The sequence below is a fragment of the Roseibium sp. 10G30-5 genome, from assembly GCF_055809635.1.
The window spans coordinates 282,091-339,761 of record NZ_CM147918.1; the positions used below are offsets into that span (position 1 = coordinate 282,091).

The 57,671-nt window shown below is 59.1% G+C and carries 43 protein-coding genes, 1 tRNA gene and 9 pseudogenes (2 of these 53 only partly in view); 41 read left to right on the forward strand and 12 right to left on the reverse strand.

The genetic code is table 11. The features are described from left to right. The 3 genes from hspQ to AC0L7U_RS01520 all read right to left on the reverse strand — a co-directional run. Nucleotides 1-319: the 5' portion of a heat shock protein HspQ gene (hspQ, locus tag AC0L7U_RS01510; protein WP_473693254.1), read on the reverse strand. 5 nt of this gene lie to the left of the window's left edge; the window shows 319 of its 324 coding nt (coding positions 1-319); its start codon is at nucleotides 317-319; its stop codon lies beyond the left edge, outside the window. A gap of 256 nt (nucleotides 320-575) precedes the next feature. After that, the gene (locus tag AC0L7U_RS01515; RefSeq protein ID WP_473693256.1) at nucleotides 576-1,463 is read right to left on the reverse strand and encodes a lysophospholipid acyltransferase family protein; all 888 of its coding nucleotides are present in this window, start codon (nucleotides 1,461-1,463) and stop codon (nucleotides 576-578) included. A gap of 198 nt (nucleotides 1,464-1,661) precedes the next feature. Beyond that, complete coding sequence (locus AC0L7U_RS01520; RefSeq protein ID WP_473693258.1) at nucleotides 1,662-2,873, reverse strand: UbiH/UbiF family hydroxylase; 1,212 nt, start codon at nucleotides 2,871-2,873, stop codon at nucleotides 1,662-1,664. Between the two features lie 384 nt (nucleotides 2,874-3,257). Here AC0L7U_RS01520 and AC0L7U_RS01525 point away from each other — a divergent pair, with 384 nt between their 5' ends. The 14 genes and pseudogenes from AC0L7U_RS01525 to uraD all read left to right on the forward strand — a co-directional run bounded on the left by AC0L7U_RS01525 (nucleotide 3,258) and on the right by uraD (nucleotide 17,977). Beyond that, the gene (locus tag AC0L7U_RS01525; protein WP_473693260.1) at nucleotides 3,258-3,974 is read left to right on the forward strand and encodes a CDP-alcohol phosphatidyltransferase family protein; all 717 of its coding nucleotides are present in this window, start codon (nucleotides 3,258-3,260) and stop codon (nucleotides 3,972-3,974) included. A gap of 68 nt (nucleotides 3,975-4,042) precedes the next feature. Next, entirely contained in the window at nucleotides 4,043-4,771 is a 729-nt protein-coding gene (locus AC0L7U_RS01530; RefSeq protein ID WP_473693262.1) for a TerC family protein, read from the forward strand. A 16-nt stretch (nucleotides 4,772-4,787) separates the two neighbouring features. Beyond that, nucleotides 4,788-5,767: pseudogene (locus AC0L7U_RS01535) on the forward strand (quinone oxidoreductase family protein). A 384-nt stretch (nucleotides 5,768-6,151) separates the two neighbouring features. Continuing rightward, nucleotides 6,152-6,511, forward strand: coding sequence for a hydroxyisourate hydrolase (uraH, locus tag AC0L7U_RS01540; protein WP_473693264.1), 360 nt, complete (start codon nucleotides 6,152-6,154; stop codon nucleotides 6,509-6,511). Between the two features lie 3 nt (nucleotides 6,512-6,514). Continuing rightward, complete coding sequence (gene xdhA / locus AC0L7U_RS01545; RefSeq protein ID WP_473693266.1) at nucleotides 6,515-7,987, forward strand: xanthine dehydrogenase small subunit; 1,473 nt, start codon at nucleotides 6,515-6,517, stop codon at nucleotides 7,985-7,987. 32 nt (nucleotides 7,988-8,019) lie between these two features. Continuing rightward, nucleotides 8,020-10,336, forward strand: a pseudogene (xdhB, locus tag AC0L7U_RS01550) (xanthine dehydrogenase molybdopterin binding subunit). Further along, a complete protein-coding gene (locus AC0L7U_RS01555; RefSeq protein ID WP_473693268.1) occupies nucleotides 10,333-10,650 on the forward strand; it encodes an XdhC family protein in 318 nt (105 codons plus the stop codon). The pseudogene xdhB and the gene AC0L7U_RS01555 overlap by 4 nt, the downstream one beginning before the upstream one ends. Further along, the gene (gene xdhC, locus AC0L7U_RS01560) at nucleotides 10,569-11,336 is read left to right on the forward strand and encodes a xanthine dehydrogenase accessory protein XdhC (protein WP_473693270.1); all 768 of its coding nucleotides are present in this window, start codon (nucleotides 10,569-10,571) and stop codon (nucleotides 11,334-11,336) included. The genes AC0L7U_RS01555 and xdhC overlap by 82 nt, the downstream gene beginning before the upstream one ends. A 54-nt stretch (nucleotides 11,337-11,390) precedes the next feature. Next, nucleotides 11,391-12,969: pseudogene (locus AC0L7U_RS01565) on the forward strand (ABC transporter ATP-binding protein). Further along, nucleotides 12,959-14,061, forward strand: a pseudogene (locus AC0L7U_RS01570) (ABC transporter permease). Before AC0L7U_RS01565 ends, AC0L7U_RS01570 begins: the two co-directional pseudogenes overlap by 11 nt. Then, nucleotides 14,054-14,968, forward strand: coding sequence for an ABC transporter permease (locus tag AC0L7U_RS01575; RefSeq protein WP_473693272.1), 915 nt, complete (start codon nucleotides 14,054-14,056; stop codon nucleotides 14,966-14,968). The pseudogene AC0L7U_RS01570 and the gene AC0L7U_RS01575 overlap by 8 nt, the downstream one beginning before the upstream one ends. 102 nt (nucleotides 14,969-15,070) lie before the next feature. Beyond that, a complete protein-coding gene (locus tag AC0L7U_RS01580; protein ID WP_473695614.1) occupies nucleotides 15,071-16,138 on the forward strand; it encodes a BMP family ABC transporter substrate-binding protein in 1,068 nt (355 codons plus the stop codon). Between the two features lie 113 nt (nucleotides 16,139-16,251). Further along, the gene (locus AC0L7U_RS01585) at nucleotides 16,252-17,439 is read left to right on the forward strand and encodes a urate hydroxylase PuuD (protein WP_473693274.1); all 1,188 of its coding nucleotides are present in this window, start codon (nucleotides 16,252-16,254) and stop codon (nucleotides 17,437-17,439) included. A gap of 7 nt (nucleotides 17,440-17,446) precedes the next feature. Continuing rightward, nucleotides 17,447-17,977 carry a 2-oxo-4-hydroxy-4-carboxy-5-ureidoimidazoline decarboxylase gene (uraD, locus tag AC0L7U_RS01590; protein ID WP_473693276.1) on the forward strand — a complete coding sequence of 177 codons (531 nt, stop codon included), beginning with the start codon at nucleotides 17,447-17,449 and terminating at the stop codon, nucleotides 17,975-17,977. A 113-nt stretch (nucleotides 17,978-18,090) separates the two neighbouring features. On the opposite strand, the gene AC0L7U_RS01595 is transcribed toward uraD, so the two are convergent. Continuing rightward, a complete protein-coding gene (locus AC0L7U_RS01595; RefSeq protein WP_473693278.1) occupies nucleotides 18,091-19,314 on the reverse strand; it encodes an ABC transporter substrate-binding protein in 1,224 nt (407 codons plus the stop codon). A gap of 207 nt (nucleotides 19,315-19,521) precedes the next feature. On the opposite strand from AC0L7U_RS01595, the gene AC0L7U_RS01600 reads away from it, so the two are divergent. The 27 genes and pseudogenes from AC0L7U_RS01600 to AC0L7U_RS01730 all read left to right on the forward strand — a co-directional run bounded on the left by AC0L7U_RS01600 (nucleotide 19,522) and on the right by AC0L7U_RS01730 (nucleotide 45,293). Further along, complete coding sequence (locus AC0L7U_RS01600; protein WP_473693280.1) at nucleotides 19,522-22,050, forward strand: hypothetical protein; 2,529 nt, start codon at nucleotides 19,522-19,524, stop codon at nucleotides 22,048-22,050. Between the two features lie 104 nt (nucleotides 22,051-22,154). After that, nucleotides 22,155-23,120, forward strand: a pseudogene (gene bglB / locus AC0L7U_RS01605) (beta-galactosidase BglB). Between the two features lie 45 nt (nucleotides 23,121-23,165). Beyond that, a pseudogene (locus AC0L7U_RS01610) lies at nucleotides 23,166-24,258 on the forward strand (ABC transporter ATP-binding protein). A 4-nt stretch (nucleotides 24,259-24,262) separates the two neighbouring features. Next, nucleotides 24,263-25,255: a carbohydrate ABC transporter permease gene (locus AC0L7U_RS01615; RefSeq protein ID WP_473693282.1), complete on the forward strand. Its 993-nt coding sequence runs from the start codon at nucleotides 24,263-24,265 to the stop codon at nucleotides 25,253-25,255. Nucleotide 25,256: 1 nt separating this feature from the next. Next, the gene (locus tag AC0L7U_RS01620) at nucleotides 25,257-26,297 is read left to right on the forward strand and encodes a carbohydrate ABC transporter permease (protein ID WP_473693284.1); all 1,041 of its coding nucleotides are present in this window, start codon (nucleotides 25,257-25,259) and stop codon (nucleotides 26,295-26,297) included. 1 nt (nucleotide 26,298) lies between these two features. Further along, nucleotides 26,299-27,321 (forward strand): LacI family DNA-binding transcriptional regulator, encoded by a 1,023-nt coding sequence (locus AC0L7U_RS01625; RefSeq protein WP_473693286.1) that lies wholly within the window; start codon nucleotides 26,299-26,301, stop codon nucleotides 27,319-27,321. Nucleotides 27,322-27,455: 134 nt separating this feature from the next. Next, nucleotides 27,456-27,545: transfer RNA gene (locus tag AC0L7U_RS01630), tRNA-Ser, on the forward strand. A gap of 103 nt (nucleotides 27,546-27,648) precedes the next feature. Further along, the gene (locus AC0L7U_RS01635) at nucleotides 27,649-28,335 is read left to right on the forward strand and encodes a phage major capsid protein (RefSeq protein WP_473693288.1); all 687 of its coding nucleotides are present in this window, start codon (nucleotides 27,649-27,651) and stop codon (nucleotides 28,333-28,335) included. Nucleotides 28,336-28,412: 77 nt separating this feature from the next. Then, nucleotides 28,413-28,748, forward strand: coding sequence for a DUF2190 family protein (locus AC0L7U_RS01640; protein ID WP_473693290.1), 336 nt, complete (start codon nucleotides 28,413-28,415; stop codon nucleotides 28,746-28,748). Further along, entirely contained in the window at nucleotides 28,748-29,059 is a 312-nt protein-coding gene (locus tag AC0L7U_RS01645) for a head-tail joining protein (protein WP_473693292.1), read from the forward strand. Before AC0L7U_RS01640 ends, AC0L7U_RS01645 begins: the two co-directional genes overlap by 1 nt. Further along, nucleotides 29,056-29,694 (forward strand): DUF6441 family protein, encoded by a 639-nt coding sequence (locus tag AC0L7U_RS01650; RefSeq protein ID WP_473693294.1) that lies wholly within the window; start codon nucleotides 29,056-29,058, stop codon nucleotides 29,692-29,694. The genes AC0L7U_RS01645 and AC0L7U_RS01650 overlap by 4 nt, the downstream gene beginning before the upstream one ends. 221 nt (nucleotides 29,695-29,915) lie before the next feature. Next, a complete protein-coding gene (locus AC0L7U_RS01655; RefSeq protein ID WP_473693296.1) occupies nucleotides 29,916-30,620 on the forward strand; it encodes a hypothetical protein in 705 nt (234 codons plus the stop codon). Between the two features lie 53 nt (nucleotides 30,621-30,673). Continuing rightward, the gene (locus AC0L7U_RS01660; RefSeq protein WP_473693298.1) at nucleotides 30,674-31,093 is read left to right on the forward strand and encodes a hypothetical protein; all 420 of its coding nucleotides are present in this window, start codon (nucleotides 30,674-30,676) and stop codon (nucleotides 31,091-31,093) included. A gap of 24 nt (nucleotides 31,094-31,117) precedes the next feature. Then, entirely contained in the window at nucleotides 31,118-32,056 is a 939-nt protein-coding gene (locus AC0L7U_RS01665) for a phage tail tube protein (protein ID WP_473693300.1), read from the forward strand. Further along, nucleotides 32,056-32,511 carry a hypothetical protein gene (locus AC0L7U_RS01670; RefSeq protein ID WP_473693302.1) on the forward strand — a complete coding sequence of 152 codons (456 nt, stop codon included), beginning with the start codon at nucleotides 32,056-32,058 and terminating at the stop codon, nucleotides 32,509-32,511. Before AC0L7U_RS01665 ends, AC0L7U_RS01670 begins: the two co-directional genes overlap by 1 nt. Nucleotides 32,512-32,560: 49 nt before the next feature. Next, nucleotides 32,561-32,719 (forward strand): DUF7697 family protein, encoded by a 159-nt coding sequence (locus tag AC0L7U_RS01675; RefSeq protein WP_473693304.1) that lies wholly within the window; start codon nucleotides 32,561-32,563, stop codon nucleotides 32,717-32,719. Further along, the gene (locus tag AC0L7U_RS01680; protein WP_473693306.1) at nucleotides 32,712-33,266 is read left to right on the forward strand and encodes a hypothetical protein; all 555 of its coding nucleotides are present in this window, start codon (nucleotides 32,712-32,714) and stop codon (nucleotides 33,264-33,266) included. Before AC0L7U_RS01675 ends, AC0L7U_RS01680 begins: the two co-directional genes overlap by 8 nt. 47 nt (nucleotides 33,267-33,313) lie before the next feature. Beyond that, complete coding sequence (locus AC0L7U_RS01685) at nucleotides 33,314-35,128, forward strand: phage tail tape measure C-terminal domain-containing protein (RefSeq protein WP_473693308.1); 1,815 nt, start codon at nucleotides 33,314-33,316, stop codon at nucleotides 35,126-35,128. After that, nucleotides 35,128-35,755 (forward strand): annotated as a pseudogene (locus AC0L7U_RS01690) (phage distal tail protein, Rcc01695 family). Before AC0L7U_RS01685 ends, AC0L7U_RS01690 begins: the two are co-directional and overlap by 1 nt. 23 nt (nucleotides 35,756-35,778) lie before the next feature. After that, nucleotides 35,779-36,636 (forward strand): annotated as a pseudogene (locus AC0L7U_RS01695) (DUF2163 domain-containing protein); the annotation flags it as partial. Then, complete coding sequence (locus AC0L7U_RS01700) at nucleotides 36,633-37,079, forward strand: NlpC/P60 family protein (RefSeq protein ID WP_473693310.1); 447 nt, start codon at nucleotides 36,633-36,635, stop codon at nucleotides 37,077-37,079. The pseudogene AC0L7U_RS01695 and the gene AC0L7U_RS01700, both read left to right, overlap by 4 nt. Before the next feature lie 1,235 nt (nucleotides 37,080-38,314). Beyond that, complete coding sequence (locus AC0L7U_RS01705) at nucleotides 38,315-41,053, forward strand: baseplate multidomain protein megatron (RefSeq protein ID WP_473693311.1); 2,739 nt, start codon at nucleotides 38,315-38,317, stop codon at nucleotides 41,051-41,053. An 8-nt stretch (nucleotides 41,054-41,061) separates the two neighbouring features. Then, entirely contained in the window at nucleotides 41,062-42,138 is a 1,077-nt protein-coding gene (locus AC0L7U_RS01710; protein ID WP_473693313.1) for a DUF2793 domain-containing protein, read from the forward strand. Between the two features lie 20 nt (nucleotides 42,139-42,158). Then, nucleotides 42,159-42,449, forward strand: coding sequence for a DUF6127 family protein (locus tag AC0L7U_RS01715; protein WP_473693315.1), 291 nt, complete (start codon nucleotides 42,159-42,161; stop codon nucleotides 42,447-42,449). 73 nt (nucleotides 42,450-42,522) lie between these two features. After that, nucleotides 42,523-43,197 (forward strand): YcbK family protein, encoded by a 675-nt coding sequence (locus AC0L7U_RS01720; protein WP_473693317.1) that lies wholly within the window; start codon nucleotides 42,523-42,525, stop codon nucleotides 43,195-43,197. Next, nucleotides 43,194-43,451: a hypothetical protein gene (locus tag AC0L7U_RS01725; protein ID WP_473693319.1), complete on the forward strand. Its 258-nt coding sequence runs from the start codon at nucleotides 43,194-43,196 to the stop codon at nucleotides 43,449-43,451. Before AC0L7U_RS01720 ends, AC0L7U_RS01725 begins: the two co-directional genes overlap by 4 nt. A gap of 1,215 nt (nucleotides 43,452-44,666) precedes the next feature. Continuing rightward, nucleotides 44,667-45,293, forward strand: coding sequence for a hypothetical protein (locus AC0L7U_RS01730; protein WP_473693321.1), 627 nt, complete (start codon nucleotides 44,667-44,669; stop codon nucleotides 45,291-45,293). Here AC0L7U_RS01730 and AC0L7U_RS01735 read toward each other — a convergent pair. The 8 genes and pseudogenes from AC0L7U_RS01735 to AC0L7U_RS01770 form a co-directional block, all read right to left on the reverse strand. After that, the gene (locus AC0L7U_RS01735; protein WP_473693323.1) at nucleotides 45,277-45,768 is read right to left on the reverse strand and encodes a hypothetical protein; all 492 of its coding nucleotides are present in this window, start codon (nucleotides 45,766-45,768) and stop codon (nucleotides 45,277-45,279) included. The two genes, AC0L7U_RS01730 and AC0L7U_RS01735, sit on opposite strands and share 17 nt — an antisense overlap. Nucleotides 45,769-45,969: 201 nt before the next feature. After that, entirely contained in the window at nucleotides 45,970-47,175 is a 1,206-nt protein-coding gene (locus AC0L7U_RS01740; RefSeq protein ID WP_473693325.1) for an MvaI/BcnI family restriction endonuclease, read from the reverse strand. A gap of 18 nt (nucleotides 47,176-47,193) precedes the next feature. Next, a pseudogene (locus AC0L7U_RS01745) lies at nucleotides 47,194-48,662 on the reverse strand (DNA cytosine methyltransferase). An 85-nt stretch (nucleotides 48,663-48,747) separates the two neighbouring features. Beyond that, on the reverse strand, nucleotides 48,748-50,625 hold the full coding sequence (locus AC0L7U_RS01750) for a DEAD/DEAH box helicase (protein ID WP_473693327.1): 1,878 nt from the start codon (nucleotides 50,623-50,625) through the stop codon (nucleotides 48,748-48,750). Between the two features lie 84 nt (nucleotides 50,626-50,709). After that, nucleotides 50,710-53,919 (reverse strand): DUF1998 domain-containing protein, encoded by a 3,210-nt coding sequence (locus tag AC0L7U_RS01755; RefSeq protein WP_473693329.1) that lies wholly within the window; start codon nucleotides 53,917-53,919, stop codon nucleotides 50,710-50,712. Between the two features lie 358 nt (nucleotides 53,920-54,277). Continuing rightward, nucleotides 54,278-55,282 (reverse strand): DEAD/DEAH box helicase family protein, encoded by a 1,005-nt coding sequence (locus tag AC0L7U_RS01760; protein WP_473693331.1) that lies wholly within the window; start codon nucleotides 55,280-55,282, stop codon nucleotides 54,278-54,280. Continuing rightward, nucleotides 55,233-55,901: a DEAD/DEAH box helicase gene (locus AC0L7U_RS01765; RefSeq protein ID WP_473693333.1), complete on the reverse strand. Its 669-nt coding sequence runs from the start codon at nucleotides 55,899-55,901 to the stop codon at nucleotides 55,233-55,235. Before AC0L7U_RS01765 ends, AC0L7U_RS01760 begins: the two co-directional genes overlap by 50 nt. Nucleotides 55,902-56,312: 411 nt before the next feature. Continuing rightward, on the reverse strand, nucleotides 56,313-57,671 hold the 3' portion of the coding sequence (locus AC0L7U_RS01770; RefSeq protein WP_473693335.1) for a hypothetical protein. The gene runs 768 nt beyond the window's last position; 1,359 of the gene's 2,127 nt are visible here — the last part of the coding sequence; its start codon lies off the right edge, out of view; it ends in the stop codon at nucleotides 56,313-56,315.

A 57,671-nucleotide genomic window follows, 5' to 3' on the forward strand; every position in this document is an offset into this window, starting at 1 on the left:
GCAGATCAACTTCGCGGCGTTTGTAATTGCCGTCAGCCGTGATTTCGAAGATCTCGCGCACCTGATGATGCCGCAGTGGCTCGCCGGTTGGATCGATCTCGAGGTTCTGCTCACTCACATAACTGATGTATTCACCCTCGTCGCTCTCGGCGAGCAGATGATAAAATGGCTGATCCCGATAGGGGCGCACATCCTCGGGGATGGCATAATACCATTCGTCTGTGTTGCTGAATGTTGCGTCCACATCAAATATCACCCCGCGAAACGTGTGATATTTGTGACGAACAACCTGACCAATATTGTATTTCGCCTGACGCATACCTAAACCCGCGAACACCCAATAAATAGACGAACACTTTTCAAAGTGTCCTAGATTTCATCTCCGGGAGCGCCGCCTTTGCGCTCTGAGAGTTGAATAGAAAAAACAGGGGCAACTTTATCGAGCCTCTGTTTTGAACGGCACGACAAGAAAACTGTCACGCTGCGTCTACAATGCACGTTAGGCGGGAAAGCTGTAGGGAAGGTAAACATAAAACGCTGTCTACATGGAGCGTTTTATTACAGGCGGGCAATGATCAGTCGTTCCATTTCTTGTGTGACCACATCCATTGCTCCGGCTTTTCCCGGATCCATGCTTCGAAAAGATCATGCACAACCTGTGTGGCTTTCTGGACATCCGCGACTTTGTCATCGGTGTGTGGCATAGCGATTTCGCAGGCTTCAATCAGAAAATGCGCGCCTTTTGTGCGGGTCACGCGACCGGCGACCAAAGGAACCCCGGCGGTACGGGCAAGATAAGGTGCCACCTGATTGGCGGTGGCTGGTTGGCCGAAAAACATGACATCGACGCCACGCCGCTCGCGCAGGTCGGACATGATCGCGATATTCTGCCCCTGACGCACGAGGTGCACCAGCTTGCGGGCGGTGCTGTGGCTCTTTGGCAGCAGGCCAAGAGGGTAGAGATCCTTGCGCAAGCCACGCAATACAGCGTCGGAATAGGGGTTGTTAAGCGACTGATAGACGCCTGCGACGGGCACATGGTTCATCCACAACGGCTGGGTCGACAGTTCCCAGTTGCCATAGTGCAGGGACATGAGCACGCAGGACTTTTCGCCGTTGACGACGGCTTGTGCCGTTTCATCCAGCTCATAGGTAAAGCGCTTGGGCTGGCGGATGATGCGCCCGACTTGAAACACCTCGGCAGAAACGCGGCCGAGATTGTCCCACATCCCGCGGACAATGGCGTCTCGCTCACCAGGGCTCAGGTCGGGCAGCGATTTTTCCAGATGCTCATGGGCGCGTTTGCCACGCTCCGAAAACCGGCCAATCACACGCCAGGCACGTCCCATGATCCAGGAGGACAGGTCGATGGGCAGAATTTGAAAGATGCTTACGAGGCCACGCAGAGCGGTGGCTTCGATTTTCAGCCGCAGGGTCTGTATGCGTGTGCGAGAAGGGGGCATTACTTGATTACCAGCGACCTCTAGGCGCAAACGGCGTATATAATGTGGTGTCGGATTGGAACACTCTCAGCGATGAGAGACGTCTGCGAGTGATCCTGTGTCAGTATCCAAGCTTGCTGTCGGATGCAAGCTTCCTCCGGCAGAAGCCTGCATGTGGCTGCAACCTTGCCCTGAAATGAGACTGACTGAGTCCACATCCTAGCCAAGATAGCGCAGGAAATCCGTCTTGGCCGAGGGCGCAATGCCTTCGCGCATCAACAGGCGACGCATGAAGGGCACACGCTCAGCAAGGTACAGCCCGGCACTGCGGGCGACTTGGATCGGTAAAAAATCAGTCAGCAGCGAGCGGTTCAGTGTGTCAACGACGAAGGTACGGCTGCGAATATCGCCCCGGCGCTTGTCCTGATAAACCGTCAGCACATCCGGGCTGCCCCAGTCCTTGCCGGTGTCGCGTGCGCGGACTGCGCAATCGCATAAAACCTCCACATCCCGTAGGCCGAGGTTCAGTCCTTGTGCGCCGATGGGTGGGAAGACATGCGCGCTTTCGCCCACCAGAGCGAGGCGCGGTCCTACCAGTGCGTTGGCTGTGAGGCCCGACAGGGGAAAGGACTGCGGCTTTGTTTCAAGCTGCATTTTTCCCAGGATGGAATGCGCCCGTCGTTCGATTTCCCGCTCAAGCGTGGCCGTCGGCATATTGACGAGTTGCTCGGCACCTTCCGCGGTTTCAACACAGACCAGCGAGGAGCAATTGCCCTGAAGCGGTACCAACGTGAAAGGTCCCGTCGGTGTGTGGAATTCATTCGAGGTGTTGTGATGGGGTCGCTCGTGGGACAGGTTCACGACCATCGCCACCTGCGGATAGGACCAGCGCTTGATCTCGATGTCGGCCGCTTTGCGGGCAGGGGAGTTGCGCCCATCTGCCGCGACACACAGACGCGCGTGAATGGTGGTGCCTGCCTGTGTGGTGATCGCCACGCTGTCGTCATGAAACGCGTAATGGGCCACGAGACCCCGTTCGATTTCGAGACACTCCGTTGCGTTTGCTGCTGCTTGCAGTTCACGATTGAGGTCGCGGTTGCGAATGTTGTAGCCGAAGGCATCCAGCTCCAACTCACCACTGTTAAAGGTAATCTCAGGCGCACGGACAAGGCGTCCGGTCGCGTCGATCATGCGCATGTGCGACAGGGCTTCGGCGTGTGGCGCGACCTCCCCCCAGAGTTTCGCCGCTTGCAGCAATGTGACCGACGACTGAAGAAGGGCCGTCGTGCGTCCGTCAACAAGATTGGCCTCTGGCGCAATCAGGCAGGTGGAAAATCCACGACGCGCCAGCAGAAGAGCGGCGGTCATGCCGGTTGGTCCGGCTCCAACTACAGCGATATCAAAGACGGTCTCAGCACGCGGTGAACTCATGCCGGTCTCCTTCAGTGTCACGAGAATGAGGGGAACATGGCGCTTTGAGACTGAATTGCAAGCAGGATTTCACGTTTTTGACGCGGTCAAATGCCACATGATTCCCAAGCGTGATTGCGCTTGCCGTCACGATTCTTGCAAAAAATGACGGCATTGCCTTGGAAAAATCCCAATTGTTTCTATACCTGACACAGCTTTGATCCAAAGAGACCATGCGCTGCGGTTTGCTCCTTCAAGAGATGTTCATTCACTCTGATCTGTTGGCATGCAGGAAATGCTGTTCATTTTTGGACAAAATTGAAATACTACATGATCTATATGGCACCGAAGTAACGCCCGTTGCTTCGGATGGCATTTCGTTTTCACTTTCACGAGACAACCGCCTTGACCGATTTGACGACTGAAAAGCGAGCGCCTGAGCCGGTTCTGTTCCTGATCCACCTGTTTACGGCCTGTGGTGCCCCTCTGGCCCTGATCGCCCTTCTGGCAGGGGCGCGTGGTGAATGGGCTGAAATGTTCGCCTGGTTGGGGCTGACACTTGTGGTGGACGGCATCGACGGACCGTTGGCGCGACGTTTCAATGTTGCCGAACGTCTGCCGCGCTGGTCCGGGGCGTCTCTCGATTTCGTCATTGATTACGCGACCTATGTGTTTCTGCCGGCATTTGCCCTGGCGGGAAGCGGCGTCCTGCCGCAGCCTTGGAACTGGATCTGTGGCGCGCTGATTGTCTTTACCGGTGCTTTGTATTTTGCTGACAACGGCATGAAGACGCCGGACGGAGCCTTCAAGGGCTTCCCGACAGGCTGGAATATGGTCGTCTTTGGCCTTTTGGCCTTGTCACCCTCGGTGCCGGTCATGGTGGCGTTCGTTTTCGCGTGTTGTGTGCTGACATTCGCGCCGATCAAGTTCGTTCATCCGGTGCGCGTCAAGCGTTGGCGGGTGCTGACCTTGTTGATGACGTTTGTCTGGTTTGTCGCCGCTGGGTTCGCCATTGCCAATGATCTGCATGCCACGGGCCTCACCAGCCTTGCCCTGACGGTCTCCAGCCTGTACCTGTTCTGCGTTGCGGCAGTCCAGCAAGTGATTGATCGCTATTTCTAATCCGTAAACTCGCGGAACGCTTGCGCAGGCGTCTCACGGCAGTGCAGCAGTCCGCAGAGTGGTGAGGTATGGTGGAGTTGATATTCGAGCCAGCGGCGTGGGCAAGTCTTGTGACGCTTACGGCTATGGAAGTCGTCCTCGGGATCGACAACATCGTCTTTCTCTCGGTGATCGTTGCCAACATTCCAGAGCATCAATCGGAAACAGCTCGCAAGATCGGGCTGCTTCTGGCACTCGTGCTGCGCATCGTGCTTTTGTCACTGGTGTTCTGGCTGATCGGTATGACCAAACCGCTCTTTGTACTCCATGATCAGGCCTTTTCCGCAAGAGATCTGATTTTGATTGCTGGTGGATTGTTTCTGCTTTTCAAAGCGACGCGTGAAATTCATACCGACATTGAGGGTGACGACGACGAGACGGGCTGCTGCAAACCTCGCCGCACGCCGGGGTTGTTTTCTATCATCCTTCAGATTGCACTTGTTGATCTTGTGTTCTCGGTCGACTCGGTGATTACGGCTGTCGGTATGGCCGACCATCTCGCTGTCATGATTCTGGCTGTCATCTTCGCCGTTGCAGTGATGTATCTGGCATCCGGGGCGGTCGGGCGCTTCATCAAGGCGCATCCCACCACCAAGATGCTTGCCTTGGCTTTTTTGTTGCTGATCGGCCTTGCTCTTGTGGCGGATGGCCTCGGTCTCCATATCCCAAGAGGGTACATATATTTCGCCATGGCTTTTTCTGCGCTCGTGGAAACCATCAATATGGCAGCAAGGAAGCGACGCAAGTCAGACACGTGAAGAGGAGGAACGAGCAATGGTTCATGCCATCCGACTGCACGAAACGGGGGGCCCCGACGTTCTGAAATGGGAGGCCTATGATCCGGGTGAGCCTTAGCCCCGGCGACGCCTTGATCCGGCACTCCGCCATCGGTCTCAACTACATCGACACCTATTTCCGCTCTGGTTTGTATCCTGCTCCAAATGATTTGCCGCTCATTCCGGGGAATGAAGGGGCAGGGGAAGTTCTGGCCATTGGTGACTCAGGTTGCCAATGTGAAAGTCGGAGATCGTGTCTGCTATGTTGGCAGTCTGGGGGCCTATTGCGAACAGCGTGTCGTGGACGCAAGTCGCCTTGTTGTTCTCCCCGCCGATATTTCCGATGACCAGGCTGCCGCGATGATGCTCAAGGGTATGACCGCGCAATACCTGTTGCGACAGACCTACCGGGTCAATCGCAACACGACGCTTTTATGCCACGCGGCCGCTGGTGGTGTCGGCATGATCCTTGGTCAATGGGCCAAGGCGCTTGGTGCCAAGGTGCTGGGGACCGCGGGCTCCGACAACAAGGTCGAGTTGGCATCGCAATATGGCTATGATCACGTTATCAACTACCGCCAGTCCGACTTCGTCAAGAAGGTCATGGACCTGACGGATGGGCATGGCGTCGATGTTGTCTATGATTCGGTTGGTCAGGACACGTATCCCGGCTCTCTCGATTGCCTCAAGCCACGTGGACTTTGGGTCAGTTTTGGCCAGTCTTCGGGCCCCATCCGCGATTTCAACCTTGGTCTTCTGGCGCAGAAAGGCTCTCTGTTTGCCACGCGTCCATCGTTGTCTTCCTATATTGGTCACCGGGATGAGCTTGTCGCCAGCGCGCAGGATCTCTTCAAGGTCGTGACGGATGGCAGCGTGACCATCAACGTCAATCAGAGTTACGCTTTGTCTGATGCCCGTAGGGCGCATGAGGACCTTGAAGGCCGTGAAACCACCGGCGCAAGTGTGCTCAAACCCTAAGGTGCAGGCCTTTAAATGCGATCCGGATAGTCGCAGCCGATGTGTGTTTTTGTTTCGTCACCCAGGAAGCGGCGCAAAATGATCCATTTGCGCGATCCTGTCTGAACGGCGAAACGACTGCGTCAGGCGGTGCCAGAGAGCAACCTTGCAGGTCATGCCAGTGGCTCGACCGCCTTTTTTCCGATCTGAATTGATAGCCTTGGACGACCTGCATGCTGAGTGGCCGGTTTTTCAACACTGGGAAAGTGTGAAATGAGTGCTAGGGAACACGTCCTTTTTGAGGCACATTATTGGTAAGAGAATGTCAGAAAGAGCTGCAAGCTCAGTTCACTCGGGTCGGCAATTGCGCACAACCGTGGTGAGACTTGTAGACGGGGGAATATGATGGGGCGTTTGACGACGCATGTACTGGACACCGCAACGGGACGTCCGGCGACAGGAATTTACATCGAGTTGTGGACGGTCGGCAGTGAGGCCGGAGAAGCTGAATGTTTGGCCAAGACAACCACCAACGAAGATGGACGGACCGAAGCGCCGATGCTCGAAGGTTCCACCTTCAAGCGCGGACTTTATGAATTGCGCTTTCATGTCGGATCTTATTTGAAGGCAACGTCCAAGACGTTGCCGGCACCGTTATTTCTCGACATGATACCGGTCCGCTTTGGCATTGCCGATCATCGCGGCCACTATCATGTGCCTTTGCTACTGTCGCCCTTCGGCTATTCAACCTATCGCGGGAGTTAAGCAATGCGCGAGACCATCCGTTTTGTGAAGGCAGGAGAGATCGTCGAGTTGGCTGACGTCCGGCCAACCGAGACGGTGCTCGATTATCTGCGCCTACGTCGCCGCGAGACCGGCACCAAGGAAGGTTGTGGTGAGGGCGATTGCGGCGCCTGCACTGTGGCTCTTGGCCGTGTTATCGAAGGCAAGATGGTCTATCAGCCGGTCAATGCCTGCATTTTGTTGCTCGGCATGATTGATGGCGCGGAACTGGTGAGCGTGGAAGATCTGGCAAGCGATGGCCGCCTGCATCCGGTGCAAAAAGCCATGGCCGAGCTGAATGGCTCGCAATGTGGCTTTTGCACGCCGGGCTTTATCATGTCGCTGTTCACGCTGTATCACAGCCCACGCAAACAGGCGACCAGAGCGCATGTCAAAGAGTGGCTGGCGGGCAATCTGTGTCGGTGCACAGGCTATCGTCCGATCATAGATGCGGCTCTTGAGAGCTGTTATGACCAGATTGACGACAGTTTCACCTTGCGCATGAGTGAAACACGGCAACTCCTTGATCAGATTAATGATGGCCGGGACGTCTATATCGGAACGGATGACACGTTCTGGGCTGCTCCTGCCACACTGGATGGGCTGACGGCGATCTATTCCCGCCATCCCAATGCGACGCTTGTGGCCGGGGCGACGGATGTTGGTCTCTGGATCACCAAGCAATTACGCGATCTGCCCAAAGTCATCTGGCTTGGCAAAGTCGATGGCCTGAATGGTCTGCGGGTCAGCGAAGATGGGCTTGTGATTGGGGCAACAGCCACTTATGCGGAGACGCGGGAGGCGATCACAGCCATATCGCCCGATCTTGGTGCGCTTTGGGGACGCATTGGCTCGACGCAGGTGCGTGCATCCGGCACGGTCGGCGGTAATATCGCCAATGGTTCGCCAATTGGAGACACGCCACCGGCCCTGATTGCCATGGGAGCAAAAGTCCGCCTTGTCGGGCCTGATGGCGCGCGTGTTTTGCCGCTGGAAGCGTTTTTCCTCGAATATGGCAGGCAGGATCGCCGCTCAGGTGAATTCGTCGAGGCGCTGGCTGTCCCGCGTCTGCGCGAAGATCAGGCATTTCGCTGCTACAAGGTCTCCAAGCGTTTCGATCAGGATATTTCCGCCGTGATGGGAGCCTTTCACCTGACCATCGAAGGCAGCGTCGTACGAGACGCTCGTATTGCCTTCGGCGGCATGGCTGGCATTCCTCAGCGCGCCAGCCAGTGCGAGGCGGCGCTTGTCGGCGCGCAACTGAACGATCCAGACAGTTGGAGCGCCGCCATGAGCGCGCTCTATCAGGATTATCAGCCGATGAGCGATGTACGCGGCAGCCGGGCTTACCGGATGGAGACAGCGCGCGCCCTTTTGGCCAAGGCCTTGATGGAGACCTCAGGCGCGCCTCCAGGTGACATTCGGTTGCGTCCCGTGCCTCTGGAGGCTGCCGAATGAAACAGGATGAATTCAGCCCCGCCAATATATCCATGACCGGAGATGCACCGTTACGCCATGTGCGCAAGAGCCTAGCCCATGACAGTGCAGTTAAGCACGTCACGGGAACAGCCACCTATACAGATGACATCATCGAGCCACATGGCACCTTGCATGTCGTGCCGGGATGGAGCCGTGATGCTGCCTGTGGGCGCATTCTTTCGATAGATCTGGAGCCAGTACTGCGTGTCGCCGGTGTGATAAAGGTTCTGACGGCGAAAGATATTCCTAGCACCAACGATTGCTCGTCTTCGTTCGATGATGACCCGGTACTGGCCGATGCCGAGATTTCCTTCTTCGGTCAGGTGTTGTTTGCTGTTATTGCGACGACGCGCGACATTGCGCGCCGCGCCGCGCGCCTTGCCGTTATCGAGGTGGCCGATCAGCAGCCGATTCTTTCGGTGGATGCTGCCCTTGCTGCTGAAACCAGCGTCATGCCTGACTATCGCTTTGGGCGTGGCAATGTCACTGCGGCGCTGGAAGCATCGCCCCGGCGGATGATCAAATCCATGCGTATTGGCGGACAGGAGCATTTCTACCTCGAAGGCCAAGGTGGCCATGGCCGTGCCGCAGGAAGATCGCGGCATGCTGGTTTACACTTCGACCCAGCACCCGACCGAGGTGCAGCACACGGTGGCCAAGGTTCTTGGGGTGCCTGAAGCACTGGTGACGGCGGAAGTTCGGCGTATGGGCGGAGGCTTTGGGGGCAAGGAAAGTCAAGCCAACCAATGGGCCAGTCTGGCGGCTCTTGCAGCCCATGAGACCGGCCGCGCCTGCAAGCTGCGTCTCGACCGTGACGACGATATGATCATGACCGGCAAGCGGCATGACTTTCGCGTCGACTGGTCGGTCGGTTTTGATGATGACGGCGTGATCCAGGCCGCCGACATGGCGTTCAATGCGCGCTGCGGCTATTCCGCAGACCTGTCGCTTGGCGTCAATGACCGCACGATGTTTCATGCAGATTCAAGCTACTATTATCCGGCAGCTAATATCTACAGTCGTCGGTTGAAGACCAACACCTGTTCCAACACTGCGTTTCGTGGCTTCGGCGGTCCACAAGGCATGTTGGCGGCCGAGTGTATGGTCGACGCCATTGCCATAACGCTTGGCGAAGACCCACTGACCATTCGCAAGCGCAATTTTTACACTGCCGAACGCAATCTGACCCCCTATGGCATGCCGGTGGAAGAACACGCGGTGCTGCATGATATTGTCACCCAATTGGAAGCGTCGTCCGAGTATTGGGCGCGCCGTGAGGAAATTCAGGCGTTTAATGCCCGCAGCCCGGTGATGAAGAAGGGGCTGGCGCTGACGCCGGTGAAATTCGGTATTTCCTTTACTCTGAAGCATCTCAATCAGGCTGGCGCACTGGTGCATGTTTATACGGATGGATCGGTGCAATTGAACCACGGCGGCACCGAGATGGGGCAGGGGCTCTATCAGAAAGTGGCGCAAGTGGTGGCCGAAGAATTCGGCATTTCCCTGAGCAAATTGCGGATCACTGCGACCAACACCTCCAAAGTGCCGAACACCGCTCCCACAGCGGCCTCTTCCGGTACCGATCTCAATGCGATGGCTGCCTTGAACGCCGCGCGCGAGATCAAGCAGCGTCTGGTGGCGCTTTTGTCGCGCACTTATGGTCATGACGCAGACCATATCGTGTTTCAGGATGATCAGGTTGTCATGCCGGATCGCACCCTGTCATTTGCAGAGGTCGCACGCGAGGCACATCTGGCGCGGGTGCAATTGTCCGATGCAGGGTTTTATGCAACGCCGAAAATAACCTGGGACCGGAATACCGCCGAAGGCCGGCCCTTCCTGTATTTCGCCTATGGGGCAGCCTGCGCCGAGGTGACGATAGACACAATGACCGGCGAACTGGTCGTCAACCGTGTCGATATTCTGCATGACGTCGGTCACTCGCTCAATCCGGCGATTGATCTCGGACAGATCGAGGGTGGGTTCGTGCAAGGCATGGGCTGGCTGACGACCGAAGAACTGGTGTGGGATGACCAAGGGCGCTTTCGGTCTCATGCCCCCTCGACATACAAGATCCCGGCTGCCGCCGACGTGCCCGATGATTTCAACGTCTCTCTCTATGCCTCGAAGGGAAATCCGGAAGAGACGATCTATGCGTCGAAGGCGGTCGGGGAGCCGCCGCTGATGCATGGCAACGCGGTGTTCTGTGCCATCAATGACGCGATTGCCAGCCTGAAACCCGGCACGGCGCCGGTTCTGCACGCACCAGCAACGCCGGAAAGCATCATGAAGGCCGTGCGCCGTATTCGGGGGCAGGTCGCCGGATGAACGAATGGCGCAACATCGCCGGACATTTGCGCGCGGGCACTGCCTGCGCTCTTGTCACATTGAGCGAGGTTGCAGGGTCGTCGCCGCGTGAGGCGGGAGCACGAATGGTGGTGCGGGCCGATGGAGCGTTTCACGGCACCATCGGCGGTGGCACATTGGAGATTTCGGCAATCCGGTGGGCCATGCAAGCGCTTGAGGATAAAAAAATCCAACTGGACTTTTTCAGCGCAGCGTGTCGCTGGGCCCGGATCTGGGGCAGTGCTGTGGCGGACGCGTCCAACTGGCGATCGAACCTTTGTTTCCCGATCAGTTGAAAATGGCGCAAGACCTGGCCGAACGTGAGGCACAAGGCGGTCTGTTTTCAACGCGGACGCGGTTGGACGCAGGACGGGCTCTCAGCCGGGAAATCCTTGTGTCTTCATCCCATGAAACGCCCTTTTCACTTTCCAATGACAGTGTTCTTGAAGAAACCTTCGGTGAGACGCGACGGCAGGTGCTTATTTTCGGGGCAGGCCATGTCGGCAAGGCGCTGGTTCTGGCCCTTGGCCCGCTGCCGTTCGATGTGGTCTGGATTGATGCGCGGTCCGACGTCTTTCCGCCGGTTCAGCCGGGGAATGTTCAGGCGGTCTGCACGTCGGAATTCGCCGCTGTCTTGCAGCAGGCAGATGCAGATGCCTTGGTGGTTGTGATGACGCATTCCCATGCGCTGGACGAAGAGATTGCCGCCAGAGCATTGGCAGAGCAACGTTTTGGCTATGTTGGTGTGATTGGTAGCAAGACCAAGCGAGCACGCTTCCTCAGCCGTTTGCGCCAACGTGGAGTACCCGATGCGGCGACCAGCAAGCTGGTGTGTCCGATTGGGTCCGGGCATTTGTCCTCCAAACTGCCTTCGGTGATCGCAGCCGGTGTGGTTGTTGAATTGCTGTCGTATGATGAGGCTTTGAAAACACTGAACTGCACAAATCGTGGGCTTGCACCATTGATTGGACTTGGTGAATAAGGCTCTATTGAACGCAAAAGGATTTTCCATTGCCTTGGCGACCAGAAAGAAACCATGGAACAGACAACAGCTTACGGTCATCGCTTTTCGAAGCCTGATGTGTTGACCGCTGTTGGACTGACCAAGCGTTTTGGCCAGACGACCGCGAATGATGGAGTTGATCTTCGGATCAATCAGGGCGAATTGCATGCTCTGCTTGGCGAGAACGGTGCAGGCAAATCGACGCTGGTGAAGATGCTTTACGGCAGCCTTGAGCCAGACATGGGAGAGATCTACTGGAAGGGTGAGAAAGTCGATCTGGCAAATCCTGCCGATGCGCGCGCGCTCGGTATTGGCATGGTGTTTCAGCATTTTTCCTTGTTCGAAGCGCTGACTGTTGCGGAGAATATCGCCCTTGCATTACCGCCCGGCCTGAGTATGCGCGATTTATCCACCCGCATCGAGCAGGTCTCCAATGAATACGGGTTGCTGGTGTCGCCCGGTGACATCATCGCAGATCTGTCGGTTGGTGTGCGCCAGCGGGTGGAGATCATTCGGTGCCTCTTGCAGGAGCCGGAACTCATCATCATGGATGAGCCGACATCCGTTCTGACGCCACAGGAAGCTGATCGGCTGTTTGATACCTTGAAGCGACTGGCCAGCGAAGGTTGCGCTATTCTCTATATTTCGCATCGCCTGGAAGAGGTGCAGCGTATCTGCCACCACGCGACGATTTTGCGGCATGGACGGGTGGTCAGCGAATGCGATCCGACCAAGGAAACACCAACCACATTGGCGCAGATGATGGTTGGTTCGACTATCGGCACACTGGCACACCAACGCCACGAGCAGGAAAACGGCAAGGTTCGTCTCAAGCTGAACAAGCTGTCCGCCTCTGCCGAAACGGCCTTCGGAACACCGCTGCACGAAATAGATCTTGATGTGCATGGTGGTGAAGTTGTTGCCATTGCCGGGATCGCCGGCAACGGTCAGGGTGAATTGTTCGAAGTCGTGTCGGGTGAACGTCTCGTGACCGCTGACATGGTTCAACTCGACGGTGAAGCTTGTGGTGCTCGGCCAATCAATTGGCGCCGCGCCCGAAATGCTGCGTTTGTGCCGGAAGAGCGTCTGGGACACGGGTCTGTTCCGGGAATGCGCCTGAGTTCGAATATCATTTTGACGCGCCACAAGACCAACGACAACCTGATCGGCAATGCCGGATTCTGTTAATCAGGCGCAAGCCGAGGCTTTAGAACGGCGCATCCGAGACATCTACGATGTTCGCATGTCGGATGAGGATTCTGCGGCCAGTTCACTGTCGGGCGGTAACTTGCAGAAGTTCGTTGTTGGTCGGGAGCTGGACCGTCAACCTGGTGTGATTGTCGTCGATCAGCCAACGTGGGGCGTCGATGCGGGCGCGGCGGTTCTGATCCGACAGGCCTTGATCGATTTATCACGTTCGGGGGCGGCGGTTCTGATTATCAGTCAGGATCTGGACGAGATTTTTGAAATGGCAGACCGCATTGCGGTCATTTCTCGCGGCCAATTGAGTGCCGCAGAGCCCATTTCAGCCATGACGCGCGAACGCATCGGTCTGCTGATGGCAGGATCTTCCGAAAAAGACACATCGGAGGGAGCAGCTCATGCGGTTTGAACTCTCCAAGCGCGAAGAGCGCAGCAAGCTCATGGCGGTTCTGTCGCCGCTGATCGCTGTTTTCCTGACTTTCGTCAGCGCAGGAATTCTGTTTGCCATTGCAGGCAAGGACCCGCAGGTCGGGCTTTTCAAATTCTTCATCGAACCTTTCTTTGATCCCTGATCGCTCCAGGAGATCGTCGTCAAGGCCACGCCGCTGGTGCTGATCGCCTGCGGCTTGTCGGTGTGTTACCTGTCCAACAACTGGAATATCGGGGCAGAAGGTCAGTTCGTTTTCGGAGCGGTTTGTGGCTCTTATCTGCCCATCGTCATGCTAGGGTTTCAAAACGAACTGACCTTGCCGCTCATGTTGATCATGGGGGTGCTTGGCGGTGCGTTTTGGGGCTTGATCCCGGCGGTGCTCAAAACGCGCTTCAATGCCAATGAGATTTTGTCCAGTCTGATGCTGGTCTATGTCGCCAATCTGTTTCTGGATTATCTGGTCCGTGGCCCTGGCGCGACCCGCAAGGCTTTAATTTTCCAGAAAGCGCGCTGTTTTCCTCATCTGCAACCCTGCCAACCATTGGCATTGGCAGCATCAATATTGGTCCTGTCATTGCTGTGATCGTGGTTATTGCGCTGGCCGTCGTGCTTGGCCGTACCATGGTGGGCTACCAGATCCGCACCCTTGGCGAGAGCCCCAAGGCGGGCCGCTTTGCCGGATTTTCACAAAAGCGCATGACGCTGGTGTCCTTTGCACTTGCGGGCGGGCTGGCCGGTCTCGCTGGAACACTTGAGGTCTCCGGGTCTCTCAATCAATTGCTGCCGTCGATCTCGCCGGGCTATGGGTTCACAGCGATCATCGTTGCGTTTCTGGGTCGTCTCAATCCTGTCGCCATTCTGGTTGCGGGTATCGTGCTGGCCTCCTCCTATATTGGTGGAGAGGCGGTGCAAGCCGATGCAAGTCTGGGCATTTCCAGCAAGATCGCTTCGGTGATCCAGGGACTGTTACTGTTTTATGTCCTGGCCTGCGATACATTGATCCTGTACCGGCTGCGGTTTATCCGCTCCGACGCCCGCAAGAAGAGCGCCGAGGTAACGCGGAATGTTTGAGGCCATCCTTCTGACCGTGATCACCGCGTCGACGCCCTTGCTGATTGCGGCCATCGGCGAACTGGTGGTCGAGCGCTCCGGTGTCCTCAATCTGGGCGTCGAGGGCATGATGATCATGGGCGCGGTCATCGGTTTCGCTGCCGCTCACACGACCGGATCAGGGACAGTTGGTGTGCTGGCGGCCATCATCGGCGGAATGCTGGTGTCCTCCATCTTTGGCTTTCTGGTGCTCAAGATGGTAACAAATCAGGTGGCAACCGGTCTGGCGTTGACCATTCTGGGTCTTGGTCTGTCGGGGCTGATCGGAGAAAGCTTTGTCGGCATTCCCGGTACACGCCTGCCGGAGCTCGACATTCCCGGTCTGTCGCAAATTCCGTTCATCGGGCCAGTTTTCTTTCATCAAGATGCCTTGGTCTATCTCAGTTTTGCGCTGGTAGCAGGGGTGCACTGGTTTCTGTTCAAGACCCGCGCCGGTCTCGTGCTGCGCGCTGTCGGTGACAATCACACCTCAGCGCATTCGCTTGGGTACTCGGTGCTCAAGGTGCGGTTTCTGGCTGTGTTGTTTGGCGGCGGCTGCGCAGGGCTCGCCGGGGCTTACATGTCGCTGGCCTACACACCGCAGTGGGTGGAAAACATGACGGCCGGGCGGGGCTGGATTGCGCTGTCGCTTGTCGTCTTCGCCAGTTGGCTGCCGCGTCGCGTAATTGTCGGGGCGTATCTTTTCGGCGCCGTGACCGTGCTGACGTTTCATGCGCAGGCGCTTGGGGTTCCCATCCCCTCGCAGTTCCTGTCAAGCCTGCCCTATATCGCGACGGTGGTGGTTCTGGTTATCATATCAGCCAACCGACGCCTGACACTGATCAACACACCAGCCTGCCTTGGGAAACCTTTCGTTCCCGACAAGTAGGCTTTTCCGGGCACCCGGAAGACGATCTCCTCGCGGTGGCGGGATCGTCAAAGTGGACATGCACCGCAAGAGTGACAGTGAGTGAAGAGGGGATTTCACATGATGAAAAAGACAATATTGGCGCTTGTCGCCGCTGTTGCCATGAGTGCGGGCGCGTCGTCGGCTGCCTCGGCAGCAGATGCAAAGGCCTGTTTCGTCTACCTTGGCCCGATTGGTGACTATGGCTGGACCTATCAGCACAATCAGGCCCGTCTGGCGATGCAGAAGCATTTCGGCGACAAGGTCGAGACCGCCTATCTAGAAAACGTGCCGGAAGGGCCGGATTCTGCCCGCGCCATTGAGCGCTTTGCACGTGGCGGCTGTGATATCGTTTACACCACTTCCTTCGGCTATATGAACCCGACGATCAAGATCGCGAAGAAGTATCCGAAGGTGAAGTTCGCACACGCCACCGGTTACAAGCGCGCCAAGAACGTTGCCACCTATGCAGGCCGGTTCTATCAGGGTCGTTATGTGATTGGCCAGATTGCGGCGAAAATGTCCAAGACCGGCGTTGCAGGATATGTTGCACCGTTCCCGATCCCGGAAGTCATCCGCGGCATGAATGCCTTCATGCTGGGCGCTCAGTCCGTCAACCCCGACTTCAAGATCAAGGTTGTCTGGGTCAACAGCTGGTTCGATCCGGGCAAGGAAGCTGATGCGGCCAAGGCACTGGTCGATCAGGGCGTCGACATCATGGTGCAGCACACGGATTCCACCGCTCCGATGCAGGTTGCTGAAGAGCGCGGCATTCACGGCTTCGGTCAGTCATCCGACATGATCAAGTTCGGTCCGCATGCGCAGTACACCGCCATCGTTGATGACTGGTCGCCGTATTACATCAATTCCATGCAGTCGGTTCTCGACGGCACCTGGAAGAGCAATGATGTCTGGGCCGGCCTGAAGGAAGGCGAGGTGCATATGGCACCTTTCACCAACCTGCCGGATGATGTCGTCAAGATGGCCGAGGCCACCGAAGACAAGATCAAGGGCGGCTGGAAAGTCTTCTCTGGTCCGATCTACAACCAGCAGGGCAAGCTCGTCGTCAAGAAGGGCGATGCCGTCTCCGACAAGGAGCTTCTGGGCATGGATTGGTTCGTCAAGGGTATCGACGAAAAGCTGTCCAAGTAAGGATACACGGTCTGGCCCCGGTTTGGGGTCAGGCCGGTTTTCTGCGCCTTTTGGGGCTTCACCCGCTGGCGCAAGTGTTTTTTTGATCAAGTCTTGATGACGGACGCGGTGCGATGACCTTTGCCTTTGCAACGGAATGGTTGAACCTTGCCTTTCGGTGGGCCCACATGGTGGTCGGCATCGGCTGGATCGGCACCTCGTTCTATTTTATTGCCCTCGATCTGTCGCTGCGCAAGCGCGAGAAGATGAACCCCGGTGTGGCAGGAACTGCCTGGGAAGTGCATGGCGGCGGTTTTTATCACGTCGAGAAATACACGGTTGCCCCAAAGGAACTGCCGGAGGATCTGCTCTGGTATAAATGGGAAGCCTATCTGACATGGATGACCGGTTTTGCGCTGCTCATCGTTCAGTATTATCTCAACGCACGCGCCTATCTTATTGACCCGAGCGTGCTGCGTCTCATGCCGAGCGAAGCCATCGTCATTTCGCTGATGTCACTTGGTGGCGGATGGTTGGTCTATGATCTTTTGTGCAAGTCGCGCATTGGTCGCAACACGCCGCTGCTGCTTGGCTGTGTCTTCGTGCTAATTGTCGCAGCAGCCTACATGTTCACACATGTGTTTTCAGGGCGCGGTGCCTTTATTCATGTCGGGGCCTTCATAGGCACGATCATGGCCGTCAATGTCTTTGGCATCATCATTCCCAATCAGAGAAAGATAACCGCCGCCTTGCTCGCCGGTCGGGACCCGGATCCGCGCCTTGGGGCGATTGGCAAGCAACGCTCAGTACACAACAACTACCTGACGCTGCCGGTGCTGTTGATGATGGTCTCGAATCATTATCCGATGATCACCGGCTATCATCAGTCGTGGTTGCTGGTGGCGCTTATCCTGATTGTCGGGGGAAGCATCCGCCACTTCTTCAATCGGCATGATGCAGGCGACACGCTCGCCAAATTCTGGTGGACCTTGCCGCTTGCCGCAGTCGGGTTCATCATTGCCGTAATGGCGACCATCCCGCATGACAATGCACTGTCCGGACAAAAAGTCAGCAACGCAACTGCCTTGTCTATTGCGCAGAAGCATTGCGCCATGTGCCACGCCGAGGTGCCCACACACGCGGGCTTCGATCAGGCGCCCAAGGGCATTCACCTGGATACGATTGCAAATCTGCGCCGTTATTCCAGCCAAATCATGGCCCAGGCTGTTCACTCCAAAACCATGCCGCTTGGCAATGAAACCGGCATGAGCGAGCAGGAGCGCCAGACGCTGGGAGCCTGGATTACACAGCAGAAGAAGTGAGTTTCGCATGCTGACGATCGACGACATTAACGGATGGGATCAAGACACCTTCGTCGCCCGACTTGGCGCTATTGCCGAGCATTCGCCGTGGGTGGCACACGCTGCCTACAACTATCATCCGTTCACCAGCCGCAGTGCGCTGGCCAAGGCATTTGAACTGGCAATGCGCACGGGCGCGCCGGAAACCCAATGGGCGCTGGTCTGTGCGCATCCTGATCTCGCAGGGAAGGCAGCGCTCGCTGGTGCCGTTGAGGACGCTTCAAAACACGAGCAGGCCGGTGCCGGACTGGACCAGCTCACGGCAGACGAGTTGGACCGCTTTACTGTGCTGAACAACCGTTACCGCGAGCAATTCGGCTTTCCCTTCATCTTTGCCGTCAAGGGTGCAGACAAGCACATGATCCTTTCGGCCTTCGAGGAGCGTCTCGAAAACCCACGCGATGTTGAGTTCGAAACTGCGCTCACTCAGGTCGCCCGCATCTTCCGTTTCCGGCTTGAAGACCTGGTCAGCAACGACACCACCTTACCTGCTCCTTGAGTGGCACATATTCCCCGCCTCGTAAAAAAACGGCCTGTCCATAAGGAACAGGCCGACAAGTAGGCTTGGGGAAGCCGGAGAGTTTTTTGATTATCGGACGTGAGGAGAGGCCGTCAGCGCTGTGCGTTGACCTGCGCCACGTCAGATTCCATCCGCTTGTAGGTGTCTTGCAAGGACAACTCGCCGACAATGAGCTGGCTCATACGCTGAACAATTGAGTTGTAGACAGCCGATGAGCCCTTTTCGAGCTGGAATTCGCGCGCTTCATCGGTGATATTCTTGACGTTGCGATTGAAGACTTTCATCGATGCCGCTGCATTATGATCTTTCAGGTGATAGTCCAGATTGTCGATTTGGGCGCCCGGAATGATCACGAACTTTTCTGCCAACTCACGCACGACTTTTTCAGATCCGAGAAATTCGACGAGTTTGGCGACATCCTTCGGGTATTTGGTGTGCTTGAAGGCTGCCAGAAAGGTACCGCCGGGCATGGTAACGCAGCCGCCTTTGCCGCAAGGCGGGTCAATGGCCGTCCATTCGAAATCATCGCCAATCTTGCGCTGGAACGGATTGACCATCCAGTTTCCGGCAAAATAGGTCGCAACATTGCCGTTGACGAATTCGTCTCCCATGTTTTTGTAACGTGATCCGCCGGCGGCTCCCCACATTTCAACCGGAAATGCACCGGTTTGCGTCCAGTGATACAGATCTGCGATGTATTTCTTGGCCGCATCGTCGGGAAAGGCGATCTTGCCATCCTTGACGTAATGCGTGCCATAGGAAAACGCAGGTCCGGAAAAACGGTGACCGGAGCGGTCCATGGTGAAGGGAATGTCGATGCCCGTTGCATCGGCGACTTTCTTCGAGGCTTCGACAATGTCAGCAAGCGTTGCGCCTTTCTTAGGCAGCGGCACACCAGCCTGATCCCACAGCGTCTTGTTGACGAAGGGCATGTCCAGCGTTTGCGACAGCTCAAACCCGCCAATTTTCGTATCTGGATCCCCTGTAACGCGAAGCTGGGCCAGCGTCTTGCCATGCAGCTTTGCAAATCCGTCCGGGTCTTTCATGTAGGGGCGCATGTCGAGAGTGTATTTCATCAACGACATGTCGGTGATCTTGGCGAGATCCGGGCCTTTGCCAACAGAAAGCTGCAAAGGCAGTTGCTCCATCAACTGAGCATAACCTGCCGTCACGAAATTGACGTGGATGTTCGGATTCTGCTTCTCGAATTCCTGAACCAGCTCTCCCATGCGCGTGATGTAAGCTGGATCGTCATCCGTGAAAGCAAACGTGATCGTGTCCTGAGCCCAGGCTGGGCGTCGACAACGCCACCGCAACTGCGGTGGTCATCAAAAATTTCAGCATTGTTTCCTCCCATCAAATGTGCAAAATTTTGCATCACTTGCTGCTAGACATTTGACCAAAACAAGGTTTATGTCAAGAAAAGTCGACGCTTAAATTGAAGGATCTGAACTTTCAACGAGAGTGCAGGGAGGAAGTTATGCAAAATATTGCACCACAAGAAACGAGCAACACAGGGCAGATTGCCTTGGTGGCCCCTGTCTGTCGGGGCAAGTCTTAATCGCTGGAAAATGGCACCAACCGAGGCGCGCCATTTTCCCGGTCAGGCACGAGTGCATCCGGATCAGGTGGATTATGTCTTCATCAACGGTTGGGTCGATACGGGGGATTTGCCGTGCCGGGAAGCATATCGGGACGTTCTGAAGGAGCAAATGTTGTGTTTGCCGCCATCCGAGGCATTTCACGATATTTATCTTGGCGGTGAAGATCCGCGTACCGATTTCTCGACTTTTTGTGCACAGCCGACCTTGATCGGGCGATGGGCGCGGGCCCAGATTCACTCTGACACTGACCAGACTTTGACCATCGAGCTGGAAACCTGTGGGGCGGTTTACCTTTGGGCGGGTTCTGAACAGGTCGCCAGACTGGAGGCCATTGATCGCAACAGACCTCACCGCAGTCGACACACTTTCACCATCCCGGCCGGAGAAACGGTTCTGACCGTCTATCTGGAAGATATGCACGAGCGCGATACCCTGTGTTTCTTTCGACTGACGTTGGTTGAAGGTGAGGGGGTGTTGGCAGGCTTGAGCGCAAACGTCGACCCTGACCGCCTGCAAGATGTTGCGGCAACGTTGAATGGATTGCGAACCGAGAAACTGTTTCATGATCAGGGCGATGTCTGCATCATCTCCGATCATGCGCCCGCACAGCCTGTTGAAATCGTTCTGCACGACGGCCACAGCGGAGCAGCCGATCTTCCGGAAAGCGATGTGCTTGAGCCGTTTCCACTTGCAGGCGGTCCCGTGACAGTTACCCTTTACAAGGCGGGTGATCGGCACTCTGTTGCCAACGTTGATGCGTTGTCACCCGGATGTTACGGGCTGATTTTAACCGCCGACCTTGGTGATGTACGCCTGTCGAAGGTGCTCGGAACCACGGTCTCGGGCACGTCGAAGAGGCTGAGGGCAGCCACCCTGGAAGAGCGCAAGCAAGAGGCGCAGGCGCTGATTTGTTCCGAAGGGGGCGACACGGTCTCCAGGGCCCTTGTGCTCCTGAAAAGGCACGAAAAACCCAAGGAGGTGGAGGCCATCCTGCGGGATGCGCTGGATCGCATCAATGGTCGGCATGATTGCGCCGATTTTCTGCTGATGCCACTTATCTGGATCTGGCGCGATCACGCCGGAACGCAGCTCTCCGAGATCCTTTGGAACGAAATCCGCGATGCCATTTTGTCGTTTCGTTATTGGCTGGATGAGCCGGGAAATGACGTTATGTGGTTCTGGAGCGAGAACCACGTTCTCAGCTTTCACGTTGCGCAATATCTGGCGGGAGAGACCTTTCCGGACGAGATCTTCTCCAACAGCGGAAAAGCGGGACGGGATCACGCCAATGAAGCCTTGCGTCGTTTGAATTTATGGTTCGATTCCGTTGATCAAAACGGTCTCGCCGAGTGGAATTCAGCTTGCTACTACCCTGTTGACCTGATCGGCCTTTTTACTCTGGCGCAATGCAGTCCGGACAGCGGATTGAAACGCCGCACCAGCGGTTTGATCGACCATATTCTGGCGATGGCAGCATTGCACACGCTGAACGGTGTTCCGGCAGGAACGCAAGGACGGGTTTATGAGCGTGAACTTTTCGCAGGTCCAGCCACCGAGTTGACACCCGTCATGGCGATCGCTCTCGGCGGCATCTGGTCGCCGGAGAGAGAACGTGCTGCTGGCCTTTTCAGCGTCAGCGATTATACCCCGCCAGCACGTCTTGCCCAGTTGCACGATCTGTCTGACTGCTCCGTGCTAACTGCACGTTATACCCAAGGTCACGGCCACAATGCCAAGCTTGTTTTGTGGAAGACCAAAGACACGCTGTTGTCGTCGGTGATGGATCATCGCACCGGTGATCATGGCCATCAGCAGCACGTCAGCGAGATCAAGTTTGCCGGGCATCCGCTGGCTCGCGTCTGGATCAATCACCCGGGAGAATTGCGGGTCTGGGGTGGCGGACGCCCCTCCTACTGGATGGGCAGTGGAGTTCTGCCGCGGGTCACCCAGACCGAAAATGTCTCGGCACTGGTCTATGATCTGGCCCGAGACCCTTCGGCCATCGCCTTTACCCATGTCTTTGCCCCGGCAGAGCTGGTCAGCGAGATCCACCACGAAGGCTGTTGGCTGTTTGTGCGTCTGGAAGAGGGCTATGCCGGGATCTGGAATTCGGCCGGGCTGGTGCCACATGAGAGCGGACTTTACGCAGGCAGCGAATGGCGCAGTCCTGCACGTCAAAGCGGCTGGTTGCTGGTAGCCGGATCGGTCACAACCCATGGCAGCTTTTCGGCGTTTCAAGCTCAGTGCAGCGCTCTGGAGCCTACGTTTGACGCGGACTTGTTGCGCTTGTCTTACACCCAGAACACCGACGCGAGAGCCTGCGACTTCCAGCAAGGCCTCTTGTCTGGTGCGACGCTTACCCCCACGACATTCACCCCTTTGACGACAGTTCCCAACATCTCGATAGATGGCGGCGTGCTCGGTCCCCTGGAGTTTTTGCAAGCATGATGATTGAAGATGTGAGCGAGCTGGAAGAACAGATTGCTGCCCTGTCAGTTGGGTTTCGCCGCCTGAAGGGCATTGGCAACGAAGGCTAGGCCTCCTCTGACGAGATTGGTTTCGAAGAATGGGACTGGGAAGTCGGCGTCGGCCTCTATGGTGAGTTTCGACGTGCCGAGGCGCGCGCCGATGAGCGTGCGATGAAGCGGCTTGAGCGGTGGTACGAGCGCAAAATCACCGATGGACTGCCGCGCCGACAAATCAATTCAACTGCCCCGATGTTGGCCTTCACCTTGTTGGCGGCCGAGCGCAACCGAACGGATTGGCACCCGGTGATCGAGGCCTGGGCAGATTGGGTCCACAGAGCCATGCCGAAAACGGAAGAGGGCGGCTATCAGCATCTGGTCAAGGAAAGAGACAATGATGGCCAGCTTTGGGATGACACGCTTTTCATGGCCGTGCTTTTCATGGCTACCGCTGGCCGGTTATGCGATCGCCCGGACTGGATCGAGGATGCGCACTACCAGTTTCTCACGCATGTCCGTTTTCTGGCGGATCGTGAAACGGGACTGTTCTTCCATGGCTGGACGTTTCACGGGCGGCATAATTATGCAAAGGCGCTTTGGGCGCGGGGCAATTGCTGGGTGACCATTGCCATCCCCGAGCTGTTTCGCATCTGCGCCCCACGCGCCGAAACTGCCCGTTATTTGCGTGAAGTCTTGCAGACGCAGGTGAAGGCTCTCAGCGGCTTTCAAAACGCAGAGGGCCTGTTCCACACCCTGCTGGACGATCCAAGCAGCCCGGTCGAAGCCTCAGGAACCGCGGGCGTCGCCTACGGCATTCTGGCGGCTTTGCGAGAAGGGTTGATCGACAGTCGTTATTCCCACGTCGTGACCTAGGCCTACAGGGCAATCGCCCAGCGCATTGATGCGGATGGCTTTCTGCTGGAAGTTTCTGACGGCACACCTATGGGCGACACGCTCGATTTTTACAAACGCATTCCGAATTTGCCGACCCCATACGGGCAGGCTCTTGGGTCGCTGTTTCTGATGGAACTTCAACGCGCGCGGGAGGCGTAGCGCAAGACAACGGCCCGGTTACACATTTTGGGAGGAAACAAAACAATGGCATCCATTCAAATGGACGGCCTTACAAAGGCATATGGCGCATTGGAGGTCATCCACAGCGTTACTCTGACGATCAATGAGGGCGAATTTGTCGCTCTCGTCGGGCCGTCCGGCTGTGGCAAGTCGACCATGCTGCGCCTGATCGCCGGGCTTGAGACAATCAGCGGCGGCACGATTGCATTTGATACGCAACGCGTGAACGACCTGACGCCATCGCAGCGTGGCATTGCCATGGTGTTTCAGTCCTATGCACTTTATCCGCACCTCAGCGTGCGCAAGAACCTGTCGTTCGGGCTGGAAAATCTGCGCATGGAGAAGGCCGAGATTACGCGCCGGGTGGACGAAGCGGCATTGATGCTGGAACTCGGGCCTTATATGGACCGCAAGCCCAAGGCCCTGTCAGGGGGGCAAAGACAGCGCGTCGCCATTGGTCGCGCGATTGTTCGCCAGCCGAAAGTCTTCCTGTTTGATGAACCCCTGTCCAATCTGGATGCCAAACTGCGCGTGCAGACGCGAGGCGAGATCACCAAGTTGCACCGCGACCTTGGCCACAACGATGGTCTATGTGACCCACGATCAGGTTGAAGCCATGACCATGGCGCAAAAGATCGTGGTGATGAATGCAGGCTGCGTTGAGCAGGTCGGCAAGCCGCTGGAATTGTTCGAACGTCCCGCCAATCTGTTTGTCGCAGGCTTCATCGGATCACCTCGCATGAACCTTTACGATGGAACCCTTGAAGAGATCGATGGGGAGACGATCACCGTGCGGTCGCCTGAAAGCGGCGTGTTGACGTTGCAAGGGCGTCGTGCAGATGGACTGACGAAAGGCAACAGGATCAAGATCGGCCTTCGGCCCTCGCACTTCACAGTGGGCGGTGACGGAACACATCATCTCGTCGTCGACCAGGTGGAGAGCATGGGTCATGAGACGTTTCTTTATGGCAAGCTCAATGGCACGGGCGAAGACACCATCGTGCATGTTGCCAATCATCTGGAGGCAGAGCTTGGCGCACGTATCCCTGTCTCCCTGACGCCTGAGAATGTGCATGTGTTTAACGCCGAGACCGGCCAGGCGCTGGGGAGGGGCTAGTCATATGACACAATCCCTGACTCACTATGGCGACCAGGTGCTTGAAGCCGCGATGCGGTTGGTCGAATTTCCTTTTTCGCTGTTGCAGCGCTGGCTTGGGTTGCGTCGCATGCCTTATGTCTTTGTGCTGCCGAATATGGTGCTGTTTGCCGTTTTCGTGTTCGTGCCGGTCATTCTGGCAATCGGATACGCCTTTACCGGCGGCACCAATCTGCTCATTTGGCAGAGGCCATTCGTCGGACTGGAAAACTTCCGCGAACTGATGGCCTGCAAGAGTTATCTGTCTCCTGCGACATGCAAGCTGGATCTGTTCTGGACGGCGGTCTGGAACACCTTATGGTACACGATCTGCAATGCCACCGGCACGCTTGTGGTCGCTCTCGTCACAGCGCTGATTCTCAATCGCACCCGTTTTGCCAAGGGGCTCTTTCGCGCCATCTTCTTCTATCCAGTGCTTCTGTCGCCCGTTGTTGTCGGACTGGTGTGGAAATGGTTTCTCGCCCGCAATGGCATTCTCAACTCGCTGATGGTCGAGCTTTTCAGCCACCGCATTATCTTTCTGCTCGACATCTACTGGTCACGCTTCTGGGTGGTCTATGTGTCCGTCTGGTTTCACATGGGCTTCTACACCCTGATCATCCTTGCAGGATTACAGGCCATTCCGCGCGACATCTATGAGGCTGCTCAGGTCGACGGCACCAATCGCTGGCGGCAGTTCTGGCGGCTGACGCTGCCCTTGCTGATGCCCAATCTTCTTGTGGTTCTGGTTTTGCTGTTAATCCGGTCAGTGCAGGTCTTTGATGAAGCCTGGGTACTGACCAATGGAGGAGGGCCGGGCACCGCCAACCACTTCCTCGTGCAATTTATCTATGAAACCGCCTTTGCCAGTGACGTGCGCCTTTATGGCCTTGCATCGGCCGCCTCGGTGCTTATGGGGCTGGCCCTGCTGGTTTTGACACTCCTGCAATTGTGGATCAGCAAGAAGGTGGAGCACTGACATGTCCTTCCTGACAAGAACCCGCCGATCGGGCCATATTGATGTCACCGACGTTTTGTCCTGGGTCTGGTTGATCATGGGAACCTTTGCGGTTGCCATCCCTTTGTGCTGGACCATTCTCTCGTCCTTCAAGACCGAGGCGGAGATCAACAGCTTTCCGCCCAGCCTGCTGCCACGCGCAACACAACAAATTCAAATCAAGGGCTATGACGAGCCGCTGCCGGTTTACATCTACACCGACAAAAGCGGCAAGACCCATGAGGTCGGGCTTGTGCGCCGCATCGGACTGCGGGCAACGATCGTTGATCCTGCCAAGCCAACGATAAAGCAGAAGGTCGACATCAAGACAATCACCAAGAAACAGCACTTGCATTTTCAATGGTCGAACTACACGGATCCATTGAACAAGTTCGACTTTCCGACCTATTTGAAGAATTCGGTCTTCGTCACCACCGTGGCGACGCTCCTGACATTGGTGCTGAATTCCATGGCAGCGTTTGCCCTGTCGAAATATCGGTTCAAGGGCTCGCAGACCATCTTCGTGCTCATCCTCAGCACACTGATGCTGCCCCTGTCGGTGATCATGGTGCCAGCGTTCATTGTCATCGTCGGGCTGAACCTCGCCGACAATCTGTGGGGGGTGATCCTGTCGACGGTGGCAACACCAACCGGGGTTTTCCTGTTGCGACAATACATGCTGACAATTCCCGACGACCTGATCGAGGCAGCAAGGGTGGACGCGGCATCAGAGTTCCGCATCTACTGGCGGATCATGTTGCCCTTGTCAGCGCCCGCTCTTGCCGTTCTTGCAATTTTCTCAGTGATTTGGCGCTGGAACGATTTCCTTTGGCCTCTGATCGTGCTTTCAAGCCCAAAAAACTATACCTTGCAGATCGGGCTGAATGCGTTTCAGGGGCAATTCACGGTGCAATGGCAATATATCCTGGCCATGACTGTCATCGCGTTGCTTCCCGTCACCTTGATCTTCTTGTTTCTTCAACGGTACATCACCGAAGGTGTCGCCAGTTCCGGAGTGAAATGACGTGAATCTCAAGCAAATTGCCGAGGCCGCAGGTGTGTCCGTCAGCACCGTAAGCCGCGCCCTGAACGGCAATCCGAAGATCTCGGAGGAGGTGCGCTTGCGCGTCCTCCAGATCGCGCGCAACCAGGGTTATGTCGAAAAGCGCATCAAGCAGGCCACTCAGGCGGCTGGGTTGCATTCTTTTGTGCTGGCGGCTCCCGAAAACATGTTGCGCCCAAGCGAAGTTAATTTCGCGTCCTGGCGCATTCTGGAGGCTCTGCGCACCGAATGCACCCGGCGTGGATTGCGCATTGATCCGGTTCTGAGCGCGGGCGACACGCTGGACCCGGAGACTGTTCTGGCAGGCATTGAGCGCTCCGATGCGGAAGGCATCATTGTTTACTTCGACGAGAACCCCGAATTGCTCGGCCAACTCAGTGGGCTTGACCGGCCCGTTGTTCTGCTGTTTGGCTTGGATCCCACGTCGCGGGTCAGCTCTGTCGGCATTGGCAATGGATATGCCGCCCGGTTGGGCGCAAGTTATCTTTATGACCTTGGTCATGACGATATTCTGCTGGTGTCCTGGAGCGGACGCTACACCATTCGCCGACGCGAGGCAGGATTCCGCGAAGTGGCACGGGAACGCGGGCATCAAGCGCCAGAAGCCGATATTCTGAGGCTGTCAGGCTTCACTCCGGAACTGGCAGAAGCCGAGTTTGACGCCTATCTGGATGGTTGCGATGGCAAACCTCCCTACAGCGCCATTTTCTGCCTGTCTGACAATATTGCGCTTGGTGTCATGAAAAGCCTGCAAAAACGCGGGCTGAACGTTCCTGAAGATGTCTCGCTGTTGGGCTTTGACGACAGCATGGCAGGGGCAATGAGCGAACCGGCCTTGACCTCGGTCAAGCCGCCGCTGGACGAAATCGGCGTGACAGCTTTGGAAGAGCTGGAGTTGCACCTGCGGCGTGGTCCGGGCCATCTGGCACGGCGTGTCGAGCTGGGCTGCACCATCAGCACGCGAGCCAGTTGCATGCGCCGATGACGGCGACAGGGCGTTTATGCCACTTGTCTTGTCAGACGTGCATGATCACTTCAGATGCTTTTCCAATGCCGTCTCAGGCTTTGGTCACAACAGGACTTGACATTTAAGCAGCAAGATTGGAAACGGGGGCTACAGGAAGAGTGTCCGAGTGGTTTAAGGAACTGGTCTTGAAAACCAGCGAGCGGGGAACCGTTCCGTGGGTTCGAATCCCACCTCTTCCGCCATTATCCCCATGACGAACCAGTGACACCGCCCTGACGGGCACGGATTTTTCCGTGTTATCAAAGGGGTTTGCGGGAACCGACCGAACCTCATAGACGCGCCGCCTTGCCAAAGCTGGGCTCAGAATGGCCCTCAGTCTTAGTTTGGGCGAACACCTATGGCCGCGTGGTCGCGATCACCCGCCAAACGCTGATCAACGATGATCTCGACGCCTTCACCCGGATCCCGGCAATGTACGGCAACTCCATCGCGCAGCTGGAGTCGGACGTGGTCTGGGGCATCATCACCGCCAACCCGGCGATGGCCGATGGCAACGCCCTGTTCCACACCAACCACAAGAACCTCGCAGGGACCGGCGCAGCGCTGGCGGTCGATGCCGTGGGCGCGGCCCGTGCGGCGATGGCCAAGCAGACCGGTCTCGACAAGAAGACGGTGCTGAACGTTCGCCCCGCTTTCCTGATCGTGCCCGCATCGCTCGAACTGAAGGCCGAGCAGATGGTTGCCCAAAACCTCGTGCCAGCCGCAACCTCCAACGTCGTGCCTCAGTCGATCCGGACGTTGGCACCAATAAGCGAGCCCCGGCTCGATGCTGCCAGCGAGACCGCTTGGTATCTGGCGGCCAGTCCGAACCAGATCGACACCATCGAGTACGCTTATCTCGAGGGTCAGCAGGGCGCCTATATCGAGACGCGCAATGGCTTCGACGTCGACGGCGTCGAGATCAAGTGCCGCCTCGACTTCGGCGCCAAGGCCATCGACTGGCGCGGCCTCTACAAGAACCCGGGCGCATAACCGGGCCATCCCAGACATCTCACCTCTGACGGGCGGTCCAATCGGGCCGCCCGTTCGCTTTTGCAAAGGATCTCATAATGAAAAACTACGTCCAGCCCGGCAAGATCATCACGCTTACCGCGCCCTATGCGGTCTCATCCGGCGACGGCCTGCTCGTCGGCTCCATTTTCGGCGTGGCCGCAGGGGACGCCGAAAATGCCGAGACGATCGAAGCCGCGCTTGTCGGCATCTTCGATCTGAAGAAGGTCGCCTCCCAAGCCTGGTCCGCCGGTGACAAGGTCTATTGGGACAACACCAACAAGGAAGCGACCAAGACCGCCACGGCGAACACGCTGATCGGCGTGGCCACCGAAGCTGTTGCAGGCGGCGCGGGTGACCTGATCGGCCGGGTGCGCCTGAACGCGAGCTTCTGATGACAGCGTTTGCCGCCATTCTGGATGCGTTGTTCGCCGATCCGAATATCGGCCGAGAGGCGGTCTACACCTCCGATGGCGGCGCGCCCGTGCTGGTGCGCGTCGTCTCCCGGCAGGCCGACGCCATTTCCGACTTCGGCGATGCCCGGCTCTGGTCGGAAACCACCCGGATCGACCTTCGCGTCACCGAGGTTCTGGCCCCGCGTCCGGGCGACCGCTTGGAAATCGATGGCGACGCCTTCCTCATCCAGGGCGAGCCCGTCCGAGATCGCGAGCGGCTGGTCTGGGCCGTGGACCTGAGGCCCGCGTGAAGATCAAACTCGATATCGATCCCGACATCGTGGCCATGATGGCAGCCGAGGTCGTGGCCGGGGAGCGCGCAGTTACGGCCGCCATGCGTGAGGCCGGAACCGGGCTGAAGACGGCTTGGCGCACACAGATTACTGGCGCGGGGCTTGGACGAAGGTTAGCCAACTCGATCCGCAACCAGAACTTCCCGAGGTCGGGCGAAAGCCTCGATGCGGCCGCGCTGATTTGGTCTAAAGCGCCGGTGATTGTCGGCGCGCATGATACCGGCCCACTGATCCGTTCCAAGGATGGGTTCTGGCTAGCAATCCCGCTGCCTGCGGCAGGTAAGTCCACGCGCGGCGGGCGGGTCACCCCCGGTGAATGGGAACGGCGACGCGGCCTGCGCCTGCGGTTTATCTATCGCCGCAATGGGCCGAGCCTGCTGGTGGCGGAGGGGCGGCTGAACACGAAGGGCCAAGCGGTCGTGTCCCGCTCGAAGACCGGGCGTGGCAAAGTCACCGCGCCGATCTTCCTGCTGGTACCGCAGGTCAAGCTTCCAAAGAGGTTGGACTTGGCGCGGGATGCCGAGCGAGCGCTCGACAGCACCCCGGCATTGATCGTCGCAAAATGGGTGGAGGGAAACGTAGCCCGACTGTAGTATGGTGCATGCTCGATAGATCACATTGGCGACACATGCAGCCTGTACCCTCTACTGCCATCAAGAAGTACCCGCCGAGGGGGCCTGTTCAACAGTACCGATTCAAGGAAGCAACTGCCTTCGACTGTGTTCGCTGCGGAACCTCAAAGAAATCGAAGCTGATTACAGTTTATCTCGGCGACTGGGATAAGAGGTTGTGTAACGGCTGCTATGGAAGACTGTTGTCGATCTACGAGATCAAGGCTGGGTCTGGATCGGATGAAGAAAGAATTGATCAGCTTGTAGAAGCTCTTCAATCTCTGGTCGATGCTGATGCAGTCAAGCGGGAAGAGAGACTCCTTCTCGCAAGGGATGCGCGTCTAGAAAAACTTACGCCAGAAGCCGTAAGATTTCTCGCGACGAGTGAGAAGCTCTCTGAGAGCTTGGGAGAGGATCCAGAACTTGAATGGTCACCTGCGATAATCGGCCTGTGTAAGACGGTTGAGGTTGAGATCGTAAAACGGATCATGATGCCGCTTGCGAAGCGTAGTGTGGGCATATCGCTGAGCGACGACATAAAAGACAAGGACATTGGACGGGTCGCAAAATTTTGCGCCAAGTCGGACGGGAAGCCGCCCGAGATTGGTGTTTTTGCACATTTCCTCCAAACAGTCATTCATAGTCAGGCCCGCCGCGAAGAAAGCCCACTCATCTCCGTATTTCTTGGTTTGCTCGCCGATTGGCCTGGCTCGAATTGGATGCTCCAACCGAGCGGCTTGCACAGCTCTCTGAACACCCTGACGTCGAAATTTCGGAATCGAGCGGCGCATATAGATGAAATGAATCGATCAGATTATGAAGTTTGCCGTGATCTAGTTTCTGGCGAAAATGGCATGGTATGGCGACTGATTTTGTCAACAAGTTCAGTTAAAAACGAGAAGTCGTAAGTCCTGCTGCTGCTCTGAGCTCATCGGGCGACCTAGAAGGCTACTTCCTCCAAATGCCCACCCCACGCCAAACAATCCTCACCGCGCTGCACGCGCGGCTTTCGGCGCTGCCCGCCACGGCCCTGCGTGGTGAGGTGCTGCCCGAGCGCGTCCCGGCCGATGGGCTGCTGATCCTGCGCGACGGCGAGCCGGGGGAGCCCGAGGTGACTTTGTCGCCCTTGCGCTACCACTACCAGCACCGCGCCGAGATCGAAGCCGTCGTGCAGGGCACCGACCGCGACGCGGCCTTCGATACCCTGACCGCCAGCATCGGCGCGGCGCTCGCCGCCGACCGCACGCTGGGCGGGTTGTGCGACTGGGTCGAGGCGGAAGCGCCCCGTCCCGTCGATCTGCCAGTCGAGGGCGCGGCCAGCCTGAAGGCCGCCGTCATCCTGGCGGTGCTGCACCATTCCACGGCCGATCCGCTCGGCTGACCCCGACAATCCGAGGAGAACACAATGGCACGAGCCCAAGGGGCGCGGGCGCAGATGGCGCTTGCGTTCGAGACTACCTATGGAACGCCGCCCGTGGGCGGGTTCACCAAGATGCCCTTCGCCAGCACCTCGCTCGGCGCAGAGCAACCGCTGCTCAATTCCGAACTCTTGGGCTACGGTCGCGATCCGCTGGCGCCGATCAAGGATGCGGTTACGGCGGACGGCGATGTTGTCGTGCCGCTCGATGCCGAGGCCTTCGGGTTCTGGTTGAAGGCTGCCTTTGGTGACCCGACCACGACCGGCACCGGCCCCTGGACCCATGATTTCCAGTCAGGGTCCTGGACGCTGCCCAGCATGTCCATCGAGACCGGCATGCCCGAGGTGCCCCGATTTGCGATGTATTCCGGCAGCGTGCTCGACCAGATCAACTGGCAAATGCAGCGCTCTGGCCTGCTGACCGCAACGGCCCGGCTGGTGGCGCAGGGCGAGACGGTGGGCACGACGACGAATGCAGGCACGCCCGCCGCTCTCGAGTTGCAGCGCTTCGGTCATTTCAACGGGGCGATCACCCGCAACGGCTCCGCCCTCGGCAACGTCGTCTCGGCCGACATCACCTACGCCAACAACCTCGACCGCATCGAGACCATCCGCTCGGACGGTCGCATCGACGGGGCAGACCCGTCAATCGCTGCGTTGACTGGCTCCATCGAGGTCCGTTTCGCGGACCAGACGCTGGTGACACAGGCGATCAACGGCGATCCCTGCGAGCTTGAGTTCGCCTACGTCTTGCCCTCGGGCGAGAGTTTCACCTTCACGGTGCACGCCGTCTACCTGCCGCGCCCCCGCATCGAGATCTCCGGTCCGCAGGGCGTGCAGGCGACCTTCGACTGGCAGGCCGCCCGCGACAGCATTGTCGGGCGGATGTGCACAGCCACCCTGATCAATGACATTGAGGTATATTGATGCTGACGCTCGATCTGACAAACGCGCCGCGCTGGCATGACCTTGCGCCGGGTGTTCGGGTACAACTTCGCCCGCTGAACACTGCGCTGATGGTGGCGACCCGCAATGATCCTGCCGTTGAAGCGGTACCCGAGGATTCCTCGGACGAAGAGCGGGCTGTTGCCTTTGCCAAGGCGCTGGCGCGACGGGCGGTGCTCGCCTGGGAGGGCATCGGCGATGCGGACGGCAATCCCATCGATCACAGCCCCGATGCCATCGACGCGCTTCTCGATATCTGGCCGATTTTCGAGGCCTTCCAGCTGACCTACGTCTCCAAAGGCCTGCTGCTGGAACAGGAAAAAACGTCTCCGCGTCCTTGCCGAGTGGTCCTTCGGCGGGGGCGACCGATACTGCCAAGCCTGCGCGGAAGCGTGCGAAGACTGCCCATCGAGGCTGAACCGGCCCCTTACGCATGAGGGTTGGCAGGTCTGGGACCTCGTAGGTCGCCTCGGTGGTCAACTCCGCGTGCTGCCCGGTGCTGTGATCGGCTGGGATATGTCGGCCGCGCTCGCCCTTGGGGGCGCGCTTGGAATCCCGCCCCTCGCCATGGCCGAGCTGCTGCCCGTCATCGAAGCGGTGATGGTCGCGAAACTCAACGAACAGATGGATCATTCGAATGGCTGAGAAACGCGTCTCCGTCCGCCTTGCAGCTGTGGGCGGTCGACAGGTGCGCGCCGAACTGGAAGGTGTCGGCGAAGCCGGAGCGCGCGGCTTCGGACGGCTCAGCCGGGAAATGGAGGCAGCCAACACTCGGCTTGCGGCGTTCTCGCGACGGGTTCGGATTGCCGCTGCCGCTGCAGTGGCCGCCGCTGCTGCTGCTGGCGTCGCAATGGTTCGCTCGGGGCTTCAAACTGTCGATGCGCAGGCGAAGTTGGCGCAATCGCTTGGTACCACGGTAGCCTCGATCCAGACCCTCGAGCGCGCGGGCGAGCTGGCGGGCGTATCCATGTCCGGCATTGAACAGGCGACCAAGGACCTCACGCGCCGCCTCAGTCAGGCGGCCGCCGGGACCGGTCCCGCCGCTGATGCGCTGGACCGGTTGGGATTGTCTGCCACTGACCTGATTGCTCTACCGTTGGACCAGAGGGTGGGCGCGATCAACGCCGCCATCGAGGAATTTGTGCCCGCTGCCGAACGCGCTGCCGTGGCAGGCCAGCTTTTCGGTGAGTAAGGCTCCATCGCCATGAGCCGGATCGACACGGCGACGCTGCGCCAGGCATGACGGAGGATGTCCTCGCCTTCGGTGTCGTTGTCTCCGAGCAGGATGCCAACCAGATCGAGCGCACGAACGACGCCATCTCCCGGCTTGGGCTGATCTGGCGCGGGCTGTCGAACCAGCTCGCCGTCGCCGTGGCTCCGGCGTTGGAAGCCGTCGCCGACGCCATGGCGGCGGTCGTCAGCCGCACCGGCCCGCTCGGTATCGCGATCCGCGGTCTCTTCGACAACATCGGCCGCCTGACCACCTATGCCGCCACCTTCGCGGCCTTCCTCGCGGGCCGCTGGGTGGCTGGCATGGCCGCCGCGGCGCTCTCCGTCCGCGGTCTCGCCACGGCGCTGGTCGTCCTGCGCGGCGCGCTGATCCGCACCGGTATCGGCGCGCTGATCGTCGGCGCGGGCGAGCTCGTCTATCAGTTCACCCGCCTCGTCTCCGGTGCGGGCGGCTTCGGCGAAGCGATGTCCCTCCTGAAAGATCTCGCCGTCGAGGTCTGGGAGAGGATCCGCATGGGTGCGGCTGCGGCGGGTGCTGCGGCCACGGTGATGTTCTTCGACCTGAAGGCGGACGCAGCCTCGGGCATGCAGAGCGCCATCGAGAGCGTGGTGGCTTTTGGCAACACGGCCGTGAACACTTTTGAGGGTGCCTATGAGGCGATCAAGGCGATCTGGGGAATGCTGCCCGCCGCCATCGGCGATCTCGCGTTTCAGGCGGCCAACAGCCTGATCGACGGTGTCGAAGCGATGCTGAACAGCGTTGTTTCTCGGATCAACACATTCATCGGCGGGATCAATCAGGGGCTGGAAGCGCTCGGGTCGGAGCGGCGTATCTCGATCATCCCCGATCTCGAGCTGGGCCAGATCGAGAACCGGTTTGAGGGCGCAGCAACTGCCGCGACCACCGCCGCACAGAATGCCTTCGACCGTGCTTTTGAAGACAACCCGCTTTCCGCACCCGATCTCGGGCTCACCGCGGCGGCCAATACTGCGCTTGTCACGGCCAACACATATCGTGCCACGGCCCGCGATCTCGCCGAGGGGGCACGTGCGCCGCTCGCCAGCTGGCAGGCGCTGCGCGACGCGGTGCGTGGGACCAACGAGGCCAGTGCCGTCGCGCTGACCGAGGCCACAGGCGCGGCTGAGCGGCTGGAGACGGCGCTTGGCGATGCCGGACAGGCGGCCACGGGTGCAGGTGCTGCGGCCGGGGCTGCTGCCGCTGCCGCCGTACCAGACACCGACGCCGCCGTTTTCGGCTGGCAGGCGGTCACGGCGGCGCTGTCCGACTATGCCAGCAAAGCCAGCGAGATCGGCGGGGATATCGGACAGAGCCTCGTCAGCGCGTTTCAATCGGCCGAGAACGCGGTGGGCGACTTCGTCAAAACCGGCAAGCTGGATTTTCGCGATCTGGTCGCCTCGCTGCTGGCCGATCTCGCCAAGCTTGCGGCCCGACGGTTTATCCTCGGGCCGATCGCCAATGCGCTTTCCGGCGCGCTTGGCGGCGCGGGCGGTATCTTCGCGAACATCCTGCACGCGGGCGGGATGGTTGGGTCCGCGGGGTCGTCCCGCATGGTCCCGGCCATGGCCTTCGCCGCCGCGCCGCGCATGCATGGCGGCGGCATGGCCGGACTTCGTCATGACGAGGTGCCCGCGATCCTCCAGCGCGGGGAGCGGGTGCTGTCCCGCCGCGAGGCGCAGGCCTACGGCGCGGGCGGGGTCAACGTCACCATCATGGCCCGCGACGCCGAGAGCTTCCGCCAGTCCCGCACACAGGTCGCGGCCGACATCGCCCGCGCCGTGTCGCTCGGGCGGAGAGGCATGTGATGGCGTTTCACGAGGTTCGCTTTCCCGACAACATCAGCCGGGGTGCGCGCGGCGGACCGGAGCGGCGCACGCAGATCGTCGAGCTTGCCTCGGGTGACGAGGAACGCAACGCCAGCTGGGCGAATAGCCGCCGCCGCTACGACGTCGCCTACGGCATCCGCCGCGCCGACGATCTCGCTGCGGTCGTCGCCTTCTTCGAGGCGCGAAACGGTCGCCTGCATGGCTTCCGCTTCAAGGACTGGGGCGACCACAAGTCCTGCCTGCCTTCGGGCACGCCGTCGCCCACCGATCAGGCGATCGGCACCGGCGACGGCGCGACGACCGCCTTCCAGCTGGTCAAACGCTATGCTTCCGGCGGCCAGACCCTGGACCCGCACGATCACCAAGCCGGTCGCCGACACGGTGCGCGTCGCCCTCAACGGTGCGGAGCAGCCCACCGGCTGGTCTGTCGACACGACCACCGGCGTCGTCACCTTCGACAGCGCGCCCGCCGAGGGCGCCGTCCTCACCGCGGGCTTCGCCTTCGACGTGCCAGTCCGCTTCGACACCGACGCGCTCGATGTGACGCTCGACTTCGAGCGCCTCGGCTCGATCACTTCCATTCCGCTTCTGGAGATCCGACGATGAAGTCGCTCGACCCCGACCTGCAGGCCCATCTCGACGACGGCACGACCACGCTTGCATGGTGCTGGCGGATCACGCGGGCCGATGGCGTGACTTTCGGCTTCACCGATCACGACCGGACGCTGAGCTTCGATGGCACGGACTTCGAGCCTGAGAGCGGACTGACCGCCTCCGAGGTGCGCTCCGGCTCGGACCTCTCGGTCGACGCGCAGGACGCCGAAGGTGTGCTGTCCTCGGAGCGGATCACCGAGACCGACATTCTCGACGGCCGCTGGGACAACGCTGAGGTCGAGGTCTGGCGAGTGAACTGGGCAGACACCGGCCATCGCGTGCTGATGCGGCGCGGGGCCATCGGCTAGATCCGGCGTGGGAGGCTGGCCTTCGTCGCCGAGGTCCGCTCGCTCGCGCATGTGCTGGGCCAGACGGTCGGGCGGACCTTTCAGGCGACCTGCGATGCCGCGCTCGGCGATGCGCGCTGCGGCGTCGATCTGGAGGATCCGGCGTTCAAGGGCACAGGCGGCGTCATCGATCTCCTGCGAGACCGGGCCTTCACCGCCTCCGGGCTCGGCAGCTTCGAAGCCGGCTGGTTCGCCTTCGGTACCATCGACTGGACCAGCGGAGAGAACGCCGGGCGGCGAACCGAGGTGCTGGGCCATGACGTCACGGATGGCGTGGCGATCTTGACCCTGCTCGAGGCGCCGGTTCGATCCATTGGCGAAGGCGATGCCTTCACCATCCGCGCTGGCTGCGACAAGCGCATCGAGACCTGCGACGCGAAGTTCGCCAACACCTCCAACTTTCGCGGTTTCCCGCATATCCCCGGTCAGGATGCCGTGCTCCGCTATGCCACAAAGGATGGCGGACATGAGGGAAGTGTGTTGTGACGCAATCCCTCGCACCGACTGATCCGGCACACGTCATCGCCGTCGCGCGAGGCTGGCTGGGTACGCCGTATCACGACCAGGCGAGCCTGAGCGGCATCGGCTGCGACTGTCTTGGGCTGGCCCGTGGCGTCTGGCGCGAGGTTGTGGGTCCAGAGCCGTTCCCGATCCCGCCCTACAGCCGCGACTGGGGCGAGACCGGGCCGCGCGAGGTTCTGGCCGAGGGCGCGCGGCGGATGATGTCGGAAATTTCAGCTTCAGAGGCCGGTCCCGGCGCGCTGGTCCTGTTTCGGATGACGCCCCGCGCCATCGCCAAGCATGTCGGCATCCTCACCGGGCCATCCACTTTCCTCCACGCCTACGAGCGCCTCGGCGTCATCGAAGAACCACTCACACCATCCTGGCGGCGGCGCATCGCGTTCGCTTTCCTTTTCCCGCAGCGCTGAGATTTCCAAATGGCCACACTTGTTCTCGGTGCCGCTGGCGCTGCCATTGGCGGCAGCATTGGCGGCGCGATCCTCGGCGTCAGCGCCGCCACCATCGGTGGCTTCATCGGCTCCACCATTGGCTCGGTTGTCGACAGCTGGATCATTTCGTCATTGGCCCCAACCCAGCGGATCGAAGGCGCGCGGCTGGACAATCTGCGCATCACCTCGGCCACCGAAGGGGCGGTGATCCCGCGCCTCTATGGCCGCATGCGGATCGGTGGCAATATCGTCTGGGCGACGGATTTTCGCGAGGAGACAAAGACCACCACGCAGGGTGGTGGTAAGGGCGGCGGGGGTGGCGGAAAGGTCAAGACCACCGAATACTTCTACTATGCCTCCTTTGCGGTCGCACTGTGCGAGGGACCGATCACGGGCATTGGCCGCATCTGGGCCGACGGCAAGCTGCTGGACACCGCCGGGATCACCCGGCGCTGGTATCCGGGCGATGAGAGTCAGACGGCCGATCCGTTCATTTCCGCGAAGATGGGCGCGGCCAACACGCCCGCCTATCGTGGCACCGCCTATGTCGTTTTCGAGGACCTGCCGCTCGGTAACTATGGCAACCGCATCCCGCAACTGAGTTTCGAGGTATTCCGCCCGCTGGCTGATCCGGACACGGCAGAGGGTCTCACGCAGGCGGTCACCATGATCCCGGCATCCGGCGAGTTCGCCTATGCCACGCAGGGCATCCGGAAGGGCAGCGGCGGGTCGTTTGAGCCCGAAAACCTCAACGCACTGACCGACACCGCCGACATGGTGGTGGCACTGGACCGACTGCAGGCCATGGCCCCGAAAGTCGAAAGCGTGTCGCTGGTCGTTGCCTGGTTCGGCGACGATCTGCGCGCGGGCTCCTGCAAGGTGCGGCCCGGCGTCGAGGTGTCGGCCAAATCGACCACGCCGTCGGCATGGTCCGTGAATGGCGTCAGCCGCGCCAATGCCTTTCTGGTCAGCCGTGACGATCAGGATCGCCCCGTCTATGGCGGCACGCCCGCCGATTTCGCGGTGGTGCAGGCGATCCAGGAGATGAAGACGCGCGGGCTGCGGGTCACGTTCTATCCGTTCATCCTGATGGATGTGCCGCCGGGCAACACCCTGCCGAACCCGTATTCCGACAACGCTGCCGAGACCGGCCAGCCCGCGTTTCCTGGCGCGGCCGGATCACCTGTTCTCCGGCAGCGGGGTTCGCAGGGACCGTGGACAAGACCACCACGGCCGCAAGCCAGGTCGCGGCGCTGTTCGGCGCGGCGACGCCCGCGAGCTTCAGCGTCTCGGGCCAGTCTGTCTCGTGGACCGGGCCATCTGGCGACTGGGGCCTGCGGCGCATGTTGCTGCACTATGCCCATCTCTGTGCCGCAGCGGGCGGGGTCGACGCCTTCCTGATCGGCACCGAGATGCCGGGGCTGACGACGATCCGCTCGGGCGCGTCCACCTATCCGGCGGTGCAGGCGTATCGGGACCTGCTCGCCGATGTCCGCTCGATCCTTGGGTCTGGTACGGGAATTGGCTACGCGGCCGACTGGAGCGAGTATTTCGCGCACCAGCCGGGTGACGGCAGCGGTGACGTGTTCTTCCACCTCGATCCGCTCTGGGCCGATCCGGAGATCGATTTCATCGGCGTCGACAACTACATGCCGCTGTCGGATTGGCGCGACGGGTTTGATCATGCTGATGCGGCGCTGGCCCCAGCGATCTACGACCGGGGCTATCTGCAGAGTAACATCGCAGGCGGCGAAGGCTTCGACTGGTTCTATGCCAGCGCCGCCGACCGGTCCGCGCAGTTCCGCACGCCGATCACAGACGGTGCGGCGGCCAAGCCATGGGTGTTCCGCTACAAGGATCTGCGCGCCTGGTGGTCAAACGCGCATTACGACCGCCCGGGCGGGGTGGAAAGCGGGACGCCGACGGCATGGGCGCCGCAGTCGAAGCCGATCTGGTTCACCGAGCTTGGGTGTCCGGCCATCGACCGCGGCACCAACCAGCCTAACGTCTTCTTCGACCCGAAGTCGTCCGAGAGCTTTACGCCGCATTTCTCGCGGGGCTGGCGCGACGACGCCATCCAGCGTGCCTATCTCGAGGCGACATATCTCTGGTGGGGCGAAGCCGCGAACAACCCGGTGTCCTCGGTATACGGCAGCCGGATGGTGCACGTCCCCGAATGCGCCGCCTGGACATGGGACGCGCGGCCTTATCCTTTCTTCCCGGCGCTGACCGACATCTGGACGGACGGCGCGAACTGGCGACTCGGTCACTGGCTGACCGGACGGCTCGGGGCGGTGTCGCTGGCGGCGCTCGTCCGCCACCTCTGCCTGCGGGCGGGAATGCACGAGGCTCGGATCGACGTCACCGGTCTCTGGGGTGCGCTCGAAGGTTATGCGATTGGCGCACTGGAATCCCCGCGAGCGTCCATCACTACGCTGTCGCGGCATTTCGGCTTCGACGCAGTCGAGACCGAAGGCGTCATCCGCTTCATCATGCGCGGACGTGCCGCCGTGGCCAGCGTGACACACGATGATCTGGTCGCGGCCCGCGAGGGCGACGTTATGGAACTCACCCGCGCGCAGGAGACCGAACTGCCGCAGGCGCTCAAATGGCAGGTGGCACGCGCCGATGAGGATTACGACGCCGCCCTTGTCGAGGCGCGGCGCATCACCGTGGACACGACGCGGATTGCCTCGGAAAGCTTTCCCATGGCGGTCCCGCCAGAGGAGGCCGAGCGCCGCTGCCGCCGTGCACTGATGGAAGCTTGGACCGGGCGAGAAACAGCGGCGTTTCGTTTGCCGCCGTCGCGACTGGCGCTTGATCCGGCCGATGTCGTCACGCTCGCCCATGACGGGCGGCACATACCACTGCGGCTCGTCTCCATCGCGGATGCTGAAGCACGCGGGATCGAGGCCGTTCGCCAGGACCGGGAAGCCCACGACCTGCCACCCGGATCGCCACGACCGTCGTCTCTATCAAAGGCCGTGGTGTTCGGCGCACCCAAGGAAGTGTTTCTGGACCTGCCTCAGTTGACTGAGGATCAGCCCGCGCATCGGCCGTTCATTGCCGCCCATGCCGTTCCCTGGCCGGGCGAGATGGCAGTGTTTCGTAGCCCGTCAACGGATGGGTTTGAACTGCTGACGACCTTTGGCGGCCGGGCCCGGATCGGGACGCTGGTCTCGGATTTCTTCGCAGGCCCGACCTCGCGCTTTGATCTCGGCAATGCGCTGGTGATCGATCTGCTGACCGGGACACTGGAAAGCGTCACCGACCTGACGCTGTTCGGCGGGGCCAACGCGCTGGCCATCGAGAGTGCGACCGGCAATTGGGAAGTCCTGCAAGCAGGGAATGCCGAATTGATCGCGCCGGGCCGCTATAACCTGACGCGGCTGCTGCGAGGACAGCGCGGCACCGAGGGCGCCATGGGCGACCCGGCACCTGCAGGCACCCGCGTCGTCGTGCTTGACGACAGCCTAGCCACGCTACCCATCGCCGAAGCCGATCTTGGCATCCCGTGGAACTGGCGCATCGGCCCGGCAAGCCGGTCTGTCAGCGACGAGACCTATGTGGCGCAGACCTTCACGCCTGCGGGCGTCGGGCTGCGGCCGTTCTCCGTCGCCCATGTCGAGCAGCCATGGCGCAGGCCGCGCACGCCCGGCGATCTGACCATCCGCTGGACACGAAGGTCCCGCGCGCTTTCCGCCGACAGCTGGGGCGCGGTCGACGCGCCGCTCGCAGAGGAAACCGAGGCCTACGAGTTCGAGCTCCTATACGGCACCACAGTGAAGCGGGTGCTGAGCACGACCACGACCAGCGCGATCTACACGGCCGCCCAGCAAACGGCCGACTGGGGTTCGCTGCTGGGACCCGGCGACACGCTCGATATTCGCATTTTACAGCTCTCAGCCCTGATCGGGCGGGGTGGGGGCAGAACCGTCACGCTCCAACTCTGAGGACCGCTATGTCCGACACCACGACTAAACTGCTAATGCCCTACATCCTCGCGGCGCAGTCCCAGAAGCATGTCACCCACAACGAGGCCCTGCGACTGCTCGACGGGCTCGTGCAGCTTTCTGTCCTCGACCGCGATCTGACAGCGCCACCGGGAAGTCCCGCCGATGGCGACCGTTACATCGTAGCCAGCGGCGGCACGGGCGATTGGGCGGGCTGGGACCTGAACGTGGCGCTGTTCACCGACGGTGCATGGCTGCGCCTGCCACCGCGGACCGGCTGGCGTGCTTGGGTCGAGGACGAAGGTCTGCTGCTGGTCTACGACGGTGCTGGCTGGATCGGTACCACGCCCAACGAGTTGCAGAACCTAGCGCTGTTGGGGCTGGGCACGACCGCCAATGCCGCCAATCCGTTCTCCGCCAAGCTGAACGCCGCGCTCTGGACGGCGAAGACAGTGGCCGAGGGCGGCACCGGCGATCTCTTTTACACCATGAACAAGGAGGCCGCAGCCGACGATCTCGGCCTTACGCTCCAGACCGGCTTCGTGACGAAGGCGCTGGTCGGGCTCTTCGGCTCCGACCGCTTCCGCCTCGCGGTCTCGGCCGACGGCAGCACCTTCTTCGACGGGCTCAGCGTCGACAACACGAGCGGCATCGTCGACCAGCCCCGGCTGCCGCGGTTCAAGGCGTACACGAACTACGACAACTACGTGGGCGTCGGGACTTGGACGAAGATCGGCCTGAACAACACCGACTACAACGACCAGGGCGCGTTCGATGCAGCAAACAACCACTTCGTCGCCCCCGTGGACGGCACCTACCTTTTCGGCGCGACGCTGCTCTACAAGATCAACGCCAGCGCCACGGCCCGCATGCGCGGGCGGCTAGTGCTGAACGGGACCACGGAAATCCGCGGATCCCTCGGAGAAATCTCCGCGACCCACGTCTCGCTCGCCACCGCCATCTGGCTGCAGACCATGGTCCCGCTGATGGCGGGCGATACCGTCGAGCTGCAGGGGTTTTTCCGGGTCGCGGACGGCTACTTCGCCGCCGACCACACGTCCTTCTGGGGCTACAAGGCCGGTTGAGCGGCGGAAGGAGGATCTCGATGACACCACCCCGATCTGATCAGGGCTTCGTCCGCATGCCCGACGCCGAATTCGAGGCAACGCTGGCGCGGGCAGCCGAGAAAGGTGCCAAGCGCGCGCTCGCCGATGTCGGCCTCGATGGTGAAGAGGCTGCGCTCGATATCCGCGACCTGCGATCCTTGCTCGACTGCATCCGGCTTGTGCGACGCACCGCGATGCAGACCGCCGTCCGCATGATCACCACAGGCGTGATGCTGGCGCTGCTGGCCGGGATCGCGATCAAACTCAAGATATTTAGCAGCGGCCCGTAGCCGCTCACCATCCCCATTCATCGACCCAACCGCACCCGCCCTCGAGGCGGGTTTTTCGTTTCTGGAGGACATCATGACCACGACCTTTTACGACCATTGGCGCGACGTGCCGGGGAATACCTGGCGCTGGATCAACTTCTCGCCCGCCGAAATTGCCTGCCGCGGCACCGGCAAACTGCTGATCAACGAGCCCGCGCTCGACAAGCTGCAGGCGCTGCGTGACCGGCTGGGCAAGCCGCTGATCGTCCGCTCCGCCTATCGTAGCCCCGAGCACAACCGCGCCGTTGGCGGTGCCACGCGGTCGAAGCACCTCGAAGGCACCGCCTTCGACATCGCCATGGCGAACCAAGACCCGGTGGCGTTCGAGGCAGCGGCACGAGCGGTGGGTTTTCTCGGTTTCGGCTTCTACTCGCGGTCTGGCTTCATCCATGTCGATCTCGGCCCTGCGCGCCAGTGGGGTGAGCGGTTCCCGGTCCGGGCGACGGCCTTCGCCGAGGACACTCCGCCTGCGCGCGAGGTGCTTGCGCAAAGCCGGACCATGAAAGGTGGCGGAGCGGCCGGAGTGGCGACGCTGGGCGCAGCCGGGGTTGAGGTCGCGCAGAGTGTTCTTGCCGAGACCCAGTCCGCCGTCCTGCCGCTGGTCCCCTATCTGGATACGCTTCGCTGGGTGTTCATTGCTTTGGCGCTCATTGGCATCGCGGTCGCGATCTATGCCCGGCTTGATGATTGGAAACGGGGGAAGAGATGATCGCGACCATTTTCGGCTGGATCGCCTCCAGACCATCGGCGCGGGCCGCTTTGCGTTACGGAGCTATGGCTGTCGCCATCGTCGTGTTCCTGCTGTCGATCCGCCGCTCCGGCGAGCGCATGGGTCGCCTGACGGAAAGCCTCGAAACCAGGGAGAAGGCCAATGAAATCCAACGCCGGATGCTGGAAGCGGCGGCTCGCCGTCCTCGTGATCGCGACGAGCTGGTTGAACGGCTGCGCGACGGCGGGTTTTGAGACAGGTGGCGGGGCAGTATGCCCGCCGATCCCGGAGTACAGTCGGGAGTTTCAGGCAATGGCAGCCGAGGAATTGGCCTTGCTACCAGACGGATCAGCCGTAGTGGAAATGATAAGCGACTACGCTGTCATGCGGGATCAGGCGCGGGCGTGCAGGTATGGGGCGGCTCGCCCAACTTCGAATTAACGTGTGGCTTAGCTTTGCAAATAGATCGCAAAGGCATTTCCTCGAACGTTGTCGCTTTGGTGCTCGCACGCAGGTTGACAGACCTCTCTGAGAAAAGAGACTATAGATCAACGATCTCGATCGAGACCTAGCAACCATCGGAAAATTTCTTGGATTGTCTTCACCCATTCTGCCCCATGGGAACAGGAGCGCGTAGCTGGAACGACGTTGCAGAGCTTGTTGTTCCCGCAGGCGCCCGTAGTAGGGCTCAAGCAGTGGCAGATCTTACTGCAGCACTTGTCCGTGACTTTGCTCAAGCTCCGGGCGCGGTGGCTGCTAGTTCGCCTGAGCCAACAACCGTAAATGCGCATTTCAAGCGGCTTCTGTCTCTCTGTCCGTGCCTTTCGAACCAAATGGATGTGCCGGTCGACGCAAGAGCAGTTGTCCACTTGTGTGAGCTGACACTAGGCGGGCGTATTTCATCGGGTAACGTCGGGCAAGCATTTGCCATCCAGCACCCTAACGGTCGGGCGTGGCGTTATCCGCCGTTCCGTGTGCCGGCTGCCGGAGTTGGCGAAATTTCAGAACTACTGTGCAGCGATCTCTTGGCGAATGAAGGTGTTCCAAGAATGGGATTGGATGGCAATGGCTGGCCCGACTGGCAAATGCCAAGTACCACGCTCTCCTCAACACAGGGGCCCTCCGCGACTTGCGGGCCCTTGGCGATATTCTCATTCCCTGCGCTCCAACAAACCTCCTAATTTCTGTGAAGACTGAGAGCGCGCGAGAGCGGTTATTGTATTCTGCGAATTCGATAGAGGGTATTGGGTTTGGATTCTTCAATCAGCCTGACGAGTTTCTAACTAAGAGGCGGATTCAGCTATTCAAGAGGATGGGCTTTTCGGCGATCTACATGCCTGATTTTACCATTGATCAGGTCCGCTCGACGCTAACTGCGCGCGGGGTAAACCCAGAGTCAGTTCAGAATATTTACGGTTCGCAGCTGTATCGCCCACACTCAATTTTTACGAGTGACATGAGGCGGATCGTTGGGCGATCAGCTTTCGACCTATGATTTGACCTCTAGTGACGAAATAAATAGAACTATGGCTGATACATATTCAGGTTTTTCGCTCAACAAGGAAATGCTGGATAGTGCCCATGAAAGGGCACTGCAGCTTCCAGAGTATGATTACTCGCACCGGAAGCTGCAGGCAAATCTCGTCGGTTGTATCGGCGAACTAGCGTTCGCCGAGTACCTAAAGCTCAAAGGGGTCAACTTCACCGACGACAGGCACGAAACCACGCATGACTTCTTGGTTTCAGGTCGCGTCACGCTAGACGTGAAAACCAAGGACAGGACGGTAAAGCCAAAACGGCATTACGACAACTCCGTGCCGCTCTACAACCACGATCATCAACGCCCCGACTTCTACTATTTTGTATCACTACTCAGGGACCGGCGGAGGTCCGAGACGGATGTCTATCGCTTCACCCATGCGTTCATTCTTGGTGGGATTGGGATCGCAGAGTTGGAGGCAAGGGGAAAGGTCTGGAAAGCAAACGAAACTGACCCGGACAACGGAACAACGTTCTGGACATCGTGCATCAACGTTACGATGGACGATCTGACTTCGAACAAGGAGATGATGCAGCGTTTTAAAGCTGCTCAGTAGCGCGCCGTTGATGCAAATAGCGGCAACGCAGACTAATTAAGCAACCAGCGCATGCTGGTTGGCGAGATCTGCATATTGCGGCAGCAAAGTCTAGCGTAGCCCAGTTCGTCTCGACCGCGCGGTCTCGGACCAGCCAGTGCGAGGCTGCCTGTAGCCACGGGTCATATCGGATGTCCGCGAGCGTCCGGGGGCGCAGGAACCGCTCCAGCACGCGTGCCATGTTAACGTCCACGAGGGGCCGGTTCACCCCGTGTTGAAAGAGCATGATGGCGTTCATGACGTATTGCCCGACGCCGGGCACTTCGCCGAGCTCTCGAGGAACGGTGGGGAAGCGGCCGTCGTGCCCTGCTGCATAGGTCGCGAGACCCTTGATGGAAATTGCGCGCCGTCGCCAAAGGCCGATGGGCTTGAGATTTTCCTCGAGTTCCCTGATCGAGGCATCCGCCAAGTCTCGACCAGTTTTTGTACTGTGCAAAGAAGGCAGGGTACATGGCGGCCACGGTCTCGGCCCTGAGTACGCTGCAGGAGAACCTCGTCACAGATTTTCTCGAACTCCGACGCGCGCGCACTGCGCCAAGGAAGCTTGCGCCCGAAATGAGAGAACCATCCAAGTAGGTCCTCTCGGAGGTGGGTTATCTTGCGCTTTTCGCCGATGGACAGCACCCCAAAGTCGGGTTCAACGTAGCGCATAGGACTTGCTAGGCGGGAACAGGAGGCCGAGCGAAGCAGCGTTGATCTTGAAGAGCGGGCCCTTCTCGGAGACCCGGCCTTTCGCTGTCCTCTTGATCAGGTGGTCCATGGTGATCTCTCCTTGCTCGAGCAGGAGATCAAACTGTGACAGGATCGGTTTCTGCGTGTGCATGACATCCCGAAATTCGAAGTAATCATGACCGGCCTGCTCGTGAACACGAGCTCCGACCCAGAAGGTCTCTGCATGCTTCTCAGCCATCGCCGCACGCAGATCTTTCAATGCCCAAGTTGCAAAGGTACCGATTTCCTTCCGCGTTGACCGTTCGTTCAGGAGCCCGTCCTTGTCTTCGATCTCGAAATAGAGGCCCTGCGAGTTCGCCGTTTGGGTGCTAATGGTGCAGTAGAGCTTGAAATCCTCTCCGCGATCATAGCCAAAGGTTTCGAGGATCTCGCGACTGCTTTTGAACTTGCTCAACTCCCAATTCGCCACTCGTGCGAATAATGTTTTGCGGTTTTCGCGGGAGGCGCGCGCGGCGCGGCGATATGATTTCAGCTCGATGCCCTTGTAGTCAGGTTCGCGCCGCGAGTTGATCTGGATCCCTAGGGCATGCTCTAAAGTGCGCCCGATCGCAGTGTCGGCGCGCTCCGACATTACCGACCTGACCAAGCCACCAGCAGCGATCGCCTTGAGCTTTTCTAGTAGCTCGTGAGCTACGCTGGTCGCGTCACGCGAAATGGCGTCAATGAGTTCGAGTAGTGGTCCGGGAATACGTTGGTCCACGATTCTTGAAACGTCGGTGCGTGTCAGGTTGACCACGGCTAGACCGCCGTCATGCGCTGTGACCGCCAGCATGTCATCGGCCTCGGCAAAAGCTGGTAAACCCGAGAACCAGATCCGCGGGTCACCTTGCTTGGTCTTCGGCCTGTAGAGCGAGACCCGCGACACCGTTGCCCGATCCACTTCGACCAATCTCGCGTCCAGTTGCTGCCCGTGTTCGCTGGCGCCTTGACCTTGGCCGTCGTAGTCGTGAAGGCCATGATCGCGAAGGTAGTTTCTTACAGGGATGGTCGCGTCGAGGATCGATTTCTTGAGGCCCGTGCAGGTTGGTTGAATCAAAGTGGCATCGATCGAGGCCGCAGTTAGGCGCTCGAGATGCTGTTTCTCGATTTCAGTCAGCTGTCGAAGTGCCAAGCCGCCTAGCTACTTTCTTTAATTGAGTGCGTTATCCAAGATATTGCGGAAGTGTCGACCGACAGCTTCAGCGAGACCGACGGGTACCGCGTTCCCAATCTGCGTGTACTTTGGAACTTCGCGGTCGAACAACCCCTCAAGAGGGTTGCCAGCCCGCCGCAGGCCGCCAGTGGTGCGTTTGCCCTTAAATTGGTACCAGTCAGGGAATAGCTGTAACCTAGCCCATTCGCGGACTGTCAGGACCCGTGGCTGACTAAAGTGGACGTAGTCGTCTGGGAGAGACGTCGCAGTGATATTCGGCGAGTGGTTGCCCCAGCGGGCGCGCAACACTCTCTGAGAAAACTTCTTGGTCTTGAATTGTTCGGGGATCTCACCGTCGTTGATCAGCATGTGCGAGAATTTCTCAACAACGGCCAATTTGTGCTTGCTGTATTCCTGATCCGTTAGGACGACCTTCAGGTCAGGCGCCCATTCTGGAGGACGTCGCAGAGTCTCGGCGACCCCGGGTTTTGGTTTGCGCGGGTACTTCGTGGTTTCGAAGACTCCTCTTTGGAAGTCTTGCGAACGCAAGATCTCTTCGACGCTATCGTCAACGAGATCTCCCAAGAGGTCAACTAAGTCGGGATAAGGGCGTTCGCCTGCCGCTGGAAGAAAGCGGCACTTCACGGCATCCTCGGGATCCGCATTCGGGTCGAGCAGATCCGATGAGGAGACGATATCCTTCCGAATCCCGACCAACAGCACCCTCGGTCGATTCTGCGGAACGCCGTAATCCTTCGCGTAGACGAGCTTCCAGCGCACCTCGTACCCAGGAATCGACTTAAATTCGGCGAACACGTCTGGCCAGATCGGCTCGCCACCGTCCTTTGTCCACTTCGCATTCAAGAGGCCGCGCACGTTCTCGAACAGGAAAACCCTCGGACGCAGACGGCGAATGATTTCAGCCATCCTTTGGTACAACTGGTTCGACGGGATCTCCCTACGATCTACTGCGTATGAACGCCGTATCCCGATCCCGGAATATCCCTGCAGGGTGGGCCGCCGGTTAACACGTCTAGGGTGCTTCCACCCCCAGCTTTCGTGCTCACGGTGTCGAATTTCATATCGATCTCGCCGAGGTTGGCGAGGTCGGCTACGAGTTGTTCAAGACGTTTTCCCTGCAGTTCGTGCGCATCGTTACACCTCAGTGAAGCATTCTCGGTAAATTTTTGCCCCCCGAGTTCGTGCTGCCGGTTCGCGAGGTACGTGGCCATCGCATGTTCGTTCAGCTCGTTCACGAAGGCGGGGGTGAACCCTGCATTTTCGAAGCCTAGTGACAGCCCGCCGCAGCCCGCAAAAAGGTCGACCATGCCATACACGTGAGATTTGGAGCGGCCGCTCTTCGCGTCGGACGCCCCGTGTTGCTCTGCCGTGTCGTGTGTGGCCGGAATTTGCAGCATACTCACCTCAGGTTTTTCGTGCCGTTTGCGTGGTGGCACCGATAGCATATGTGGCGGGAGCTGTCCAGGCGAAAACCAGATATAGTACGCATCGATCGCGCGCCCGATGGCTCATGGCGCGGACGCCACGGGATCATTCGACGACCTCGACGAAGTCACCGAATGACTGCGCGACATCAAGTATTTGCCTGCCATACTTGCTCGTGGAATTACTCAACTGGATTACGAGGGTGTCGATCGGTCGCGTTAGTGCAATCATGCCCCACCGCCACGCTTCCCGGATCGCGGCAGTCTCCAGATCCACGAATCCTTCAATCTCATCTTTTGTTAATCCCTCGATCCGCTTTCGCTCTGCGGTGTGTTCTAGGAAGTCATCAAAGCCATCCAAGATGACCGACCAGCCTTCCAGTCCGCGGCAGGATGCGTATTGGACGATTCTTGCCTGCTCGGATGAGCGAGCAAAATCCAACCGGGAGCCGGGGTCCACACCGTCCCAAGTCTCATGTCCCCAGCTAGACAGAACGGTCGCCATGGTACTATGCGTTGTCGAGCCTTCGCGTTTTACACCTCCCGGCGGCACGCAGAAAAGCATGTCTACCGGAGCGTTCCCGTCCTGACGGAGCTCTCGTACGAGCTGCTCGTGGAATTCACGAGCAGTTTCGTAGGGCTTACACAGGATGATGAGCCGCCCTCCGCCCGCCACGGGATTTGCCTCCGCTTCCCAGCCCATCCCCGTAGCCCGCGCTATCTCAGCAACGAAGAGCGAGAGGTTTCGTTTGAGCCGTAGGCAGGTTGTCAGGCTTTGCGTCTTCCGTTCGTTTCGCGGCACTCCTGTTCGCCAATCTGCGCGCTGCCCTCGCGTAAATTGGTCTATTCCATCTGCCACACACAGCCTAAGTGGGCTGTAAAGGGCTTTTAACAATGCGGTTTCGCCCTGCGGCCAGTCTTGTCCCTCATCGACGAAAACTTGATCGAAGTCGAACTTTTCTGGCTCTTCAGCGACGATGTTTTCGATGTCCTCCGCCGTGACAGCGCCGCTGTTGATCATCTCAACCGCGGTGTCGCACAGGGCTGGATACTTCGAGAAATCTAGTTCCTCTTCTTCGAGAAGGTGTAGCTTTGCAAACCACTTGTAGAGGAATGACATCACCGTGCCGATCTGTATGCCACCGTCTTCCGACGATGACGGGATCGCCATGAGCGCCATCAACCGACGCATGTCGGCCGCGAGTGCCAGGTTGTAGGTCAGGATAAGTGTGCGCTTTCCGTCGACCTTGAACTGCTTCCAAGCCGTTTGGATTAGCAACACTGTCTTGCCCGTGCCTCCGTACCCTCGGAGGAAGATCGTGCCGGACCCCAGCGTTGCCAGAAGTTCGTCCACCGCCGGGCTCTTCGCGGCGATCCTGTCAATGCGTTCTCGGTCGAGGCGTGTTGGAACCATGGGGCGGAAGAGCGACGACCCGAGCACTTTATCGATTGCCGGAGAGTTTCCGGCAGACAAGAAACCCTGTCCCTTTCGCTCGAGCACTGGTGAAGGACTTGCGATGGCGCTGATGAGCTGATGGCCGTTGAATCCAGATGCGACGGCGCTTGGGGCACTGATATTTGAGAGGCTTGGGAATACCATGCACCGGCGCACAAAGACGTCCGCATGTTGGTCCGAAAAGTAGGCCTTCAGGGAGTGAACTTGGTCAATATTTTGGTCTGTCGCGCTCTTCCATTCGACCTTTCCCGACCGAGAATAGCGCACTTGGACCTTATCGTCGTTGATCCTGACACCTCTATCGTCTTGGTCCTTAACCTCTATGGTCACCACGAAGCTTTCGACGATGAGGGGGCGATTGTTGAGGCGGTTGCCTGTGTGGCCCCGGATCACCCGGGCTGGCCGCACTTGTCGAGGCGGTGATAGGCGACCTGCTAGTACAATATCGATGTCTTGGATCTTGTAGCCAGAAATCTTGACGCTGACGGCGATCTTTATGTCATCTTCCTCGACCGGCGAGGTGGTCACTCCAGTGCCAAGAAGATTCAAGCGCATCGCGAACCATGATCGCAGCCCTGTACTCGCTCGAGCCCTCGGTTCCCACGATCTCGATCATGACGCCTCTAGCATTTTGACAACGTGGGACTGCGGAGAGCTAGCGAAGTCACGTATGTCCACGAACAAAACCTGATGGCCAGGGCCATGGTTGGCTTGAAGCATTGACTTCGCGTCGTGCTGTCTATCATGCGCGGGGCCGTCCTTTTTGGTGTACCAAAGTGGGTGCGACAGAACCAGCGAAAGGCCCGGCTTTGTCCTAGTCACCGCGTAAAGGCTGTCAGCCTGCTCCAAGAAGACGTTGCCGTGTTCCGAGTTGCATAGATCGACGAAACGTTTACCGATCCTCTCGGCAGGCGCGAGCCAACGATCGGTTTCCAATGGATGGCCTAGAACCAGTTCCGCGACATCGAGGGCAAGCCGCCAATCGAGCGCTGAATGAAGGAACCTGTTGTTGTAGTTCCTAAGGCAGTCCGGGCAAGATCTATCGCACAAGGCGTGGTCGTCGGCTTGCCACTCAGCCCGCCTAACTGCGTAGTGTTTTTCCAGCAGTGCTTGCATGCGGCCGGGATCGCAGATGTGTCGAGTATAGCCCGCGCCATTTTCGAGGGAGTCTGCAACATAGATTTGGCGCGTCACGCAACTCGGAGTTCTCCATTTTTGCGTACCTACCCGGAGCTCGGACGGGTCAACGTCGAGCTCAACTGCCGCGGCGAGTTTCACGAATTCGCCGAACGATACAAGCGCAGCGGTCGCCGCTGGCTGGTTTTCGACGTCTAGAACACCGTTGTAGCCGACACCCGGTAACCGATCGAGCAACAAGGTCATGACGTCCGTGTTGAAAACCGCCCCGATTGCTCCGGTGGTTTCCGGCTCTCCCAGTAGATCTTGGTGGGGCGGGTCGTCCCGATAGAGGTAGTCGTCATTCACAACAATCGAGTTAAACTTTCGCCGGAATTTGAAGAGCTCACCGCCAGCGTCGTTTACGAGCGCGATCGGTTCGTCCGAGGTCAGGGCTGCTCTCATCGGGCCAACATCGAAACCCGATGCGTAGTCAGGCTTGAACGCCAAGACAGGTGGATTCAATGCCGGTCCGCGCTGCCTTTGGCCGTCATAGTCTCTCGGTCGTCCGGTCGTCACAAACCCTTTGGGCTGGTAAAGGTCGAAGGGCGACGCCATGTTGCCGCACACGTCGCAGGTTTCGAGAGCACCCTGCATTATGTTGCCGCAAGTTTCCTCTTCGCACCTTGAAAATGTGAGCGGTGTGCCGAGTGGATCAGGATCGGAAATGATCCGGCCCCCTGCCTGCCTCTTGTACTCGAAGCCACAAGCTACGTGAATCTGCTTGTCCTTGGGCACTTCGGAACCAGGTGAAAACGCCCAGACCGCATGGTCAAGTGGACGATCCGAAATTACCATCTCGTCAACTGTCGCATCCCGCTTGAAACCGAAAAGGCTCCGCGTTTGTGTCGGGAACCCAAACATTGGAAGCACCCCGGCTGTGGCGAGCCGTTCGCTGAGTTCTTCCTGAATGTACCGGTCGCTCTTCGTAATTTCGGATACGTGCTCGGCTAACTTGGTGCGGCAGTAGTCCTCGATTTCTTCGCGTTTCCCGGGCAAAAGGGGTGCGTTATGGCAAAGGGCATTCACGACTTCGTCGATCTCAGGCGACGTTGCCAGCCACTCCGCGACAGGAAGTTTGTGTTCCACTTCCCAGTCACTCACCGTCCCAAAGGCGCCGTGCGTACTCGAACTCCGCTTGGGAGGCTCTTCAAGAGCGGCGAAGGCCCTCCGCAGCGACTCTGCGGCCACGACGCGCTTCACGATCTCAGGACGGGATAGATCTAGATACGGCTGGGGCGGGGTGTCGCCGGTAATGCGTTCGGGATTAGAGTAGTAGAAGTCATCGTGCGATCCTCCACGACAAATCGTGAGGGCGTAGGAGAAGCTCTGCCCGGCGCGGCCAGCGCGCCCGACCCGCTGTTGATAATTGAAGCGTTGCGGTGGCATGTTTGCCATCATCACAAGCTCAAGCGAGCCGATGTCGACGCCGACTTCCATAGTCGTGGTAACGCTTAGGACGTCGATCCCATGGACACGCTGGTCTTCGCCATCCAGAAAGGCTCCCTTGAATAGCCGTTGACGTCTGCGTTGTTCAGAGAGCGGTTTGGTTTGGCCTGTCAATTCCTCGACATTAAGCCTGTGCGCCGTTTCTCCCGATAGCCAACGGTAATAGTCATCTTCGGGCGGCTCTATTGGCGAGAAGCTGTCGGACTCGCAGTTGAGCGACGTGCAAGCCTTGATCCCAGTGTTAGCGGAGATCCGCGAGCAGCGATTACAGCGAGCGAGCCCCGTCTGTATCGGCGCTAGTTCGAGCTTGAGGCTGGCGTACCGGGCAACTTGAAGAACCCAGTTCTCATTGGCGATACTCTCCGTTCTCAGGAGTTCACCGATCGAGTCCGCGAGCACCACCGGGTCCCGGTTTACCCTAGGTGCAACCTTTTCAAGGTACTTGCGCACGGCAGTCGGCGTATTCGTGCTCGACTGACTACTACCGCCCCCCGTGTAAAGGCGAGCCTGACCCAAAAGCCGTACGACGTTCGCAAGAATGCACTCGGCTTCCTTGGGGTCGAGGCCAAGCTTGTCCGCGAACTGGCCAGCTGGTCGCACGAAGGCCATCCCGAGTGTCCCGAGGTCGCGCCCGCCAGCGTCAAACAATGCCGCCGCTACGAGCGAAGAAAGGTTCTCGCGAATAACTCGGCGGCCAGACTCCTCGATCGACGACTCTAGACGCTCCATACCAGCGGGGCGCGTTTCATCGAAGAACCGCCACCACGGCTCATTTTCGACCGTCTGCCTAGAGGCTTCGGAACCCTGCGGGTTCTCTCCGAGCTCGAGCAGGCGGGCCAGTATGCCTGAGACGAGCTGGCTCCAAGAGATTGCAGGATTTCCAAGGGCTTTCGAAGCAAAATCCTCGATAATTGCTCGCTGGGACTCGTTCGCCCGTCCTATGATATCCATGAAGAGAGCGTTCACGAGCTTCGGATCAAACGCCCTGACGCTTTCGGCGATCTCGGTCTCTCGCGCGTCGAGCGCGCTCTCATCTTGAATCTTCTCGGCAACAGCCTTCGCGTCCTCAAGCGTGAACTGCTCGCGTGGTCTCAGCTCTCGGAAGACGAGCTGCCTCACGAGCGATCGGAAGTGGTTCAACTCGAGTCCAGCAGCGACGTCTGCGGCATCGTCGCGACTGTCTGTGAACGCGATCATTGGGGCCGCGCGATCCGCTGAACCGAGACTAGACGTGGCGCGATCTGCAATAACCTGCGTTGTCACGTTCAAACCGGTCCGGAGACCTCGGATAGGGCTGTTGACCCGGCTCCCTGCGAAGAACGCCTTCAAAATGCGGCTTTGGCTCTTTGTCGACTGGCAAGCCGGACATCGCCCAGGAAGACCTGGCACGTCTACGTCGCGCGGAACTTGGTACATCGTGCCGGTGGGCGTTTCGCCCGGCTGGGCTTTGCGAAGGTGCCCGTAGAGCGGATGGTATACCGCGGCAGTAAAGCCAAACGACACGGATTTTCCGGTCGCGGGATTCTTATGCTGCCAATTGGTGGTCACTCCTGAGTCAACTGTCTTTCCAGTGCCAGTACCATCGGAAACGGCTATTCGGCCGCTCGTTGACAAGCCCAGGCATAGTTGTCGACAGGTCTGTGGGGCCGGACTCGAGGAAGACTTCACCGTCCTCGGCGCCCTCCATGGTCGGCGTAACGTATCCGCCGAGGTAGGCCTCCCCGCAATCGTAGCAGTAGAGAAGTTCAAGAACTTGGCCTCCGCAAGGGCACTTTATCGCAGGCTGCTTGAATACTTTTCCAATAATCCGTCCCTCGTACCGATGTTCAGTTTCGACCTCGCTGCAATTGGGATTGGAACAGGCCCACATTCCCTGAATCTGCCGAAGGAACATATGAGAGCGAAATGATGGCTTCGGTTCCTCGAACGAAGTGGATTTCTCTTGCGCTGCGGCATGGAGCACCGCCGTGAACGAAAGATCATCCGCCCCAGCTCCGAAGAGCGCTTCCTTGACCTTGGATATTCTAGCGGGCGCGACACCACCGTCCTCTTTTCGTCCAGCCGCTAGGCAAGCCGCGCCAAGCGCGTCTCTTGGTGAGAACCGCGACAAGACTTCGTGAACTGCCTTGCTGTCGCCCGCGATGATCGCCGCAGCCTTGTCAGTGACGAGAGTCTCGTCAACCGGTAGCGCAACTTTGGGTTTGCGCGGCTCACCTGGGAAGACAGCAAAGGTCGACTTTTCGACGCCGAAGAACTGCTGGAGGTATTCGCGCCCTTCTTCACCATCGAGGGATGCACTGGTTCCGAGGCATCTGAGCTGCGGTGAGCCGGGTTCGATCCCAAGCCTTAGGAGTAGGTTACGGATAACAAGGGCGACCTCAGTTCCAGCGGTTCCGCGGTAGCCGTGGAGTTCGTCTACAACAAGCGAGAAGTGGTTATCGGGAGATGACCGAAGCCACTGCTTCGTAGCCTCGAAGATCGGCGCTTCATGGTCACGCATAAGCATGACGTTAAGCATCGAAACGTTCGTGATCATGATGTCTGGCGGGGCGTCGATCATGTCCCAGCGAGTCATCATCTCGCCGCACGAAGGATCCTGAAACTGGCCTCGTATCTCTTCGTCTCGGTCCTTTAGGCGCTCTGCTTCCTCGGCGATTTTTCGGAGGTCCCGAGCGACCTCCCGGATCCGATTGCGGTCTCCGGCCTTGAGTTGAGCCGGGGGAAAGTATGTCGCGCCAGCGAGTCGCGCCCGTATATCTTCCGAAGTAAAAGAGGGGAGAGCCGTGGATTTCCTTTGCACGGAAAGCGGCGCGGCGCAGCCGCGATACCTGATCCTCTACTAGGGCGTTCGTAGGGTACAGTAAGAGCGCACGAACGGCGGGTTTCGGACCTCCGTCTATCCTTGAGCGTAGGCCCGACCAAGTATTCTCCTGCGACCATGGTTGCTCCCACCAGCTGTGGAGCGAGCCTGTTCCGACACCCTGCAAACGCTCTGCCAAGAGCCGCGCAATCACCGGCAGCAGAAAGCTCTCGGTCTTTCCGGAACCCGTGCCTGACGTGACGACGACGTTCTTCAACGCAGCGTCGTTCTTGGCCAGAGATATTTCGAGAGATTGTGCCTGATGTTTTCGAAAAGCGAAGTCTGCACCAAAAACTACCCGGCCTAGATGCTCAGCCACGCCGTCTGGAAGACCCGCTGCCTTGCATGCCTCGTCGACGGGGACAGCGGACGGGTATGCCAGAACCGCCTCCAGAAGGATTTCCTGCGCGGTGAGGCTCTAGTTCTTCTAGAAGCGTGCGTCGCTCCTTCATTAGGGGTTCGTCGCGCATCCAGAAGGCACTGTCGTAGTACTTGTGGTACGCTTCCTGAATATACTCCAGTACTTCGCTCGGCGTTGCTCTACTCAAGGCTTTAATCCTCCCCGTACATCTTTTTCAAAACCATCGCCGCTACCGACGGGTCTACGTTCACGTAGATAAGTCGCCCATCCTCAACTGTTGGAAGCATTCCACTGGATGCGACGATTGCCCGGGCAAACAATCCGGGCGGGTCGACTCCAAGGGCCGCTGTAAACTTTCCTGTCGAAATGTCATATCCATGCAGCTGGGTGTCTTCGGCTCGGGCGGCCAAGACTTTTGCAATACGGTGTCCCACTTGCCGCGAGATGCCATCCGCGTCGCGATAAAAGTAACGGGTTCCGTGCAAACCTACCCTGTAGGCTCCAGCGCCTTGCGGTCTTTCTAAGCTCGTCCAACGCGCCCTTTGAACGTCGAACTTGGCCAAGCCATCTGACTTCTCGACATGTATCGGCATTCCACGCGCCCACGTCCTCGTCAAACGACGGAAGTTGGCTTGCGATTATGCCGCCAAGGCCCCGTGCGATTGCTACAGGCCGACCGTGTGGGTCCGCGATGCCTTTTAGAAGCGCTTCTAGATCTAGCCCGGTTAATCCAGACCACCTCCGGGCGGTCATGCATCCCGGTGCAGAGACAGGATCATAAATCGCACCTTCCCGAGTTAGAACCGAGTCGATGCGCTCAATAAGGGCTTTTGAGTGGAAACCGGCGAGACGCGCCTTGTTGTCCAAGCCAATGACCAAAACTGGTGGTGGTACGGACCAGTCGGTTGTGGTGGATTGAAAAGCGTCAACAGATTCCAAGTGGCCGAGGGCGAACAGATCATTCGCAAATGAATAGGAGAACCAAGGTTCCTGTGAAGCTCCCGCGACAAGCCGCTGAAACGCTCCCCAAGTTCCCTGCCCAAGATAGCAGAGACCATCGTAGACCGTGTCGAGTGAAATGAAGGCGTCTTCGTTCGAGCCTCCCTCGATCTGACCGCTCGCGAGTGCGCTCTGGCGCTTCCTCTTCGGGACGGGCTGATCCTGCTGCCTTATCTTTATCCAATTGCCCTTCGCGACTTCCCGAGACCGAGAAAGCGCCCTTATATGACAGTTCTTGCACTCTGCCATCTTGGCTTCGAAACGGTCGTCGCCCTTCTGGAAAGGTTCCAGGATCCAGTAATGGTACCCGCGGATGACGCAACTTTCGCTAGCCTTTTGCGCCGCATCACTTGAACGCTGCCAATCTGCCTCAGGAGATACCTCGGGGCTGCCCGCTGGAATATCTTCCTGATTGTTGATTGTTGCGCTCAAGTTTGAGTTCTCATCACTGCCGAATTCACCGTGAAGAAAGCATCCCTCAAGACCGTGCAAGGGGCCCGAGCCGACGACAGCCTGTTCGAGTGAAAAGCCTTTTCCCTCTGCGGCGGGATGAAAGAAGCGTTTCTTGCCTAGAGGACGCGGTACGTCGGCGCTCCTAAGCGAAAAAGAGGTCTCGGCGAATTCTGTGCCCTTGGCTTTAACTACAGCGCGTAAATTCGTGCCCGGCGCAATCTCTACCGTGCTCAGAGCGGCCTCCATGAAGTCTCCGTTGGCCTTGGATGCAACGAG

Bases quoted from the DNA above. Each gene is read 5' to 3' on its own strand.
- AC0L7U_RS01660 (WP_473693298.1), top strand. From the start codon at position 30,674: ATGCCCACCCCACGCCAAACAATCCTCACCGCGCTGCACGCGCGGCTT.
- AC0L7U_RS01585 (WP_473693274.1), top strand. From the start codon at position 16,252: ATGACCTTTGCCTTTGCAACGGAATGGTTGAACCTTGCCTTTCGGTGG.
- AC0L7U_RS01760 (WP_473693331.1), bottom strand. From the start codon at position 55,282: ATGATCGACGCCCCGCCAGACATCATGATCACGAACGTTTCGATGCTT.
- uraD (WP_473693276.1), top strand. From the start codon at position 17,447: ATGCTGACGATCGACGACATTAACGGATGGGATCAAGACACCTTCGTC.
- AC0L7U_RS01615 (WP_473693282.1), top strand. From the start codon at position 24,263: ATGACACAATCCCTGACTCACTATGGCGACCAGGTGCTTGAAGCCGCG.
- AC0L7U_RS01725 (WP_473693319.1), top strand. From the start codon at position 43,194: ATGATCGCGACCATTTTCGGCTGGATCGCCTCCAGACCATCGGCGCGG.
- AC0L7U_RS01515 (WP_473693256.1), bottom strand. From the start codon at position 1,463: ATGCCCCCTTCTCGCACACGCATACAGACCCTGCGGCTGAAAATCGAA.
- uraH (WP_473693264.1), top strand. From the start codon at position 6,152: ATGGGGCGTTTGACGACGCATGTACTGGACACCGCAACGGGACGTCCG.
- AC0L7U_RS01685 (WP_473693308.1), top strand. From the start codon at position 33,314: ATGACGGAGGATGTCCTCGCCTTCGGTGTCGTTGTCTCCGAGCAGGAT.
- AC0L7U_RS01640 (WP_473693290.1), top strand. From the start codon at position 28,413: ATGAAAAACTACGTCCAGCCCGGCAAGATCATCACGCTTACCGCGCCC.
- AC0L7U_RS01645 (WP_473693292.1), top strand. From the start codon at position 28,748: ATGACAGCGTTTGCCGCCATTCTGGATGCGTTGTTCGCCGATCCGAAT.
- AC0L7U_RS01665 (WP_473693300.1), top strand. From the start codon at position 31,118: ATGGCACGAGCCCAAGGGGCGCGGGCGCAGATGGCGCTTGCGTTCGAG.
- AC0L7U_RS01555 (WP_473693268.1), top strand. From the start codon at position 10,333: ATGAACGAATGGCGCAACATCGCCGGACATTTGCGCGCGGGCACTGCC.
- AC0L7U_RS01670 (WP_473693302.1), top strand. From the start codon at position 32,056: ATGCTGACGCTCGATCTGACAAACGCGCCGCGCTGGCATGACCTTGCG.
- AC0L7U_RS01755 (WP_473693329.1), bottom strand. From the start codon at position 53,919: ATGATCGCGTTCACAGACAGTCGCGACGATGCCGCAGACGTCGCTGCT.
- xdhA (WP_473693266.1), top strand. From the start codon at position 6,515: ATGCGCGAGACCATCCGTTTTGTGAAGGCAGGAGAGATCGTCGAGTTG.
- AC0L7U_RS01720 (WP_473693317.1), top strand. From the start codon at position 42,523: ATGACCACGACCTTTTACGACCATTGGCGCGACGTGCCGGGGAATACC.
- AC0L7U_RS01620 (WP_473693284.1), top strand. From the start codon at position 25,257: ATGTCCTTCCTGACAAGAACCCGCCGATCGGGCCATATTGATGTCACC.
- AC0L7U_RS01715 (WP_473693315.1), top strand. From the start codon at position 42,159: ATGACACCACCCCGATCTGATCAGGGCTTCGTCCGCATGCCCGACGCC.
- AC0L7U_RS01680 (WP_473693306.1), top strand. From the start codon at position 32,712: ATGGCTGAGAAACGCGTCTCCGTCCGCCTTGCAGCTGTGGGCGGTCGA.
- AC0L7U_RS01575 (WP_473693272.1), top strand. From the start codon at position 14,054: ATGTTTGAGGCCATCCTTCTGACCGTGATCACCGCGTCGACGCCCTTG.
- AC0L7U_RS01580 (WP_473695614.1), top strand. From the start codon at position 15,071: ATGAAAAAGACAATATTGGCGCTTGTCGCCGCTGTTGCCATGAGTGCG.
- AC0L7U_RS01530 (WP_473693262.1), top strand. From the start codon at position 4,043: ATGGTGGAGTTGATATTCGAGCCAGCGGCGTGGGCAAGTCTTGTGACG.
- AC0L7U_RS01710 (WP_473693313.1), top strand. From the start codon at position 41,062: ATGTCCGACACCACGACTAAACTGCTAATGCCCTACATCCTCGCGGCG.
- AC0L7U_RS01520 (WP_473693258.1), bottom strand. From the start codon at position 2,873: ATGAGTTCACCGCGTGCTGAGACCGTCTTTGATATCGCTGTAGTTGGA.